Annotated in this window: 45 protein-coding genes and 1 other RNA gene (2 of these 46 only partly in view); 22 read left to right on the plus strand and 24 right to left on the minus strand. The window is 65.6% G+C overall.

Features of this window, described 5'->3' with window-relative positions; all coding sequences use genetic code 11:
• Positions 1-410, minus strand: partial view of a pyruvate, water dikinase regulatory protein gene (locus OOZ63_RS12640; protein ID WP_266005847.1) — the start only. The gene continues 412 nt to the left of window position 1, outside the view; the window shows 410 of its 822 coding nt (coding positions 1-410); its start codon is at positions 408-410; its stop codon lies beyond the left edge, outside the window.
• A 199-nt stretch (positions 411-609) separates the two neighbouring features.
• On the opposite strand from OOZ63_RS12640, the gene ppsA reads away from it, so the two are divergent.
• On the plus strand, positions 610-3,018 hold the full coding sequence (gene ppsA / locus OOZ63_RS12645) for a phosphoenolpyruvate synthase (protein ID WP_266005848.1): 2,409 nt from the start codon (positions 610-612) through the stop codon (positions 3,016-3,018).
• A 61-nt stretch (positions 3,019-3,079) separates the two neighbouring features.
• Here ppsA and fabR read toward each other — a convergent pair whose 3' ends face one another.
• The gene (gene fabR, locus OOZ63_RS12650) at positions 3,080-3,757 is read right to left on the minus strand and encodes an HTH-type transcriptional repressor FabR (RefSeq protein WP_266005850.1); all 678 of its coding nucleotides are present in this window, start codon (positions 3,755-3,757) and stop codon (positions 3,080-3,082) included.
• 131 nt (positions 3,758-3,888) lie between these two features.
• Here fabR and OOZ63_RS12655 point away from each other — a divergent pair, with 131 nt between their 5' ends.
• From OOZ63_RS12655 to OOZ63_RS12695, 9 genes are all read left to right on the plus strand, one after another.
• Complete coding sequence (locus OOZ63_RS12655; RefSeq protein ID WP_266005852.1) at positions 3,889-4,983, plus strand: ferredoxin reductase; 1,095 nt, start codon at positions 3,889-3,891, stop codon at positions 4,981-4,983.
• Between the two features lie 7 nt (positions 4,984-4,990).
• A complete protein-coding gene (locus OOZ63_RS12660; RefSeq protein WP_266005853.1) occupies positions 4,991-6,112 on the plus strand; it encodes a fatty acid desaturase family protein in 1,122 nt (373 codons plus the stop codon).
• A 96-nt stretch (positions 6,113-6,208) separates the two neighbouring features.
• Complete coding sequence (locus OOZ63_RS12665; protein WP_266005854.1) at positions 6,209-8,305, plus strand: VC_2705 family sodium/solute symporter; 2,097 nt, start codon at positions 6,209-6,211, stop codon at positions 8,303-8,305.
• Positions 8,306-8,487: 182 nt separating this feature from the next.
• A complete protein-coding gene (gene rpsF / locus OOZ63_RS12670; protein WP_266005855.1) occupies positions 8,488-8,853 on the plus strand; it encodes a 30S ribosomal protein S6 in 366 nt (121 codons plus the stop codon).
• A 6-nt stretch (positions 8,854-8,859) separates the two neighbouring features.
• Positions 8,860-9,207 (plus strand): primosomal replication protein N, encoded by a 348-nt coding sequence (priB, locus tag OOZ63_RS12675; protein ID WP_266005856.1) that lies wholly within the window; start codon positions 8,860-8,862, stop codon positions 9,205-9,207.
• 17 nt (positions 9,208-9,224) lie between these two features.
• Positions 9,225-9,515 (plus strand): 30S ribosomal protein S18, encoded by a 291-nt coding sequence (gene rpsR, locus OOZ63_RS12680; protein WP_137941787.1) that lies wholly within the window; start codon positions 9,225-9,227, stop codon positions 9,513-9,515.
• Positions 9,516-9,528: 13 nt separating this feature from the next.
• Positions 9,529-9,981 (plus strand): 50S ribosomal protein L9, encoded by a 453-nt coding sequence (rplI, locus tag OOZ63_RS12685; protein WP_137941788.1) that lies wholly within the window; start codon positions 9,529-9,531, stop codon positions 9,979-9,981.
• Between the two features lie 164 nt (positions 9,982-10,145).
• Positions 10,146-11,567, plus strand: a complete 1,422-nt coding sequence (gene dnaB / locus OOZ63_RS12690) for a replicative DNA helicase (RefSeq protein ID WP_266005857.1) — start codon at positions 10,146-10,148, stop codon at positions 11,565-11,567.
• Positions 11,568-11,610: 43 nt separating this feature from the next.
• Entirely contained in the window at positions 11,611-12,720 is a 1,110-nt protein-coding gene (locus OOZ63_RS12695; RefSeq protein WP_266005858.1) for a PA0069 family radical SAM protein, read from the plus strand.
• On the opposite strand, the gene dnaJ is transcribed toward OOZ63_RS12695, so the two are convergent.
• The 6 genes from dnaJ to OOZ63_RS12725 all read right to left on the minus strand — a co-directional run bounded on the left by dnaJ (position 12,721) and on the right by OOZ63_RS12725 (position 19,202).
• A complete protein-coding gene (gene dnaJ / locus OOZ63_RS12700) occupies positions 12,721-13,863 on the minus strand; it encodes a molecular chaperone DnaJ (RefSeq protein ID WP_266005859.1) in 1,143 nt (380 codons plus the stop codon).
• A gap of 112 nt (positions 13,864-13,975) precedes the next feature.
• Positions 13,976-15,934 carry a molecular chaperone DnaK gene (dnaK, locus tag OOZ63_RS12705; RefSeq protein WP_266005860.1) on the minus strand — a complete coding sequence of 653 codons (1,959 nt, stop codon included), beginning with the start codon at positions 15,932-15,934 and terminating at the stop codon, positions 13,976-13,978.
• Between the two features lie 117 nt (positions 15,935-16,051).
• Positions 16,052-16,567: a nucleotide exchange factor GrpE gene (gene grpE / locus OOZ63_RS12710; protein ID WP_266005861.1), complete on the minus strand. Its 516-nt coding sequence runs from the start codon at positions 16,565-16,567 to the stop codon at positions 16,052-16,054.
• A gap of 90 nt (positions 16,568-16,657) precedes the next feature.
• The gene (locus tag OOZ63_RS12715; protein ID WP_266005862.1) at positions 16,658-17,089 is read right to left on the minus strand and encodes an RNA-binding S4 domain-containing protein; all 432 of its coding nucleotides are present in this window, start codon (positions 17,087-17,089) and stop codon (positions 16,658-16,660) included.
• Positions 17,090-17,118: 29 nt separating this feature from the next.
• On the minus strand, positions 17,119-18,531 hold the full coding sequence (locus tag OOZ63_RS12720) for a sensor histidine kinase (protein WP_266005863.1): 1,413 nt from the start codon (positions 18,529-18,531) through the stop codon (positions 17,119-17,121).
• Positions 18,528-19,202: a response regulator transcription factor gene (locus tag OOZ63_RS12725; RefSeq protein ID WP_266005865.1), complete on the minus strand. Its 675-nt coding sequence runs from the start codon at positions 19,200-19,202 to the stop codon at positions 18,528-18,530. Before OOZ63_RS12725 ends, OOZ63_RS12720 begins: the two co-directional genes overlap by 4 nt.
• 104 nt (positions 19,203-19,306) lie before the next feature.
• Between OOZ63_RS12725 and OOZ63_RS12730 the strand changes: the two genes are divergently transcribed.
• From OOZ63_RS12730 to OOZ63_RS12745, 4 genes are all read left to right on the plus strand, one after another.
• A complete protein-coding gene (locus OOZ63_RS12730) occupies positions 19,307-20,266 on the plus strand; it encodes a Bug family tripartite tricarboxylate transporter substrate binding protein (protein WP_137941797.1) in 960 nt (319 codons plus the stop codon).
• 68 nt (positions 20,267-20,334) lie between these two features.
• Positions 20,335-20,850, plus strand: coding sequence for a tripartite tricarboxylate transporter TctB family protein (locus tag OOZ63_RS12735; RefSeq protein ID WP_266005867.1), 516 nt, complete (start codon positions 20,335-20,337; stop codon positions 20,848-20,850).
• A 10-nt stretch (positions 20,851-20,860) separates the two neighbouring features.
• On the plus strand, positions 20,861-22,351 hold the full coding sequence (locus OOZ63_RS12740; RefSeq protein WP_266005869.1) for a tripartite tricarboxylate transporter permease: 1,491 nt from the start codon (positions 20,861-20,863) through the stop codon (positions 22,349-22,351).
• A gap of 154 nt (positions 22,352-22,505) precedes the next feature.
• Positions 22,506-25,235 (plus strand): PEP-CTERM sorting domain-containing protein, encoded by a 2,730-nt coding sequence (locus tag OOZ63_RS12745; protein ID WP_266005872.1) that lies wholly within the window; start codon positions 22,506-22,508, stop codon positions 25,233-25,235.
• Here OOZ63_RS12745 and hemH read toward each other — a convergent pair.
• From hemH to OOZ63_RS12795, 10 genes are all read right to left on the minus strand, one after another.
• Complete coding sequence (gene hemH, locus OOZ63_RS12750; protein WP_266005873.1) at positions 25,188-26,279, minus strand: ferrochelatase; 1,092 nt, start codon at positions 26,277-26,279, stop codon at positions 25,188-25,190. The genes OOZ63_RS12745 and hemH overlap by 48 nt on opposite strands.
• 14 nt (positions 26,280-26,293) lie before the next feature.
• The gene (locus OOZ63_RS12755; RefSeq protein WP_137941802.1) at positions 26,294-27,262 is read right to left on the minus strand and encodes an adenylate/guanylate cyclase domain-containing protein; all 969 of its coding nucleotides are present in this window, start codon (positions 27,260-27,262) and stop codon (positions 26,294-26,296) included.
• Positions 27,263-27,418: 156 nt separating this feature from the next.
• Positions 27,419-29,617, minus strand: coding sequence for an RNA polymerase sigma factor RpoD (gene rpoD / locus OOZ63_RS12760; RefSeq protein WP_266005874.1), 2,199 nt, complete (start codon positions 29,615-29,617; stop codon positions 27,419-27,421).
• A gap of 319 nt (positions 29,618-29,936) precedes the next feature.
• Entirely contained in the window at positions 29,937-31,904 is a 1,968-nt protein-coding gene (dnaG, locus tag OOZ63_RS12765) for a DNA primase (RefSeq protein ID WP_266006051.1), read from the minus strand.
• Positions 31,905-31,911: 7 nt separating this feature from the next.
• Positions 31,912-33,930, minus strand: coding sequence for a putative bifunctional diguanylate cyclase/phosphodiesterase (locus tag OOZ63_RS12770; protein WP_266005875.1), 2,019 nt, complete (start codon positions 33,928-33,930; stop codon positions 31,912-31,914).
• Between the two features lie 213 nt (positions 33,931-34,143).
• Positions 34,144-34,440: an H-NS histone family protein gene (locus OOZ63_RS12775; RefSeq protein ID WP_266005876.1), complete on the minus strand. Its 297-nt coding sequence runs from the start codon at positions 34,438-34,440 to the stop codon at positions 34,144-34,146.
• 203 nt (positions 34,441-34,643) lie between these two features.
• A complete protein-coding gene (locus OOZ63_RS12780) occupies positions 34,644-35,690 on the minus strand; it encodes a Fe(3+) ABC transporter substrate-binding protein (protein WP_416234729.1) in 1,047 nt (348 codons plus the stop codon).
• 73 nt (positions 35,691-35,763) lie between these two features.
• The gene (locus tag OOZ63_RS12785) at positions 35,764-36,036 is read right to left on the minus strand and encodes an oxidative damage protection protein (protein ID WP_137941807.1); all 273 of its coding nucleotides are present in this window, start codon (positions 36,034-36,036) and stop codon (positions 35,764-35,766) included.
• A 41-nt stretch (positions 36,037-36,077) separates the two neighbouring features.
• Positions 36,078-37,418, minus strand: coding sequence for an amino-acid N-acetyltransferase (gene argA / locus OOZ63_RS12790; protein WP_266005877.1), 1,341 nt, complete (start codon positions 37,416-37,418; stop codon positions 36,078-36,080).
• Positions 37,419-37,531: 113 nt separating this feature from the next.
• Positions 37,532-39,655 (minus strand): S8 family peptidase, encoded by a 2,124-nt coding sequence (locus OOZ63_RS12795; protein WP_266005878.1) that lies wholly within the window; start codon positions 39,653-39,655, stop codon positions 37,532-37,534.
• A 247-nt stretch (positions 39,656-39,902) separates the two neighbouring features.
• On the opposite strand from OOZ63_RS12795, the gene hrpA reads away from it, so the two are divergent.
• From hrpA to OOZ63_RS12810, 3 genes are all read left to right on the plus strand, one after another.
• Positions 39,903-43,805 carry an ATP-dependent RNA helicase HrpA gene (hrpA, locus tag OOZ63_RS12800; RefSeq protein ID WP_266005879.1) on the plus strand — a complete coding sequence of 1,301 codons (3,903 nt, stop codon included), beginning with the start codon at positions 39,903-39,905 and terminating at the stop codon, positions 43,803-43,805.
• 116 nt (positions 43,806-43,921) lie between these two features.
• Positions 43,922-45,802 (plus strand): serine/threonine protein kinase, encoded by a 1,881-nt coding sequence (locus tag OOZ63_RS12805; RefSeq protein ID WP_266005880.1) that lies wholly within the window; start codon positions 43,922-43,924, stop codon positions 45,800-45,802.
• Positions 45,803-45,839: 37 nt separating this feature from the next.
• A complete protein-coding gene (locus OOZ63_RS12810; RefSeq protein ID WP_266005881.1) occupies positions 45,840-48,266 on the plus strand; it encodes a serine/threonine protein kinase in 2,427 nt (808 codons plus the stop codon).
• Positions 48,267-48,275: 9 nt separating this feature from the next.
• Here OOZ63_RS12810 and OOZ63_RS12815 read toward each other — a convergent pair whose 3' ends face one another.
• The 4 genes from OOZ63_RS12815 to OOZ63_RS12830 form a co-directional block, all read right to left on the minus strand.
• Positions 48,276-49,793, minus strand: a complete 1,518-nt coding sequence (locus tag OOZ63_RS12815; protein ID WP_266006053.1) for a methyl-accepting chemotaxis protein — start codon at positions 49,791-49,793, stop codon at positions 48,276-48,278.
• Positions 49,794-49,975: 182 nt separating this feature from the next.
• Positions 49,976-50,073: signal recognition particle sRNA small type (gene ffs, locus OOZ63_RS12820), an RNA gene on the minus strand.
• Between the two features lie 51 nt (positions 50,074-50,124).
• The gene (locus OOZ63_RS12825; protein ID WP_266005882.1) at positions 50,125-50,502 is read right to left on the minus strand and encodes a SirB2 family protein; all 378 of its coding nucleotides are present in this window, start codon (positions 50,500-50,502) and stop codon (positions 50,125-50,127) included.
• A gap of 63 nt (positions 50,503-50,565) precedes the next feature.
• Complete coding sequence (locus OOZ63_RS12830; protein WP_266005883.1) at positions 50,566-51,693, minus strand: AIR synthase-related protein; 1,128 nt, start codon at positions 51,691-51,693, stop codon at positions 50,566-50,568.
• 67 nt (positions 51,694-51,760) lie between these two features.
• Between OOZ63_RS12830 and dnaX the strand changes: the two genes are divergently transcribed.
• From dnaX to OOZ63_RS12850, 4 genes are read left to right on the plus strand one after another with little or no spacing between them, the layout of a single operon-like run.
• Entirely contained in the window at positions 51,761-53,767 is a 2,007-nt protein-coding gene (gene dnaX / locus OOZ63_RS12835; protein WP_266005884.1) for a DNA polymerase III subunit gamma/tau, read from the plus strand.
• Between the two features lie 21 nt (positions 53,768-53,788).
• On the plus strand, positions 53,789-54,115 hold the full coding sequence (locus OOZ63_RS12840; RefSeq protein ID WP_137941818.1) for a YbaB/EbfC family nucleoid-associated protein: 327 nt from the start codon (positions 53,789-53,791) through the stop codon (positions 54,113-54,115).
• A 4-nt stretch (positions 54,116-54,119) separates the two neighbouring features.
• Complete coding sequence (gene recR, locus OOZ63_RS12845; protein ID WP_266005885.1) at positions 54,120-54,701, plus strand: recombination mediator RecR; 582 nt, start codon at positions 54,120-54,122, stop codon at positions 54,699-54,701.
• A gap of 4 nt (positions 54,702-54,705) precedes the next feature.
• Complete coding sequence (locus OOZ63_RS12850) at positions 54,706-55,095, plus strand: MAPEG family protein (RefSeq protein ID WP_266005886.1); 390 nt, start codon at positions 54,706-54,708, stop codon at positions 55,093-55,095.
• A gap of 15 nt (positions 55,096-55,110) precedes the next feature.
• On the opposite strand, the gene OOZ63_RS12855 is transcribed toward OOZ63_RS12850, so the two are convergent.
• Together OOZ63_RS12855 and gloB are read right to left on the minus strand one after the other, a co-directional pair.
• Positions 55,111-56,649, minus strand: coding sequence for a transglycosylase SLT domain-containing protein (locus OOZ63_RS12855; protein ID WP_266005887.1), 1,539 nt, complete (start codon positions 56,647-56,649; stop codon positions 55,111-55,113).
• Positions 56,649-57,431: a hydroxyacylglutathione hydrolase gene (gene gloB, locus OOZ63_RS12860; protein ID WP_266005888.1), complete on the minus strand. Its 783-nt coding sequence runs from the start codon at positions 57,429-57,431 to the stop codon at positions 56,649-56,651. The genes OOZ63_RS12855 and gloB overlap by 1 nt, the downstream gene beginning before the upstream one ends.
• On the opposite strand from gloB, the gene OOZ63_RS12865 reads away from it, so the two are divergent.
• Positions 57,430-57,671, plus strand: the beginning of a protein-coding gene (locus OOZ63_RS12865; protein WP_266005889.1) for a class I SAM-dependent methyltransferase. The gene runs 643 nt beyond the window's last position; only the first 242 of its 885 coding nucleotides appear in the window; it begins with the start codon at positions 57,430-57,432; its stop codon lies off the right edge, out of view. The two genes, gloB and OOZ63_RS12865, sit on opposite strands and share 2 nt — an antisense overlap.

A 57,671-nucleotide genomic window follows, 5' to 3' on the forward strand; every position in this document is an offset into this window, starting at 1 on the left:
TCATCATGGGCCAACGAAAAGTTGATGGCCTCGATACGGTCGTGATATTCCTGACTGCGAGCAATGTCGGAGAAGCGGCCTACCCGGTGGTTGGACTTGACTTCGAACTCGTCTTCCAGCGGCTCGATGAAGGTGCCGAACATGTCCAGCACGCGGCCGGTGCAATGGTCACGCATGATCTTCAGCACATCGCGGTCGACAAGGGTCGCGAACACGATGGCGCGCTTGCCCTCGCGCTCGCCGGTCTCGTTGATCTCTCGCACCACCGCATAGGCCTTCTCTGCCGTGTCGACAAAGGGGCGGCGCACATGGCGCGGCTTGGTCGGAAACTGGGCCAGGATGGAGTTGCCGAAGGTCTCGGCAGTGATGCCGGTGCCATCCGAGACGAAATACACGGTGCGATTGGGCATAGGGTGCTGCTTCTAAGTGCCTGGACATCATAGTGGCGCTTGCCCGTAGAATCGGCCTGAACATCCCGCGACGCCCATTGCCCATGCAGCCCGCCCGCCTCCTACAAGAATCCAGAAATGGTGGAGCCGTGGCTGTGCGCGTCCAGACCGTGAATCTCACGGTGGGAGCCCCGAATTTTCAACATCACGGAGCCTTCCCATGTCTGCACGTTTTGAGTCGACCGCCCTGGTCGTCCCGTTTGAACATCTGAGAATGAGCGATGTCGAGGTCGTTGGCGGCAAGAACGCCAGCCTCGGCGAAATGATCTCGCAGCTCTCCGCCACCGGTGTGCGTGTGCCCGGCGGCTTTGCCACCACGGCCCATGCCTTCCGCGAGTTCCTCAAGTACGAGGGCCTGGATAAGCGCATCGAAGCCCGCTTGTCTTCTCTGGATACCGACGACGTGCGCGCGCTGGCTGAGGCCGGCGCCGAGATCCGCGGCTGGCTGGAGGCGCAGCCCTTCCCGGCCGAGCTGGAAAAAGCCATTCGCAGCTCGTTCGCGCAGCTGACGGCCGACAACCCCGGCGTGTCCTTTGCCGTGCGTTCCTCGGCCACTGCCGAAGACCTGCCCGACGCCTCGTTCGCCGGCCAGCAAGAGACCTTCCTGAATGTGATCGGCATCGAGGAGGTGCTGCACAAGATGAAGGAAGTGTTCGCTTCGCTGTACAACGACCGTGCGATCAGCTACCGCGTGCACAAGGGCTTTGCCCATGCCGATGTCGCGCTGTCGGCCGGCGTGCAGCGCATGGTGCGTTCCGACCTGGGTTCGGCCGGCGTGATGTTCACGATCGATACCGAGAGCGGTTTCAAGGACGTGGTCTTCATCACATCGAGTTACGGTCTGGGCGAGACGGTGGTGCAGGGCGCCGTCAACCCAGATGAGTTCTATGTTCACAAGCCGGCTCTGAAGGCGGGCAAACTGCCAATCATCCGACGCAACCTCGGCTCCAAGCTGATTCGCATGGAGTTCGCTACGCCGCAGGAGAAGGCCGCCTCTGGCAAGCTTGTCAAGACCGTGGACACCGTGCCTGAGGCGCGCAACCGCTACTCGCTGACCGACACCGAGGTGATCGAGCTGGCCAAGTACGCGATGATCATTGAGCAGCACTATGAGCGCCCGATGGACATCGAGTGGGGCCGTGACGGCGTCGATGGCCAGATCTACATCTTGCAGGCACGGCCCGAGACGGTGAAGAGCCAGGCCGAGGGTCAAGCCGAGCTGAGCTACAAGCTCAAGGGACACAGCGCGGTGCTGACCGAGGGGCGGGCGATCGGCCAGAAGATCGGCACGGGCCCGGTACGCCTGGTCGAGAGCATTGCCGATATGGGTCGCGTCCAGCCCGGCGATGTGCTGGTCACCGACATGACCGACCCGAACTGGGAGCCGGTGATGAAGCGTGCTGCCGCCATCGTCACCAACCGCGGTGGCCGCACATGCCACGCCGCCATCATTGCGCGCGAGCTGGGCATCCCGGCCGTGGTCGGCTGCGGCGACGCGACCGAGAAGCTCAAGGACGGCCAACTGGTGACCGTGGTCTGCTCCGAAGGCGACACCGGCTTCATCTACGACGGCCTGCTGGAGACCGAGATCAGCGAGGTGCATCGCGGCGAGCTGCCGTACTGCCCGATCAAGATCATGATGAACGTCGGCAACCCGCAGCTGGCCTTCAACTTCGCCCAGATGCCCAGCGCCGGCGTCGGCCTGGCGCGGCTTGAATTCATCATCAACAACAATATCGGCGTCCACCCCAAGGCCATTCTCGACTACCCGAACATCGATGCCGACCTGAAGAAGGCGGTGGAGTCGGTGGCGCGGGGCCATGCCTCGCCGCGCGCCTTCTATGTGGACAAGCTGGTCGAGGGGGTCGCGACGATCGCGGCCGCCTTCTTCCCGCGCCCGGTGATCGTTCGTCTCTCCGACTTCAAGAGCAACGAGTACCGCAAGTTGATCGGCGGTTCGCGTTACGAGCCCGATGAAGAGAACCCGATGTTGGGCTTCCGCGGCGCCTCGCGCTATATCAGCGGCGAATTCTCCGACGCCTTTGCGATGGAGTGCGAGGCCCTCAAGCGTGTGCGCAACGAGATGGGCCTGACCAACGTCGAGATCATGGTGCCTTTCGTTCGGACCGTGAAGCAGGCGGCGCGCGTGGTCGAGATGCTGGCCGAGCGCGGCTTGAAGCGCGCCGCGTCGGGCGGCCAGGACGGCTTGCGCATCATCATGATGTGCGAGGTGCCGTCCAATGCCATCCTGGCCGAAGCCTTCCTCGAACATTTCGACGGCATGTCGATCGGCTCCAACGACCTGACCCAGCTGACCCTGGGCCTGGACCGCGACTCGGGCCTGGAGCAGCTGGCTGGTGATTTCGATGAGCGCGATTCGGCCGTCAAGGCCCTGATCTCGCGCGCGATCACCGCCTGTCGCGCTACCGGCAAGTACATCGGCATTTGTGGACAGGGCCCCAGCGACCATCCGGACTTCGCCGACTGGTTGGCCCAGGAGGGCATCGTCTCGATCTCGCTGAACCCGGATTCGGTGATCGAGACCTGGCAACGCCTGGCCAAGCGCTGAGCCGCCGGACTCAGAAACAAGAGCCCGCAGTTGCGGGCTCTTGTCTTACTGGGGACTGGCCTCAGCGGTCGGGCGAGCCGACTACCGCCAGGGTCTGGGTTCCGGTGACGATCATGCGCACCATGATGACCAGTTGCTCGGTCAGCTCGGGCAGCTTGTCATGCGGCATGTCCATCGCGGTAGAGCCAATCGCGAAGACCAAGCGGGTGATGGCCTTGGCTGTCAGGGCTGGCTCGTAGAGGCCTGTGTTGTTGGATCTGGCAAAGCGGATCAGGTCCAGGCGCAGTTCCTCCTCGAAGAACAGCAGCTGCCTGTCTACCGCGTGCTTGAAGGCGTCTGAGCCGACCGTACCCTCGCGCAGCAGGATGTGCAGCAGCCGGTCGTCCGAGCGCAACTGCTCCATGAAGGCCTGGACGGCGCTGCGAACCACGGAGCTGCCATCGCTGGCGCGCCGCCTGGCCTCCCCGATGATGTCGCGCAGCGACTGGCCGGCCATATCGATCAAGGTCACAGCCAGCTCGTCCATGTCGCGGAACTGGCGGTAGAAGCTGTTTGGTGCAATGCCGGCCTCGCGGGCCACCTCGCGCAGACTCAGGGTGGAGACGCTGCGGTGCGGCCCGACCAGTTTCAGGGCAGCCTGCACGATGTCCTCGCGCGAAATCACCGCCTTGCGTCCCGGGCCCGAAGGGGCGAGGGGGTCCGGCAGGGTGTCGGCGGAGCTGAGTAGAAGGCTTGTCATGGTGGTGTGCGAGAGTGCGCATCATACCGAAGGGCGATTGATATACATCTGTATAGACGAATGTGTTTATGCCCGTATACTGTGTCCCGAATCTTGCCGGCCTCCCTGGGGTCGTGCCGAACGGAGTGTGTGTGTCTTCTCTCGCCCCTGAGCGCGTCGGATTGCTCCGCCGCCTCGCCAAACCCCTTGTCGACCCGGCCGTCTTCGACTTCTGGCTCGGTCACCTGAACCGCACCTGGACCTGGGAGCGACCGCTGGCCCGCGTGGTCGAGCGGCGGGCCGAATCGTCCGACGCCGTCACGCTGGTGCTCAAGCCCAATCGACACTGGCGAGGCTTCAGGCCCGGCCAGCATCTGAACATCGGAGCCGAGATCAAGGGCCGGCTGGTGACCCGAAGCTACAGCCTCACCGACGTCTCCCGTCGTGACGGCCGGATCGCGATCACTGTCAAGCGAGTCGCTGGCGGTCTGCTGTCCAACCATCTGTGCGAGCAGGTCCAGGTCGGCGATGTGCTGCCACTGGACCAGGCTTATGGCGAGATGTGCTTGCCGGCCAAGCCTCAGGGCGACTGGCTTTTCTTGGCCGCCGGCAGCGGCATCACGCCGCTGATGGGGTTGACCCGTTCGCTGGTCGCCGATGGCATGCCGGCCTCGTTGACCCTGATCTACTGGGCCCAAACTGCCGAGCAGCTGTGCTTTGCCAAAGAGCTGCAAGCGCTGGCGGATCGCGAGCCGCGCTTCAAATTGCATTTGCAGCTGACCCAAGATCCGGTGGCGCCGGCCTCGCGCATTGGTGTTGCCCCGCTGGAAGTGCTGCTCGGCCCGCTGGACCAGCTCGGCGCGCTGCAGGTGCTGGGCTGCGGCCCTGGCGGTTTTGTCGAGACGGCGCGCCAGCTGCTGCGCCCGCATGTGCAGAGCTTCCAGGCAGAGGCCTTTTCGCCTGCCGCGCCGATCAATGTCGACAATGCCCATCAGGTCACCGTGCAGCTGCGCCGCAGCGGCCGCAGCCTGACGATCAGCTCGGGCGACACCCTGCTGTCGGCGCTGGAAGCCCAAGGGCTGCGCCCGCCCTCGGGCTGCCGCATGGGCATCTGCCACAGCTGCGTGTGCACCAAGCACGAGGGGCTGGCCCAGAACATCGACACCGGTGAGCGAGACCACGAGCCCAACAGCGCCTTGCGCCTGTGCGTGAGCCGTGCTTGCAGTGACATCAGCCTGGATCTTTGAGAACAAGATGAGCAAATCCCTGACCCGCAATCTCGCCAACGACGAACTGGAGAAGTTTGGCGCCGAGATCGAGGCCCTGCGCGCCAAGACCGTGGCCGATTTGGGCGAGCGCGATGCGCGCTACATCCGAAACATCTTCAAGGCCGTGCGCTGGACCGAGTTCGCCGGCCGCGCGCTGTTGATGATCGGCGCCTTTTTGCCGACGCCCTGGCTGATCGGCTTGTGGGTGCTGGGCACGCTGAGCCTGGCCCTGTCCAAGATCATGGACAACATGGAGCTGGGCCACAACGTCATCCATGGTCAGTACGACTGGATGGGCGACCCCCACCTCAAGGGTAAGCAGTTCGAGTGGGACATCATCGGCACCAGCGACAACTGGCGCAAGACCCACAACTTCCGCCACCACACCTACACCAATATTCACGGCCTGGACGACGATATCGGCTACGGCGTGCTGCGTCTGTTCCCCGAGCAGCGCTGGACTCCGGCGGCGCTGTTCCAGCCGCTGTATGCGTTGATCTTTGCCGCGCTCTTTCAGTGGGGCGTTGCCATTCAGGACTTGCGCCTGGGCCAGCTCTTTGGCAAGCGCAAGAAGGCCGCACGCGCCGAGCTGCGCCGCGCCGGCGTGCCGGTGCTCAAGAAGATGAGCCGCCAGCTGATCAAGGACTATCTGATCTTCCCGCTGCTGGCCGGCCCGGGCTTTTTGGTGGTGGCCAGCGGCAATCTGGTGGCCAACGGTCTGCGCAATATCTGGACCTACACCATCATCTTCTGCGGTCATTTCACGACCGATGTCGAGACCTTCCCGAAGGGTGTGCTGAAGAACGAGACACGCGCGCACTGGTACTGGCGCCAGATCCGTGGCTCGTCGAATCTGGCGGGCGGGTTTGTGCTGAACACCCTGTCCGGCAATCTGAGCCACCAGATCGAGCATCATTTGTTCCCCGATGTGCCGGCGAACCGCTATGTCGAGATGGCGCCGGTGGTGCGTGACATTTGCAAGCGCTATGGCGTGCACTACAACACCGGCTCGCTGCCTGTGCAGTTCGGCCAAGTGATATGGCGCATCCTGCGTCATGCGCTGCCGAGCCGCCCGCGCGCCAGTCGCCTGGCCAGCGCGAACTCCTGATGGCCTGGGCGAGGGGCGTGTGCGCCCCGGGTTCGCCGCTATAGCCGCGGCGTTCGGGCGCCCGCATGATGCCGGCTTGAAAACGAGAGCCCGCGCGTGAGCATCCCCACCGCCCAGTCCGCCACAGCCACGCCCGCCACAGGATTGAAGGCGCGGTTGAACCGCATCTATGCCTGGTACACGCTGGGCTTTGTGCTCTTTGTGCTGCTGCTGGCCTTGCTGGAGCGGCTGGGTCTGTCCAAGAGCTGGATCGGATTTTCCTTTCTGTTCGCCACCGTTGGCGTCTATGCCGGAATCGGTGTGCTCAGCCGCACCACCGACGCGACCGAGTACTACGTCGCTGGCCGGCGCGTGCCGGCCTTCTACAACGGCATGGCCACCGGGGCCGACTGGATGAGTGCGGCCAGCTTCATCGGCATGGCCGGCACCCTGTATCTGTCCGGCTACAGCGGCCTGGCCTTTGTGCTGGGTTGGACCGGCGGCTTCTGTCTGGTGGCTTTGTGCCTGGCGCCCTATCTGCGCCGCTTCGGTCAGTTCACCGTGCCCGACTTTTTGGGCGAGCGCTATGGCAGCAATGCCGTGCGCCTGATCGCGGCACTATCGGCGATCGGTGTGTCCTTCATCTATGTGGTCGCGCAGATCTACGGCATTGGGCTGATCACGACGAGGCTCTCGGGGCTGACCTTCGAGATTGGCGTTTTCGTCGGTCTGGGCGGCGTGCTGGTGTGCTCCTTTCTCGGCGGCATGCGGGCGGTCACCTGGACCCAGGTGGCGCAGTACATCATTCTGATCATTGCCTATCTTGTGCCGGTGATCTGGCTCTCCGTCAAGCAGACCGGGGTGCCGGTGCCGCAGGCCGTGTATGGGTATCAGGTGCAAAAGATCAGTGAGCGCGAGCGCGAGTTGGCGCGTGACCCGGCCGAGCAACAGGTGATCCAGGTGCTGCGCGAGCGGGTACGCGCTTACGAGCAGAAACTGCGCGATGTGCCGGCCGCGCTGGCCCAAGAGCGGGCCGAGGCTTTGCGCCATGTCGCCCGCTTGAAGGTGGAGGATGCGCCGCTGGCGCAGATTCAGGCTGCCGAGAAGCGCCTGGCTGCCCTGCCCAAGACGCCTGCGGAGGCGCGCGAGCTGTGGCTGCGGCTGATGGCCGCCGACGAGGCGCGCGCCAGGCCGTTGGCCGGCATGCCACCGCATGCCCAGGCCTTTGCTGGCGACCCGGATGGCGATGCCCAGCAGGTGCAGCTCTTCGATGAATCGCGCCGCAACTTCCTGGCCTTGGTGTTTTGCTTGATGGTGGGCACGGCCGGCCTGCCGCACATCCTGAACCGCTGCTACACCACGCCCTCGGTGCGCGAGGCGCGCGAGTCCGTCGGCTGGTCACTGCTCTTCATTGGGCTGCTGTACTTCACGGCGCCTGCGCTGGCGGTGATGGTCAAGTTCGAGGTCTTCAACACCCTGGTCGGCACGCCGTTCGACCAGCTGCCGAGCTGGATCGCGCAATGGGGCAAGGTCGACCCGGGCCTGCTGTCGGTCAGCGACATCAATCGGGACGGCATCCTTCAGCTCGGAGAAATGTATATCGGCAGCGATATCGTGATGCTGGTGACGCCCGAGCTGGCTGGGCTGCCCTATGTCGTTTCGGGCATGGTCGCGGCCGGCGGCCTGGCTGCGGCGCTGTCCACCGCTGACGGCCTGCTGCTGACGATCTCGAGCGCACTGGCGCATGACGTCTATCACCGCATCATCAACCCCAGAGCCTCGGCGACCCAGCGGGTGATGATCTCCAAGACCCTGCTGCTGCTGACGGCGCTGGCGGCGGCGGCGGTGGCGGCGCAAAAGCCGGCCGATATCCTGCTGCTGGTCTCGGCAGCCTTTTCCTTTGCCGGAGCCGCCTTTGTGCCAGCCCTGGTGCTGGGCGTGTTCTGGAAGCGCGCCAACCATTGGGGCGCGATGGCCGGGATGCTGGTGGGCCTGGGTGTGACGGCCTACTACATGGTCACCGCCCATCCCTGGCTGCATGCGGCGCTGAAGCTGCCCGGCGTGCCCGAGCTGTGGTGGGGCATACAGCCAATCTCGGCCGGCGTGTTCGGCGTCCCGGCCGGCGCGGCAGCCATCATCATCGTCAGCCTGCTGAGCCCGGCGCCGCGCCGCGCGCAGCAGGAGTTTGTCAATGCGGTGCGCATGCCGCCCTGAGCGGTCGAGAAGAGGCCTTCAGGGCCGCTGACCTTCGGTGCATTGCGGTTGCATCGCGGTTCGCGTTATACTCGCGGGCTTTCCCCCTTGCCGTACCCACGATTGCTGACGCTGTGGGGCGGCTTCCTCAGGTCGTGCGGGTTCAAGAGAGCCCAGCGGTCTGGAACCCACAAGGAGTATCTATGCGTCATTACGAGATCGTTCTGCTGATCCATCCGGATCAAAGCGAACAAGTTCCGGCCATGCTGGAACGCTACAAGGGCCTGATCACCGCAGGTGGTGGTGCTGTGCATCGCGTCGAAGATTGGGGTCGCCGTCAACTGGCCTACCTGATCCAGAAGCTGGCCAAGGCCCATTACCTGTGCCTGAACATCGAGTGCAGCAAAGAAGTGCTGGTTGAGCTCGAGACGGGCTTCCGTTTCAACGACGCCGTGCTGCGTCACCTGACCGTGGTCAAGCCCAAGGCTGAGACCACCCCGTCGGTGATGATGAAGTCGGTCGAGCGTGAAGAGGCCCGCAAGGCGCCTCAGCAAGAAGCCCACGCCTAAGCGCTGGTGACGCTCGCGCAGCCCAACGCGCAAACGCCGGTGAATCAACTGGTTTTGCAAGCGCAGCTGCTTGAGCTGGGATTGATCAGATACACGCCGGCCGGCCAGACGGCCCTGGACTTCAGCTTGAAGCATGAATCCCAGGTGCACGAAGCAGGCAGGCCCCGCAAGGTCTCAATGGAGATACGTGCGGTGGCCATCGGTGAAATCTGCAAGCGCGTTCAGGCGCTTGGTGTCGGAGGTAATGCCCTGTTCACGGGTTTCCTCAGCGCCATGCGCAACGGTCGTGGAACGATCTTCCACATCACCGCCCTGACGCCCAGTCCCGCGCCACATTGTTCGAATCCGGATTGAATTGAAAGAGGTCTAATATGCCCCCGCCACGTGGTAAAGGTCGCTTCTCCAAAGACAAGAAGCCAAAGCGCAACCAACAATCGCTGTTGTTCCGTCGCAAGCGTTTCTGCCGCTTCACCGTCACCGGTGTCGAGCAGATCGACTACAAGGACATCGACACCCTGCGCGACTTTGTCGGCGAAAACGGCAAGATCACGCCCGCTCGTCTGACCGGCACGCGCGCATTCTTCCAGCGTCAACTGACGGTTGCCATCAAGCGCGCGCGCTTCCTGGCCATGCTGCCGTACAGCGACCAGCACAAGGTCTGAGGAGACACCCAACATGCAAATCATCCTGCTTGAAAAGGTCGCGAACCTCGGCAACCTCGGCGACGTCGTCAAGGTCAAGGACGGCTACGCCCGCAACTTCCTGATCCCGACCCGCCAGGCACGCCGTGCCACGGCCGCCGCGATCAAGGAATTCGAAGCCAAGCGCGCTGAGCTGGAAAAGGCCGCTGCCGAGAAGTTGGCCGCCGCCCAAGCCCTGGGCGACAGCATGAACGGCAAGACCGTTCGCATCAGCCAAAAGGCTGGCGTGGACGGCCGTCTGTTCGGCTCGGTCACCAATGCCGACATCGCCGATGCACTGAGCAAGCTGGGCTTCGCTGTGAGCAAGTCGCAGATTCGTCTGCCGCTGGGCCCGCTGAAGGCCGTCGGCGAGTTCGCCGTCAGCGTCGCTCCGCACACCGATGTGGTGTCGGAAGTGACCGTGCAAGTGGTTGCTGAGGCAGAATAAGCCCAACGCTAGCAAACCCCGGTTGGTGTGGCCTCAACAGGGCTGCACCATCAGAAAAGCCGACGACTTTCGAGCCGTCGGCTTTTTGCCTTCTGGGCGGATGAGTTGTTCATCCGCTATTCAGCGCTTTTGCACAGCTTTATCCACAGAGCCCTGAAACCGCCATGTCTGCGATCTTCTCCTCCGCTCCTACTCCCGGCGGTCACGATGACGAAGTGGCCCGCCTGCGCGTGCCGCCGCACTCGGTCGAAGCCGAGCAAAGCGTGCTCGGCGGTCTGTTGATCGACAACACGGCCTGGGACCGCGCCGGCGACATGTTGACCGACGCCGACTTCTACCGCTACGAGCACAAGCAGATCTATGCCTCGATCGGCAAGCTGATCAATGCCGGCAAGCCGGCAGACGTTGTGACGGTGTTCGAGGAATTGACCTCGCTGGGCAAGGCCCAGGACTGCGGCGGCCTGGCCTATCTGAACGATCTGGCGCAAAGCGTGCCGAGCGCCGGCAATCTGCGTCGCTATGCAGAAATCGTGCGCGAGCGCGCGGTGCTGCGCAAGCTGGTCAGCGCCAGCGACGAGATCGCCAGCGCGGCGCTCAATCCGCAAGGGCGGGCGGTCAAGGACATCGTCGATGAGGCCGAGGGCAAGATCTTTCGCATCAATGAGGAAGGCAATCGCAGCGGCCAGGGGTTCCAGAGTATGGACAACCTGGTCGTCGCCTTGATCGACCGCGTCAACGAGCTGGCCGAGAACGGCGCCGAAGACGTGACCGGCGTGCGTACCGGTTTCTACGACCTCGACAATATGACCGCCGGCCTGCAGCCCGGCGACCTGATCATCCTGGCCGCGCGTCCCTCGATGGGCAAGACCGCCTTCGTCGTCAACATCGGCGAGAACGTCGCGATCAACGAAGGACTGCCGGTCGTTATCTACTCGATGGAAATGGGCGCGGCCCAGCTCGCTCTGCGTATGGTGGGCTCGGTCGGGCGTATCGACCAAAGCCGTCTGCGCCTGGGCCGGCTGGCCGACGACGAATGGGGCCGCTTGTCCGAGGCAGTCGACAAGCTCGGCAAGGCCCATATCTACATCGACGAAAGCCCCGGCCTGTCGCCCAGCGAGGTGCGGGCGCGTGCGCGCCGCCAGGCCCGCATCAGCGGCCAGCTCGGCCTCATCATCATCGACTATCTGCAGCTGATGAGCGGCAACGGCGGCAATGAGGAAAACCGTGCCACCGTGATCGGCGAGATCTCGCGCGGCCTGAAGGCGCTAGCCAAGGAGCTCAAGTGCCCGGTCATCGCGCTGTCGCAGCTGAACCGCTCGGTCGAAACCCGGCCCGACAAGCGCCCGATGATGTCCGATCTGCGTGAGTCCGGCGCCATCGAGCAGGATGCCGACATCATCATGTTCATCTACCGCGACGAGTACTACACCAAGGACGAATGCAAGGAGCCCGGTGTCGCCGAGATCATCATCGCCAAGCAGCGCAATGGCCCTGTGGGCACGGTCAAGCTGGCCTTTGCGCGCCAGCACACCAAGTTCGAGAACCTGGCGCCCGGCTATGTCAGCCCCGGCGGCGACGACTACTGAACATCCCCTCGACAAGCAACGGCATACTGTATAAATTAACAGTATGTCAATCAAGCAGCCCGCCCCGAGTCAAGCGACCGTCCAGAAGGGGCGCGGCAGCGCCTGGCAGATCGCCCACCGTTTCGAGCGCGCCGAGCGCGAGGTCTTCGATGATGGCTGGGGCACGCTGGACCAGTTCGCCGCACAAGAGCATCTCGCGCCGCAGACCGAGATCATTGAGGAGCGCGCGCGCAGCATCCTCTCGAGCAACCAGTCGCCCGACATCAGCTTCGATCGCTCGATCAATCCCTACCGGGGTTGTGAGCATGGTTGCATCTACTGTTTTGCCCGGCCGACCCACAGCTATTTGAACCTGTCGCCGGGCCTGGACTTCGAGACCAAGATCATCGCCAAGGTCAATGCGGTGGAGCGCCTGCATGCCGAGCTGAGCAAGCCGGGATACCGGCCGCTGTCCCTGGTACTGGGAACGGCCACCGACGCCTACCAGCCGGTAGAGCGGCGCCTGGGTCTCACGCGCGGCCTGATCGCGCTGCTGAGCGAATGCCGTCACCCGTTTTCGCTGGTCACCAAGTCATCGGGCGTCGAGCGCGACCTGGACCTGATCGCGCCGCATGCAGCGCGCGGCCTGGCCTCGGTCTATGTGTCGATCACCACCCTGGACCCGCAGTTGGCGCGGCTGATGGAGCCGCGTGCTGCCGCGCCGCAGCGGCGCTTGCGCACGATCAGGGCCCTGGCTGAGGCGGGCGTGCCGGTCGGGGTGAGCGTCTCGCCGCTGATCCCATTTCTGAACGAGCCGGAGCTCGAGCGCATTCTGGAGGCCGCTGCCGAGGCTGGCGCGAGCAGTGCCTTCAGCATTCCGCTGCGCCTGCCTTGGGAGGTCAATCCGCTGTTCCAGGAGTGGCTGCAGCGCCACTACCCGGAGCGCGCCGCGCGGGTGATGGCAAGGCTGCGCGATATGCGCGGCGGACGCGACAACGACGCCCGCTTCGGTACCCGCATGACCGGTGAGGGTCTGTGGGCCCAGCTGATGCAGCAACGGCTGCGCAAGGCATGCGAACGCCTGGGCTTGGGGCGCGAGCGCCGCGTCGTGGATCTGAGCCAGTTCCGGCCGCCCGCAGACGGCCGGTCACAGGCTCAGCAGACGCTGTTCTGACTACTTGAACAGGTCCTTGACACGGTCGGTCCAGCTCTTGGCATTGGGCGAGTGGCGCTCACCGCCGTCGCGCAGGCTCTTGTCTAGCTCCTTGAGCAGCTTGCGCTGGTGCTCGGTCAGTTTGACCGGTGTCTCCAAGCTGATGTGGCAGTACAGATCGCCCGGGTAGCTGGAGCGCACGCCCTTGATGCCCTTGCCGCGCAGGCGGAAGGTCTTGCCATGTTGCGTGCCCTCGGGCAGCTCGATCTCGGCCTTGCCGCCCAGGGTCGGCACTTCGATGCTGCCGCCCAGTGCCGCCGTGGTGATCGCCACCGGCATCGTGCAATGCAGATCGTCGCCGTCGCGCTCGAAGATTTCGTGCTGCTTGATGCGGATCTCGATGTAGAGATCGCCGGCCGGCCCGCCATTGACGCCGGGCTCGCCATTGCCGGCCGAGCGGATGCGCATGCCCTCGTTGATGCCGGCCGGGATCTTGACCTCGAGCGTCTTGCTCTTCTTGACCTTGCCCTGGCCGTTGCAAGCCGTGCAGGGGTCAGGAATGATCTTGCCGGTGCCGTGGCAATGCGGGCAGGTCTGCTGGATGCTGAAGAAGCCCTGGCGCATGTGCACCGTGCCCGAACCATTGCAGGAGCCGCAGCTCTTGGCGCTGGTGCCAGGCTTGGCGCCGGTGCCGCTGCAGGTCTCGCAGCCTTCCCAGCTGGGAATGCGAATCTGGGTTTCCTTGCCGCGCGCGGCCTCTTCCAGCGTGATCTCCATCGCGTAGGACAGATCGCTGCCGCGATAGACCTGCTGGCCGCCACCCGCACGCCGGCCGCCACCTTGCTGGCCGCCGAAGATGTCGCCGAAGATGTCGCCAAAGGCCTCGGCAAAGCCGCCGAAGCCTTCCGCACCGGGGCCACCGCCGCGGTTGGGGTCGACGCCGGCATGGCCGTACTGGTCATAGGCGGCGCGCTTTTGCGCATCCGACAGCATCTCGTAGGCTTCCTTGGCCTCCTTGAACTGCTCCTCGGCCTTCTTTGCACCCTCGCCCTGATTGCGGTCGGGGTGGTGCTTCATGGCCAGCTTGCGGTAGGCCTTCTTGATCTCGTCCTCGGTGGCGGTCTTGGCCACACCGAGGATTTCGTAATAGTCGCGCTTTGCCATGGGCGGGTTCCGAGCCAAAAATCACATTGCTTAAACAACAGCGCCGCGACGCGCTTTTGAGGCTGCGGCGCGGCGACAGCACCGGACTCTGGTCCGGCGCACCCTGCTGGACTTACTTGCTGTCCTTGACTTCCTTGAACTCGGCGTCGACCACATTGTCGTCGGCCGCCTGCTTGGACGCAGAGGCTTGAGCGGCCTGCGGCTGCTCGGCCGCGCCGGTGGCGGCAGCGGCGGCCGCTTCGGCGCCCTGGGCATCGGCGTACATCTTTTCGCCGAGCTTCTGGCTGGCCGTCATCAGGGTCTCGGTCTTGGCTTCGATCGCGGCCTTGTCGTCGCCCTTGATGGCTTCTTCAACGTCCTTGATGGCGGCCTCGATCTTCTCCTTGTCGGCGGCGTCGAGCTTGTCGCCATGCTCGGCCAGCGACTTCTGCACGCTGTGCACCATGCCGTCGGCCTGGTTCTTGGCCTGCACCAGCTCGACCTTCTTCTTGTCCTCGACCGCATTGGCCTCGGCGTCCTTGACCATCTTCTCGATCTCGGCTTCCGACAGGCCCGAGTTCGCCTTGATGGTGATCTTGTTTTCCTTGCCGGTGCCCTTGTCCTTGGCGCCGACATGCAGGATGCCGTTGGCATCGATGTCGAAGCTGACCTCGATCTGCGGCGTGCCGCGCGGTGCTGGCGGGATGCCTTCCAGATTGAATTCGCCCAGGCTCTTGTTGCCCGAGGCCAGCTCGCGCTCGCCCTGGAACACCTTGATGGTCACGGCGGGCTGGTTGTCGTCGGCGGTCGAGAAGGTCTGGCTGAACTTGGTTGGGATGGTCGTGTTCTTCGCGATCATCTTGGTCATCACGCCACCCAGGGTCTCGATGCCCAGGCTCAGCGGCGTCACGTCCAGCAGCAGCACGTCCTTGCGCTCGCCGCCCAACACCTGGCCCTGGATCGCGGCACCGACGGCCACGGCCTCATCGGGGTTGACGTCCTTGCGCGGCTCCTTGCCGAAGAACTCCTTGACCTTCTCCTGCACCTTGGGCATGCGGGTCATGCCGCCGACCAGAATCACATCGTCGATGGCGGACACGGCGACACCGGCGTCCTTGATCGCGGTGCGGCAGGGGGCGATGGTGCGCTCGATCAGCTCTTCCACCAGCGACTCCAGCTTGGCGCGGGTCAGCTTGATGTTCAGGTGCTTCGGACCCGACGCGTCGGCCGTGATGTAGGGCAGGTTGACATCGGTCTGCGAGGAGTTCGACAGCTCGATCTTGGCCTTCTCGGCGGCTTCCTTCAGTCGCTGCAGGGCCAGCACGTCCTTGGTCAGATCGACGCCCTGTTCCTTTTTGAACTCGGTGACGATGTAGTCGATGATGCGCTGGTCGAAATCTTCGCCGCCCAGGAAGGTGTCGCCATTGGTCGACAGCACCTCGAATTGCATTTCGCCGTCGACATCGGCGATCTCGATGATGGAGACGTCGAAGGTGCCGCCGCCCAGGTCATAGACGGCGATCTTGCGGTCGCCCTTGCCATGCTTGTCCAGGCCGAAGGCCAGGGCTGCAGCAGTGGGCTCGTTGATGATGCGCTTGACGTCCAGTCCGGCGATGCGGCCGGCGTCCTTGGTGGCCTGGCGCTGGGCGTCGTTGAAGTAGGCCGGCACCGTGATCACGGCCTCGGTCACTTCCTCGCCGAGATAGTCCTCGGCGGTCTTCTTCATCTTGCGCAGGATCTCGGCTGAGACCTGGGGCGGTGCCAGCTTCTTTCCGCGCACTTCCACCCAGGCGTCGCCGTTGTCGGCCGCCGCGATGGTGTAGGGCATCAGGTCGATGTCCTTCTGAACTTCCTTCTCGGTGAACTTGCGGCCGATCAAGCGCTTCACCGCGTAGATGGTGTTCTTCGGGTTGGTGACGGCCTGACGCTTGGCCGAGGCGCCGACCAGGATCTCGCCATCTTCCTGGTAAGCAATGATGGACGGCGTGGTGCGAGCGCCTTCGGCGTTCTCGATCACACGCGTCGTGTTGCCTTCCATGACCGAGACGCACGAGTTCGTCGTGCCCAGGTCAATACCGATGATCTTTCCCATGTGTGACTCCTGAAATTGCTTGGTTCTCGCTCAATTCGCCGATGGCGATTTGCTGAGCGTTGACTGAAGATGAAATGTGGATAAGTCGCTGCTTTTCAAGGGGCAGCGGCCTGTGAATTACTTGGGTGCTGCGACCGTGATCAGCGCGGGGCGTAGCACGCGCTCGGCAATCGAGTAGCCTTTTTGCAGCACCATCACGACCGTGTTGGCTTCTTGCTCGGCCGGCACCATCGAGATGGCCTGGTGCTGGTGCGGATCGAACTTGCTGCCGGGGGCCGGATTGATCTCGATGACCTTGTTGCGCTCCAGCGCGGCGGCGAGCTGGCGGCGCGTGGCATGCACGCCCTCCAGCACGGTCTCAACCTTGGCCTCGGGCATCGCGATGGCCGCTTCCATGCTGTCCATCACCGGCAGCATGGCTTCGGCAAAGCCTTCGACGGCGAACTTGCGCGCCTTGGTCATCTCGTCTTCCGAGCGGCGGCGGATGTTCTCAACCTCGGCCTTGGCGCGCAGGTAGGCGTCCGACATCTCGGCCAGACGGGCTTCCAGTTCGGCCAGCTTGGCCTCGGGGCTGGCGGCCTCGGCCTGCTCGACCGGGACTTCTTGGGGGGTAGGGGCGTTGTCGGTAGTCATGGTGGCAAGAGAAGCAATCGCGCTCAAATGGGCGCTTTGTCCTGGATTTCAAGAGGGGGATTGTCGCCGGGATGTCCGGAAAAACCCGAGTTAGTCCAGATCCGGGTCCTCGGCCGTGGCTGACCAGCGGTCCCAGTCAGCCAGACGGCGCCGGTCCAGCTTGGTTGGCCGGCCTTGGGCGATGGTCTGGGCCGGTTCCGGCGCGAGCCGGCGCGCCTCGGCCGCGCGCTCGCGCAGCAGCAGGCTTTCCGGCGTTTCTTCATAGAGGGCCTGGGCTTGCGGCGCCGGGCCGCGGATGTGGCTAAGCCCGCGCACCCAAACTTCGCGCTCGACCACGCCCTGGCGCAGCCGCACGCGGTCACCCAGCTTGAGCTCACGCGAGGCCTTGGCGGCCTGACCATTGATCAGGACCCGGCCCTTGCCGATCTCCTCGACCGCCAGAGCGCGGGTCTTGAAAAAGCGCGCCGCCCACAGCCATTTGTCCAAGCGCAACCCGGCAGCGGCTTGTTCCTGTTGTCTCATCGCGCGATTTTATCCAGCCGCGATGTCGCTCAGCCGGCCAGAGGCAGCCGCACACGGGCGTCCAGGCCGCTGACCGCCTGCCCATCGATCCGGTTGTTCAGCTCGATGCTGCCGGCCAGCGATTGCACGATCTCATGGCAGATCGCCAGCCCCAGGCCCGAGCCCTTGCGCGGATCGCCAGCCGCAAAGGGCAGGAACAGCTGGGTCTGCTGGGCGGCGCTCAGGCCGGGGCCGGAATCGGCCACGGTCAGCACCGCGACCCGGGCGTCGACCAGCAGCCGGATATGCAGCCGCCCACCGATCGGTGTGTGGTGGATGGCGTTGTGGATCAGGTTGCGGGTCAGCTCGCGCAAGGCCCATTCATGGCTGCGTATCGGCGCTGCCTGGGTCTCGATATCGAAGTCCAGCTGCTGCTCGGCGATCAGCGGCGCCACATCCAGCGCCACCGCCCGCGTCACCTCGGCCCAGTCCTGCACCGGCATAGCCTCGACCTGGTGGCGCAGCTGCTCGACCTTGGCCAGCGCGAGCATCTGGTTGGCGACCTGGGTGGCGCGCGCCACCGTGGTGTCGATCTCTGCCAGCGCTTGCAGCGGCTCGACATCACCCTGGCGGGCGCTCTGCACCTGAGTCTTCAGCACCGCCAGCGGCGTCTTCAACTGGTGCGAGGCGTCGCGCACGAAGCGCTTCTGGTGCTCCAGCAAGGCCTTCAGCCGAGCCACCACTTGATTGGTCGCATCGACCAGAGGCTGCCACTCGCGCGGTGCGTCGGGCGCATCCACCGGCGACAGATCGCCCTCAGTGCGCTCGCGCAGCTGGGCCGAGAGCCGACGCACCGGCAGCGTGGCGCGCTGCACCACCAGCACGACGACGATCACGATCACCAGCACCAGCAGGGCCTGGCGCCACAGGGTTTCGGTCAGTATCTGCTGGGCCAGCGTGTGGCGCAGCTCCAATGTCTCGGCCACCTGGATGGTCGCCATGCCTTGGCCGGCGATGCCGGCCACCGGCTGCAGCAGCACCGCGACGCGAATCGGCTCGCCGCGATAGTGGTCGTCGTAGAAGGCCACCAAGGCGGCGTAAGGGCTCTTGGCCGGCAGCTTGCCGTGCCAGGGCGGCAAGTCTTCGAAGCCGGACACCATCTCGCCGTCGAAGCCGCTGACGCGGTAGAAGATGCGGCTGCGGTTGTCGGCCTCGAAGGGCTCCAGCGCCGAGTACAGCACGGTTGCGCGCAGTTGGGCTCGACTGCCGTCCGAGGTGACCTCCAGCAGCTCGCCAATCGATTTCGCCGAGGCCAGCAGGGTGCGGTCGTAGGCGGTGTCGGCGGCGCGCAAGGCCTGCTGGTAGAGGCTCCAGCTGTTGAATGCGATCAGCGCGACCACCGGCAGCAAAATGCCAAGGGTGAGGCGCCGCCGCAGCGAGGAGGGCCGGTGGGGCCGCCTCATGCGCCGGCCTTCAGCAAGTAGCCCAGGCCGCGCAGCGTCACCAGTTGCGCGCCGGTATGGGCGATGCGCTTGCGCAGCCGATAGGCCACCACCTCGATGGCTTCCAACTGCACGTCCAGCTCGCCCGGGAAGACCAGCTCGAACAATCGCTCCTTGGCGATGGCATGGCCCGGCCGTGCCAGCAGTGCGCGCAGCAGCGCGCTCTCGCGCGGCGTCAACTCCAGCACCTGGTCCTCGAAGTACACCGCGCCGTTGTCCCCGTCCAGCTGCATGCCGCAAAAGGCGGTCTGGCGCTGCGGCGCCGGACTGACCCCGCTGCGCCGACCCAGGGCCTGGATGCGTGCCATCAGCTCGTCCAGATCGAAGGGTTTGGGCAGGTAGTCGTCGGCGCCGACATTCAGGCCGAGGATGCGGTCGCCGACCGTGCCGCGGGCGGTCAGTATCAACACTGGGGTCTTCAGGCCGTCGGCGCGCGCGCGGGCCAGCACATCCAGTCCGTCCAGCCCCGGCAGGCTCAGGTCCAGCACCACGACGTCGGGCCGCCATTGCCCCCAGCGCTCCAGCGCCTTGAGCCCGTCGCCGACCGCCTGCACCTGCAGGCCGCGGCGCTCAAAGCTGCGCGTCAGGCTCAGCTGCATCGCCGGGTCGTCCTCAACTAGAAGCAGTTTCATGGGGCGCGAGCCTAGCATTTTCCCTAGGTTCCGCGACAGCGGACTGACAGCCTTGACAGCGACGATCACCACTGTTCACTCAAACCACAATAGGAGACAAGACCATGCGTCGTGACGTCTTTCTGAAGTCCCTGGCCGCCCTGGCCGCCGCCGGCGCGCTGCCGCTGTCGGCCCGCGCTGCTGCCAATCTGAAGATCATGGTGCCGGCCAACCCGGGTGGCGGCTGGGACAGTACCGGCCGCGCGCTGGGCAAGGCCTTGCAGGACGCTGGCGTGGCCTCCTCGGTCACCTTCGAGAACAAGGGCGGCGCGGCCGGCGCCATCGGCTTGGCCCAGTTCGTCAACGCCAGCAAGGGCGACCCGAATTCGCTGATGGTGATGGGCGCGGTGATGCTGGGCGGCCTGATCACTGGCAAGCCGCCGGTCAGCCTGACCCAGGCGACACCGATCGCGCGCCTGACCAGCGAGTACAACGTCTTCGTGCTGCCGGCCAGCTCGCCCCTGAAGACCATGAAGGACGTGGTCGAGCAGATGAAGAAAGACCCGGCCAGCGTCAAGTGGGGCGGCGGTTCGCGCGGTGCCACCGAACACATCGCGGCAGCGATGCTGGCGCGCGAGGCCGGCGTTGATGCGGCCAAGATCAACTATGTGCCCTTCCGCGGCGGTGGTGAGGCCACGGCCGCCATCTTGGGCGGCAATGTCACGGTCGGCGGCAGCGGCTACAGCGAGTTCCAGCAGTACATCGAGAGCGGCAAGATGCGCGCGATCGCGGTGACCTCGGCCACCCGGCTCAAGGGCCTGGACATCCCGACGCTCAAGGAGATGGGCTACAACGTCGAGATCGGCAACTGGCGAGGCGTCTACGCGCCCCCGGGCATCACGCCCGAGCAGCGCAAGGCCCTGACCGATATGGTGATCAAGGCCACCAAGAGCAAGGCCTGGGCCGAGGCGCTGGAGAAGAACGGCTGGACGCCCGCCGTGATGGCCGGCAAGGAGTTCGAGGACTTCGTCGATCGCGAGTTCGCCAGCCTGCGCGCCACCATGGTCAAGTCCGGCATGATCTGAGCGGTCTGACCGCTGTCTGCGAGGGGCTGGCTGCCCGTGGCCGGCCCCCGTTTCATATGGAGTGGCCGATGGCTGACTCACCCCAAAACAAGTCCCTGCATCAAAGCTTGGTCGGCGTCGGCGCATTGCTGGTCGGTGCCGTGATGGCCTATGGCGCGACCTTCATCTCCTCGGACGCCGGCTATGCAGGCGTCGGCCCGAACGCATTGCCCTGGGTGGTCGCGGTGGTGCTGCTGATCTGCGGCGCCTGGCTGATCTGGGAAGCCCAAAGCGGCGGCTACCGCCAGATGGACGAGCCCTCGGGCGCCGAGCGCGGCGACTGGCGCTCGGCAGCCTGGGTAGTGGGTGGCGTTATCGCCAATGCCAGCCTCATCACCAGCCTGGGCTTCATTCTGGCCTGCACGCTGTGCTTCACGCTGGCGGTGCGCGGCATGCGCATGTCCGAGGGCAAGGCCGGTGGCGGTGCGCGCCAGATACTGGTCGATGGCGTAACTGGCATGCTGATCGCTGCACCGGTGTTCTGGCTGTTCACCAAGCTGCTGGCCATCAATCTGCCTGGCCTGACGGCCAGCGGCTGGCTCTGAGGACTAGACCATGCTCGATCTCTGGAACAACCTGCTGGGCGGTTTCGCGACCGCCGGCACTCCGATCAACCTGCTGTGGGCTTTTGTCGGCTGCGCACTAGGCACGGCCATCGGCGTGCTGCCGGGCCTTGGCCCGGCGGTGACGGTGGCGATGCTGTTGCCGATCACCTCGCAGGTAGAGCCGACGGCCTCGATGATCTTCTTCGCCGGCATCTACTACGGCGCGATGTACGGCGGCTCGACCACCTCCATCTTGCTCAATACCCCCGGGGAAACCGGCACGATGGTGACGGCGCTGGAAGGCTTCAAGATGGCCAAGAGCGGCCGCGCGGGCGCCGCGCTGGCCACGGCCGCGATTGGCTCCTTCGTTGCGGGCACCATCGCCACCGTGCTGGTCACACTGTTCGCGCCGGTGCTGGCCGACTTTGCCGTGCAGCTCGGCCCGCCAGAGTACTTCTGCCTGATGCTGCTGGCCTTTACCACCGTTAGCGCGGTGCTGGGCAAGAGCACCTTACGCGGCATGACGGCTCTCTTCATCGGCTTGGCGATGGGCCTGATCGGGCTGGACCAGATCACCGCCCAGGTGCGCTACACGATGGGCATCCCCGAGTTCATGGACGGCATCGAGGTGGTGCTGGTCGCGGTGGGCCTGTTTGCAGTCGGCGAGACGCTCTACAACGCGCTCTACGAGGGTCGTAGCACCCAGGAACTCAACAAGATGAGCTCGGTGCATATGAGCCGCAGCGAGTGGCGCCGCTCCTGGCCGGCTTGGCTGCGCGGCACCTTCATCGGCTTTCCCTTTGGCACCATCCCTGCGGGTGGCTCGGAGATCCCGACCTTTCTGAGCTATGCGACCGAACGCAAACTGTCCAAGCACAAGGACGAGTTCGGCACGAGCGGTGCGATCGAAGGCGTGGCCGGCCCGGAGGCCGCCAACAATTCGGCTGTGACCGCCACTCTGGTGCCGCTGTTGACGCTGGGCATTCCGACCTCGGTGACCGCCGCCATCTTGCTGTCGGCACTGCAGAACTACGGCATCCAGGCCGGCCCACAGTTGTTCCAGACCTCGTCCACGCTGGTCTGGGCACTGATCGCCTCGCTGTACATCGGCAACGTGATGCTCTTGGTGCTGAACCTGCCCATGGTGGGCCTGTGGGTGAAGCTGTTGAAGATTCCCAAGCCCCAGCTCTATGCCGGCATCTTGATCTTCGCGACGGTGGGCGTTTACGGCATGCGCCAGAGCGCGTTTGACCTCTACCTGATGCTGGCCATCGGCCTGCTGGGCGTGGTGATGCGGCGCTTCGACTTTCCGACCGCACCTGTCGTGGTGGGCATGATTCTGGGCCCGTTGGCCGAAGCGCAGATGCGCAATGCGGTGTCGATCGGCGGCGGCAGCTGGAGCGTCTTCATCGAGCGGCCGATGTCGCTGGGCCTGCTGATCTTGGTCGCACTGATCTTGGTGCTGCCGCGGCTGCTGCGCTGGAGCCGCGGCCGCGGCTGAAGTCCCTGATTCCGGTTTCAGGCCTCGAATGGTTGGAGGATGCACTGTGACGGGCCGAGAGGATACTCGGGTGCCGTGAGCGTCGCTTCACGGCGCCTGAGGTCCGGTTATGCAGCATTGCCGTGTTCCCTCCACCCTGCGGCCTCTGGCGGTCGTGGCCCTCTTGGTTCTGGGGGCGCATGCGCCGCTTCGGGCCGACATCACGACCCTCGGGACCGTCTCCACCGGCCCGCTCAATCTGCCCATCGGCCCCGGCAATACAGACCTGGGAAATAGCGGGCTTTATGTGGGCGCCAGCGCTTACGGCCGCCTCGATGTGGGCGGTGGCAGCTTGCTGCGCACCGGCAGCCTCCTGCTGGGCCCTGGCGGCAACGGGGACGGCAGCGGCTGGGCCTATTTGGACGGAGCGGACAGCCGCATCGAGCTGACCGGCGACGGCTTCTCCGACAGCGTGCTCAACCGCTTCGAGGTCGGCGCCTGGGGGCTGGGCGCGATGACCATCTCCGGCGGTGCAGTGCTGGACGGCCGCGCCAATGCCAACGCCTGCCTGGGCGTGAACCACTTCTGCAACAGCTTCATCGGCAATGCCGCCGGCTCGACCGGCCGCTTCACGGTCACCGGTGCGGGCTCCTCGGCCTCCTTCTTGCGCGGATTTATCGTCGGCGGACTCGCCGTGTTCCGCCCGCCGATCGACGGCTTCACCTTCGGCACGCCGGGTGCCAGCAGCAGCGGCACGGTCAAGGTGCTGGACGGTGCATCGTTGCTGACCGACAGCGCCACGCTGGGCGTGGGGCCGGGCGGCAGCAGCCCGCTGGGCAGCGAGCGCAGCTTCGCCGACGCCCTCATCGACGGCCCGGGCTCGGTCTGGCGCATCAGCGGCGGCACCCTGGAGGACACCGGAGGGTTTTTCGCGCTGGGCACGCACCGCAACGCCTGGGCTTCGGTAGCCATTCGCAATGGCGGCCAGTTGCTGATCGAGGGCCGGGACGGCCTGTTCAGCTCGGTCGGGCTGAGCACAGGCGGCGGACGCAGCGACATGGTCGTCAGCGGCTCCGGCTCCAGCATCTTGTTCACCGGCGATGCCGGCGTGTTGAACGTCGCCCGCAGCGGGGCGGCCGGAAGCGGCAACCTTGCCATTGAGGCGGGCGGCCGGGCCAGCGGCATGTTCTATGTCGGCGTCGGCCGTGACGGGGCGCTGGGCCAATTGAGCGTCCAGGGGACCGGCTCGGAGCTGCTGGTCAATGGCACGGCTTCTGCCGCAGCCAATGGCACGGCGTCAGGCGCTGGGCTGGATATCGGTCGCAATGGCGGCTACGGCCAGGTGAACGTAGGGGCGGGCGGACGCATCCATCTGCTGGCCGCGCAGGGCCTGCCGGGGCTGTCCCTGAATCTGGGCCGCGATGCCAATTCGGCCGGCACGCTGAACATCGACGGCCCGGATTCGATGCTGTTGATGGAGTCAATCTCGGTGCTGCCTGGCGGCGGGCAGGGCGAGTCGCCGAATCCGGTGATGCGGGTGGGTCGCGACGGCAGCGGCACCTTGAATATCACCGATGGCGGCAAGTTGCTGCTGCAGGGCTCAGCAGTCTCGACCCCGAACGACCGCCGCAGCACCTCGTTGATCATCGGTGGCTTCAACGACAACACGCCGGGTGGTCATGGCACTGCCACGGTCAGCGGCGCCGGCTCGCAGATTCGGCTCAGCGGCACGGACACATTCATCGGCGTCGGCATCGGTGCGCAGAGCACCGGCCAGCTGAGCGTCAACAATCAGGCCTTGGTCAGCGCAATCGGGCTGGGCGTGGGACGCAGCGGCGGGGTCGGTGTGCTCAAGCTCAATGGCGGGCAATTGCTGTTGTCGGGGCAGCAGAGCGCCGGCAACCTGTCCGGCGGATTTTTGACCGTTGGCACCGGCGCTGGCATCGGCGTGGCCTCGATCGACAACGCCAGCCTGGTGACGCTGAGCAATATGGGCAGCGCCGGCGCGGGCCTGAGCCTGGGCGGCAGTGGGGCCTTCCCCGGCGGCGAGGGCAGCCTGGCCCTGGCGGGCGCTTCCCGGATTGTTGTCGAGGCTCAGCCCGGCCTGGGTGGCGTGACCATCGGACGCGAGGGTAGCGGTTTCATGCGCATGCGCGGCGCCAGCGAGCTGGACAATACGGGCGGCAATCTCTATCTCGGCCGCTTTGCCGGCGGCGACGGCACCCTGATCGTCTCCGAGGGCTCCAGCGTCACTGCTGGCTGGGTCGGCGTGGGGCGAAACAAGACCACTACCGGTGATGTTGACGGCGGCACCGCCACCATGGTGCTGATCGACAGCTCGCTGACGGCCCAGGACATCGTGATCGGCAGCAAGGGGTTTTTGTGCGGCAGCGGCAGCATCAGCGGCAATGTCGTCAATCACGGCATCTTCTGTCCCGGCAACTCGCCGGGCACGCTAAAACTCAACGGCAACTTCAGCGCGATGTCCGGCAGTCGCATGATTCTCGAGGTCGAGGATGACGGCGCGGGCGGCTATCTGACCGATGTGGTGGTGTTCGGTGGCGCGGTGGCGCTGGGGGCGATGGCGGTCGAATTCCGCTTCCTCGGCGCGACAAACCCCAACGCCTTCCAGAGCAGCGGCCGCTTCGAGATCGACACCTTTCTCGGCCACAGCGACGGCGCTGGCGGCATGGTGGCGCTGGCTGATCAGAGCTTCGAGGGCGTGCAGTTCAGCGCCCAGGCAGATGCCTATGTCATCAGCAACTTCAGCTTCAGCGCTGCAGACGGGGCCGCCTTCAACGCGCAGCCGGTCCCCGAGCCGCAGACCTGGGCCATGCTGCTGCTGGGCCTCGTGGGTCTAATCCTTGGCGCCCGCCGCCAGCGCGGCCTCGCGCTGGCGGGCTAGCGCGTCGGCGTCGGCGGTCTGCCGGGTTGGCCAGCCCTGCAGATGCCGTTCGGCCAGGTCGGCCAGCATGGACATGCCGGCCGGGCTGTCGTTGAGGCAGGGGATGTAGGCGAATTCACGGCCGCCGGCGCTGAGGAAGGCATCTCTTGCCTCCTGGGCGATTTCTTCTAGCGTTTCCAGGCAATCGGCGCTGAAACCGGGGCAGATCAGGTCCACTTTCTTGAGGCCGGCTGCAGCGCGCGCCTTCAGGGTCGGCTCGGTGTAGGGCTCCAGCCATCGGGCCTTACCGAAACGACTCTGGAAGGTGACCAGGTACTGGTCCTTGCTCAAACCCAGCGCCTGGGCCAGCAGGCGACCGGTCTTCAGGCATTCGCAGTGGTAAGGGTCGCCTAGGGCCAGAGTGCGGGCCGGCATGCCGTGAAAGCTCATCATCAGCAGTTCGGGTCGGCCGTTGGCGGCCCAATGGGCTTTGACGCTGGCGGCCAGGGCCTCGATATAAGCGGGGTCGTCGTGGTAGCGATTGATGAAGCGCAGCTCGGGCAGATGGCGGGTTTGCAGCGACCAGCGCGCCACATCGTCGATCACGCTGGCCGTGGTCGCCGCGCAATACTGCGGGTAGGCCGGCAGCACCAGCACGCGGCTGACGCCCTCGCTGCGCAGCTCGCTGAGCACGTCGGCGATTGCCGGCGCGCCGTAGCGCATCGCGTAGCGAACGCTGACATTGTGGCCTCGCTCGCCGAGATAGCCCTGCAGCAGCTTGGCCTGGCGCTCGGTCCAGACCTTCAGCGGCGAGCCCTCGGGCATCCAGACGGTGGCGTACTTGGCCGCAGACTTGGCCGGGCGCACCCGCAAGATGATGCCGTGCAGGATCAGCTGCCAGACCAGCTTGGGGATCTCGACGACGCGCGGGTCGCTGAGGAACTGCGCGAGATAACGTCGCGTTGCCGCTGCGGTGGGTGCATCGGGGGTGCCCAGATTGCAGAACAGCAGCGCGGTCTTGGCCGCGCTGCCATGGCTGAAGCTCGCTTCGACTCGATAAGGCATGGAGAATGGGGGGGTCAGCCGATCGAACGCCGGCCGCCGCTGGCCAGGGGTTCGGTGTCGGCGAAGTGCAGGATCTCGAAACGTACCGAGGGGGAGAGTGCGTCGACCGGCGGGCTTCCAAGGCCGATCACGCCGCTGCCGTGCAGGGTGCAGCTGCCGCGGCGCAGACTCAGCGTCTCGCCGGCGCTGCCAAAGCGCACGAACGTGCCGTTGTAGCTGAGGTCGGTCAGCGAGAAGGAGCCGCCATGCCAGTCGATGCGCGCATGCGAGCGCGACACTCGGCCGTCGGTGATGCAGTAGGTGGCCTGCACACTGCGGCCGAGGATGACTGGCATGCTGTCGATGTCGAAGACGCGGTCCAGGTCCAGCCAGATCAGGCGGATGCCGTCGGGCTCGGTCGAGGCATGGATGACCTCGCCGAACTGGGTGGCCGCCATATCGCCCTGCGTCGGCTGGTCCAGCACATGGACATGGACCGGCTCGGCGCGGCCACGCACCGCGATCAGGTCCAGGCTGCGAAAGCGCAGTTTTTGCGCGCTGGGCAGGCCGGACAGGACCTCGGCGGTAATCAGGGTCTCGTTGTCGCCGGCATGGTCGAGCAGCCGGGCGGCGACATTGACGGCATCGCCGAAGCAGTCGCCGCTCATCTCGACCACCTCGCCGCGCGCCAGCGCCACCTGCATGCGCAGCGCCCGCAGCCCCGGCGACGCACCGTGCTGCTTGCCGCGCGAGACCACGCGCTCGAGCAGCTCGTGCATGCGCATCGCCGACTTGACCCCGTTGCGCGGCGAGTCGAAGACCGCCATCAGGCCGTCGCCAAGCGTCTTGATCAAATTGCCGCCGCACTCGTCTACCGCCTGCCCGATCAGGCTGACCGTGTGGGTGACCACCGAAGTCGCCTCGGCATTGCCCAGGGTCTCGAAAAGCGCCGTGCTGCCGCGCAAGTCGGCAAACAAAACGGTGCGTTCCCGGATATGGGTCATGAGTGCTGGCGGGGGAGTTGTGAATTAATTCTCAGTGTAGCCGCGCCCTGTTGTGCTTGATCGCCGCATAAACGCCGAGAAGTCCCCAAGCGGTGCGAGAGGCGCAAAAAAGGCCGGAGGGTGGCTCCGGCCTTGGCTGCTGCGGCGAGGGACGCCTCAGAGGTTGTCGAGATAGGTGCGCAGCTTGTCCGAGCGGCTCGGGTGCTTGAGTTTGCGGATAGCCTTGGCTTCGATCTGGCGGATGCGCTCGCGGGTCACGTCGAACTGCTTGCCGACTTCTTCCAGCGTGTGGTCCGTGCTCATCTCGATGCCGAAGCGCATGCGCAGCACCTTGGCCTCGCGCGGGGTCAAAGAGTCGAGGATGTCCTTCACCACATCGCGCAGACCGGCCTGCATCGCGGCCTCGATCGGCGCGGTGTTGTTGGTGTCCTCGATGAAGTCGCCCAGATGGGAGTCGTCGTCGTCGCCGATGGGGGTTTCCATCGAGATCGGCTCCTTGGCGATCTTCATGATCTTGCGGATCTTGTCCTCGGGGATCTCCATCTTCTCGGCCAGGGTCGGCGCATCCGGCTCGAAGCCGAATTCCTGCAGATGCTGGCGCGAGATCCGGTTCATCTTGTTGATCGTCTCGATCATGTGCACCGGGATGCGGATGGTCCGCGCCTGGTCGGCGATCGAGCGGGTGATGGCCTGACGGATCCACCAGGTCGCGTAGGTCGAGAACTTGTAGCCGCGACGGTATTCGAACTTGTCCACCGCCTTCATCAGGCCGATATTGCCTTCCTGAATCAGGTCCAAGAACTGCAGGCCGCGGTTGGTGTACTTCTTCGCGATCGAGATCACCAGGCGCAGATTGGCCTCGATCATTTCCTTCTTGGCGTCGCGCGAGGCCTTCTCGCCCTCGTTCATCTTCTTGTTGATGTCCTTCAGGTCCTCGATGGGCACGACGGCCCGGGCCTGGATGTCGATCAACTTCTGCTGCAACTCCTGCACCGGCGGCAGATTGCGCGCCAGAATGGTGGAGTAGGGCTTGCCGGCGGCCACTTCCTTCTCGGCCCATTGCAGGTTCAGCGCATTGGGCGGGAAGGTCTTGATGAAGTGCTCTTGCGGCATGCCGCACTTGTCCACCACGATCTTGCGCAGCTCGCGCTCGTAGCGGCGCACATCATCGACCTGCGAGCGCAGCAGATCGCACAACTTCTCGATGGTCTTGACTGTGAAGCGGATGGTCATCAGCTCCTGGCTGATGGCCAGCTGGGCCTTGTTGTAGGAGGCAGACTTGTAGCCATCCTTCTCGAAGGCCTTACGCATCTTGTCGAAGTTGCTCGACAGCGAGTCGAGCTTGACCAGGGCGGCGTTCTTCAGCTCCTCGAGCTTCTTGGTCAGGGCTTTGGAGCCGCCATTGCCGTCGTCATCGTCCTCTTCGTCGAATTCGTCGAAGTCTTCCTCGGCCACATAGTCATCGGCCTCATCGGCGGCGACGAAGCCGTCCACCACCTCGGAGATGGTCATCTCGCCGGCGCGGATCTTGGTGGAGAACTCCAAGATGTGGGCGATCGTGGTCGGCGAGGCCGAGATCGCCAGCATCATGGCCTGCAGGCCGCCTTCGATGCGCTTGGCGATCTCGATTTCGCCTTCGCGGGTCAGCAGCTCGACCGTGCCCATCTCGCGCATGTACATGCGCACCGGGTCGGTCGTGCGGCCGAATTCAGAGTCCACCGTCGACAGCGCGGCTTCGGCGGCTTCTTCGGCTTCTTCTTCGGTGGCGGTGCTGGTGGTGTTGCCAGAGATCAGCAGCGTGGCGGCGTCGGGCGCCTGCTCATAGACCGCAATGCCCATGTCGTTGAGCATGGAGATGATGGCCTCGAGGATTTCCTCGCTGACCAGCTTCTCGGGCAGGTGGTCGTTGATTTCTTGATGGGTCAAGAAACCACGCGTCTTACCCATCTTGATCAGGGTCTTCAGCTCATGGCGACGCTTGGCGACTTCTTCCTCGGTCAGCGCCGTCTCGTCCAGACCGAATTCACGCATCAGCGCGCGCTCCTTGGCGCGGCTGACCTTCATGCGCAGCGGCTTGGCCTTGGGCTTATCCTCACCCGCCTCTTCGACCTCGGCCTCGGCTTCAGGTTCGCCCTCGAGATCGGCCTCGAGGTCAGACAGATCAACCTCCTCGACCTCGGCCGCAGTGGCTTTCTTGGTCTCCGTGGCGGCCTTGGGCTTGCGACCGCGCTTGGGCTTGTCGTCCGCGCCAGCGGTGGCCGCGGCTTTCACGGCCTTGGCTGCCTTGGCAGCGGGCTTCTTGATGTCGTCAGCCTCGGTGGCGCTAGCCTTGGTCGCGGTCTTCTTGGCAGTCATGCAAATCCTCGGGTCGGTGTTGGGCGGAGCAATGCAGCGGCCGCCTGGGGCCCCGTACATTGCATTCAAGCAAAGCGTGGCCCAAGCGGCATTCAGGCGGTTCGGCCATCCTGCCTTGAGAGCAAGATGGGGCGGACCGTGGCGCGTGCAAGCTGGCGTGAACGTTTGAGATTGCAGCTCTTGGCGGTTAAGGTGGCCTTGATACCTCAATGGGTGCCCATTTTCGATGGGTGGCCGGGACCGGAAGTGGCTGCCGTCACTCTTGACGCGCGCGAAAACCCTTAATTATAGGCTAAATCGGCAGAACTTCCGCCGGTCTTCAGCCGGAGCTAACCAGCATGGCCTTTTTGAGCTGATCGATTTCCTGGCGCAGGCGGGCAATCTCGCGCAGCTGCTCGCCCTGCGGGTTGCTGGCGATCAGGGCCTGAATTTGTTTGGCGAGCGCGTCGATTTGGAGCTGGCGCAGCACATGCTGCAAACCCTCGAACTGCGGCTCTTCCTCGCCGTACAGGCTGCTGGTGAGCCGGCGGGCCTGATCCACTGGGCCATTCTCCGCCTGCAGCGTCGCCTCCAGTACCGACCAGGGTGCTGCGCCATGGTTGACCAGGAATCGTTCCAGCCAGTTGATCAACTCACCCTGGCGGCCCGGTAGTTCATGCAGCAATTGCTGCTGATCGAGGCTCAGCCGCTCCCACCAATCGCTGCTGAGCAGCAGCATGCGCAGCGCATGATCAGTCGGCGAGATCGGCTGGCGCCGTGGCGTGCCCATCGTCTCGTCGACCGGCTCGCCGCGGCGCTTCCAATCTCCTTTGCCCGACGGCTTCCAGTCCTTCTTCCATTCCCGCCGTGCCGGCTTGGCTGGGCTGGACCGCTGTTCATAGTCGGGCGGGGGGCCATCGTCGGGTGGGCCATCAAAGGTGCGCTCGCTGCGGGTGTGGCTGCTGCTGCCGCTGCCGCTGCCGCTGCCGGTGCCGCTGCTGCCGCCGGCTTGCCACAAGCCCATCAGCTCCTGATCCGGGAGCTGCGCACGGCGCGCCAGATCGCCCAGCAGCTGACGCTTCAAAAGGCCTTGGGGCAAGGCATTCCACAGCGGCTTGGCATTGGCCAGCAGGCGGGCGCGGCCTTCGGCGCTGCCCAGGTCGCAGCCATCTGCTGCTGTCTCCAGCAGCTGGCGCGACAGCGGCACTGCCTCGGCCACGCATTGCTCGAAGGCCTCCGCGCCAAGGTCACGCACATAAGAGTCGGGGTCATGCTCGGTGGGCAGGAACAGAAATTTGACCGAGCGGGTGTCGCTGGCATGGGGCAGGGCTGCCTCCAGCGCGCGGCCTGCGGCGCGCCGACCTGCGGCGTCGCCGTCGAAGCTGAACACCACCGATTCGGTAAAGCGGAACAGCTTTTGCACATGCTCGGCCGTGCAGGCCGTGCCCAGCGTGGCGACCGCATTGTTGAAACCATGCTGGGCCAGGGCCACCACATCCATATAGCCCTCGACCACCAGCGCATAGCCGCGCTGACGCAGTCCGGTGCGTGCCTCGAACAAGCCGTAGAGCTCGCGGCCCTTGCTGAAGACTGGGGTTTCGGGCGAGTTCAGGTATTTGGGTTCGCCCTTGTCGAGGATGCGGCCGCCAAAGCCTATGGTCTCGCCCTGCACATTGCGGATCGGGAACATCACGCGGTCGCGGAAGCGGTCGTAGCGCTTTTGCTCGCCGCCTTCCTCGCCCGAGATGATCACCATGCCGGACTCCGCCAGCAGCGGGTCGTCATAGCTGGGGAAGGCGCTGGCCAGCGCACGCCAGCCCTCGGGCGCATAGCCCAGCGCGAACTGGGCGGCGACCTGGCCGGTCAGGCCGCGGCCCTTGAGATAGGCCACAGCGCGCGGGCTCTTTTTGAGCTGGGCGCGGTAGTGGTCGCTGGCGCGCTGCAACACCTCGGTCAGGGTAGCCTGGCGCACTTTTTGTGCCGCGGCGCGCTCGCGCTCTTCGGGCGAGCGATCGTCCTCGGGCACCTGCATGCCGCTTTGTTGAGCCAGATCCTGCACCGCCTCGACAAAACCGGCGCCGGTGTGTTCCATCAGAAATCCAATGGCATTGCCATGGACACCGCAGCCAAAGCAGTGGTAGGTCTGGCGCGTCGGGCTGACGGTGAAACTGGGCGACTTCTCGCCGTGAAAGGGGCACAGCCCCTTGTGGTTGATGCCGGCCTTCTTGAGCTCGACATGGCGCCCCACCACCTCGACGATGTCGACGCGGGAGAGCAGGTCCTGAATAAAGCCCGGTGGTATCACCAGCGAGAGTCTAGTGCAGCCCTGGCACCGGCTCCTGACGTCCGGCCAGCACGGGGCTCTTCTCGAAGCGCGCCACCCAGTCCGCTACCTGCTCGGCCGGCATCGGCAGTGCGATGCCGTTGCCCTGGCCATGGTCGCAGCCCAGCGCCAGCAGCGCGCGTGCATGCGAGGCGGTTTCGACCCCTTCTGCCACCACGCTGTAGCCGAAGGTGCGGGCCAACCCGATCACGCCCTCGACCAGGGCCTTGTCCTGATCGTCAATCAGCATGTTCTGTACGAAGGAGCGGTCGATCTTCAGCGTGTCCACCGGCAGGTGCTTCAGATAGGTCAGGTTGGAGTAGCCGGTGCCGAAATCGTCCAGCGCGAAACGCACGCCAAAGGCGCGGCAACGCCGGATCAGGGCTTGGGTGGCATCGATATCGGCCAGCGCGGTCGACTCCAGCACCTCCAGCACCAGGTGCTCGGCCAGCGGCTCGCGGTGCCGGGCCAGCAATTCCTTCAGGCGCTGAGCGAAGTCATCGGCCTGCAGATGGCGGGCTGCGACGTTGACGCTGACGCGAAGACTCAGGCCTGCGGCCAGCCACTGGCTGGACTGCTTGAGCGCCTGCTCGATCACCCAGTCGCCGACCTGAACCGCCAGGCCGGTCTGCTCGACCACCGGCAAAAAATGGGCTGGCCCGAGCAGGCCGCGCTCCGGATGCTGCCAGCGCAGCAAGGCCTCGACGCCCAGCACCGTGCCGGCCCGCATATCGACTTTGGGTTGGTAGTAGAGCTGTAGCTCGTTGCCGTCCAGCGCTTGCTGCATACGGCCCAGGGCCAGCACCCGGGCGTCGCTGCGCAGGCGCTTCTCGGTATCGAAGAACTGGTAACCATTGCGCCCCGATCGCTTGACACGATAGAGCGCATGGGCGGCATGGCGCTGCAGGGTTTCGCCGTCCGAGTGGTCTTGGGGGAAGACCGTCGCGCCGAGGCTGGCGCTGAGTTCCAGCGCCTGCCGGTGGCCGTCCAGGTGGTAGGGCGCGCGAAGCACATTGAGTATCCGCTCGACTGCGAGCTGCGCTTCCTCCACGTTGCGGCAGCGCAGCAGCAGGCCGAATTCATCGCCACCCAGGCGGGCGACCTCGTCCGACCACTCACGGCCGCTGCGCAAGGCGGCCTGCAGCCGCGCAGCGACTTGTTTGAGCAGCTCGTCCCCGCCATCCGCTCCCAGCCGTTCATTGATGCTTTTGAACTGGTCCAGATCCAGGCAGCACAGGCACAGTAGGAATCCCTCGCGGCGGCTGCTCTGCACAGCCAGCTCGATGCGCTGATTGAACTCGCTGTGATTGGGCAGACCGGTCAACGCATCAAACCGGGTCTGGCGCGCCAGCAGGTCTTGCTGGCGAAGCTGCTCGGTCACGTCGGCGACCGTGACCACATGAAAACGCACCGTGCCGTCCGCCTCCGGAATTGTCGAGACCGTGAGTTGCAGCCGGCAGCTCTGGCCATTGCCACGTCGGCATTGCAGCAGACCTTGCCAGTGGCCATCCCTGACCAGCGCCTGGCGCAAGGCCTGCGGGTCGTGGCCGCTGCGGCGCAGGTTTTCGAGCGTCAGTGGCTCGGCTATCTGGCCGCACACGGCATCGCGCGGCAGCTCCATCAGCCGGCAGTAACTGGGATTGGCGTCCAGCACGCGATGCTCGGCATCGGTGACCAGCAGGCCCTCGTGCAGATGCTGGAACAAGCTGACGCTCATGCGCTGGCGCTCCTCGGCGCTGTGCTGCCACTGGGCACGTTCAGCCGCTATCTCCGCCAGAGCCGCCCGCCAGCGCAGAGTTTCGCGGTGCCGCAGGCTCGTCAGGGCGCCGAGCAACAAGCACACCGCCAGGGCCGCGATGCCCAGGCCAGGCAGCCAATCGCTGGCCCGCGACGGCGTCGGCATGCTGAGCAGCAAAACGATGCTCAGCGCCGCTCCGGCTGCGAACGGCACACGGCCCTGCCACCACAGGGGCGAGGCTTGGGCTGCAGCAATGGAAGGCGACTGGGGCATGGGCGCCTGTGGGAGGAGGTGGCGATTCGGTCCCTGGGTGCTGACCCCGGGACAAGGGCCGCAAGATGCTAGCAGTGCGGCGGCCCGGCTGCCTTGAGTTTGCCCCCCGCAAATAGATGGCTCGAAAACCCCGCCTCAAAACAAAAAAGGCTGCCTAGCGGCAGCCTCGGGTAATACTTGCCGAGATTCTCGGCCGTACTGAGCAGGTTTGGCTCAGACGTTGAAATCTTCCAGCTTGGCGCCGCCGCCGATCGCTGCCTTCAGCCACTTGGGCTGCAAACCGCGACCGCTCCAGGTTTCCCCGGTTGCCTGGTTCCGGTATTTGACTGCCACCTTGGAGGTCTTGCCCGCCTTCGGTGTGCGCACGCTCAGATCGGCAACTGTCAGGCCATATTCGGACATCAAACTCTTGACCTTGGCAACGGCATCGGCGCGTTCGCGATCCTTGGTTTGGGCGATTTGTTCGTCGAGTGCGGCCCGTTGAGCCAACAGGTCTTTGAGTGATGCCATCTTTGCAAATCCTCGCTAGGTTTCAAGTTCAAGCATGGGGGACGCGCCGATTATAGGCATGGGCCCGCAAAACTCTCTAGCGACCTATTATGCGCAGATGCGGCGCCGCTCGCAATATTCGTCAAAAAGCGGCTGTTGTCGTGGTGCCGACATATTGACTCGGGGTCACCGCAAACCCGTGCGTGCGGCGACCCCGGTGCGCTTTACTTGAAGCCGACCTTGTCCAGCAGTTGCTGCACCTTGGGCAGATTCGCGCCTACTGAGGAAACCGGGATGGTTTCGCTCTTGAATTCACCCATCGCCTCCAGGGCCGGATTGGCCGGGCGCACACCGACCACCACCGGCCATTCGTTATTGCCGTTGGCGAAATAGATTTGCGCTTCCGGCGAGCTCAAGTACTCGAGGAACTTGACCGCGTTGTCGCGATTCTTTGCGTGCTTGGCCATCGCGCCGCCGGCGATATTCATATGGGTGCCCCAGCTCTGCTGATTGGGGAAAACCACGCCCAGGCGCTCGACCACTGCGCGATCTTCCGGCTTGCTGGAACGCATCATGCGGGCAAGGTAATAGCTGTTGGTCACGGCGATCTGGCATTCGCCGCTGGCGGCTGCCTTGATCTGGTCGGTATCGCCACCCTTGGGGGCGCGCGCCATATTGTCGACCACGCCCTTGAGCCAGGCCTCGGTGCGTTGCGCCCCCATATGCTCATACATCGCACCGAACAGCGAGAGGTTATAGGGGTGCGAGCCGCTGCGAAGGCAGACCTTGCCCTTGTTCTTAGGGTCGGCCAATTCCTCGTAGGTATCGACGTCCTCTTTCTTGACGTTGATCTTGTTGTAGACGATGACGCGAGCCCGGGTCGACAGGCCAAACCAAGCCGAACCCTGGCCGCTGTCCTTGGCGCGCAGATGGGCTGGAATGCGCTGCTCCAGCACAGTCGACTTGACTGGTGCGAACAGGCCGTCGGTTTCGGCCAGCCACAGGCGTGCGGCATCGACCAGCAAGATCACATCGGCAGGGCTGGAGCTGCCCTCGCTTTTCAGGCGAGCGATCAGACCGGCGTCGTCGGTGTCGACGCGGTTGATGCGGATGCCGGTGGCTTTCGTGAAATTCGCGTATAGCGCTTCGTCGGTCTGGTAGTGACGGGCTGAATACAGATTCAGCACCTGCTCCTGAGCCAGCGTTGCCGTAGCCAGGCCGGTCAGCAGGCCGGCGGCGAGGGCGGATTTGACGAGACGGGAAATTCGCATGGGGTCTCCAAGCCAAGTAAGGTGGCTGGGAGTTTACCCCGTGAACAAGAATAATTCTTGTTTGAGTTCAATCTCAGGTCGTCGGTGGGACGTAGCCCGCGACCGCTTCGGCGCCAGCGCCGAAGAAGAATTGCTCCATTTGCCGGGCCAGGTATTGGCGGGCGCGCAGATCGGCCAGGTTCAGGCGGTTCTCATTGACCAGCATCGTCTGATGCTTCATCCAGGCCGCCCAGGCCTCCTTGCAGACGTTTTGATAGATGCGCTTGCCCAGTTCGCCGGGATAGGGCGCGAAGTCCAGGCCTTCGCCTTCTTTCTTCAGATAAACACATTGCACCATGCGTGCCATAACAACCTCTATTTGCTTGAGTGTGGAGGGGAGGCCCGGATTCAGGCCAGCTTCTTGACCAGCACTTGCGAGCGCCGGTCCCAGTTGTATTTGCGTTTGCGCTCTTCGGGCAGCCATTCGGGTTCGACGGGCGAAAACCCGCGCTTGATGAACCAGTGCATCGTGCGTGTGGTCAACACGAAGATGCTGCTCAGGCCCTGCGCCTTGGCGCGCTGCTCGATGCGCTTGAGGATGCGGTCGCCGTCGCCCTGGCCCTGTACCTCGCTGGAGACGGTCAGCGCCGCCATCTCGGCGGTGCGTGCCTCTACATAGGGGTACAGCGCCGCACAGCCGAAGATCACGCCGTCGTGCTCGATCACCGTGTAGGCCTCGATATCGCGCTCGATCTCGTTGCGGTCGCGCTTGACCAGGGTGCCGTCGCGCTCGAAGGGTTCGATCAGCGCGACGATGCCGCCGACATCATCGGGGCTGGCCTCGCGCAGGCTTTCCAGCTTCTCGTCGACCACCATGGTGCCGATACCGTCATGGGTGTAGACCTCCTGCAAGAGCGCGCCGTCCACCGCCAATGGCAAGATGTGCGAGCGCTCGACGCCAGCTTGGCAGGCCTTGACGCAATGCTGCAGATAGAAGGCCACATCGGTGGGCTGGGTCGGGCGCGGCAGGCTGGCCAGCATGCGCTTGGCGTCGGCCAGGGCTAGCTCGGTGTCGATGGCGCTGTCGGGGTCGTCCGGGTTTTCGCGCACGCCGGCCACCTCGGTCATGAACAGCAGCTTGTCGGCCTGCAGCGCGATCGCGGCGCTGGTGGCCACTTCTTCCATCGTCAGGTTGAACGCTTCGCCGGTCGGCGAGAAGCCGAAGGGCGACAGCAGCACGATGGCGCCGCTGTCGATGGCGCGCTGGATTGCCGCTGCATCAACCTTGCGCACCAGGCCGCTGTGCTGGAAATCAACACCGTCGACGATGCCCACTGGCCGCGCGGTCAGGAAATTGCCCGATACCACCCGCACCGTCGCATTGGCCATCGGCGTGTTCGGCAAACCCTGTGAGAACGCGGCCTCGATCTCAAAGCGAAGCTGGCCGGCCGCCTCCTGGGCACAGTCCAGTGCCACCGCGTCTGTGACGCGTACGCCCTGGTGGAACTTCGGCGTCTGGCCCTTGGCGGCCAGCTGCTCGTTGACCTGGGGCCTAAAGCCGTGCACCAGTACGATCTTGATGCCCATCGCGTGCAAGATGGACAGGTCCTGCACAAAGGCGTTGAGCTTGCCCGCCGCCACCAACTCGCCCGGCATCCCGACCACAAAGGTCTCGCCGCGGTAGGCATGGATATAAGGCGCGACCGAGCGGAACCAGGGCACGAAGGTGTGAGGAAAGACAAGGCTCATGTAGCGGGAGGGCGGTTGCGGCAGCAGGACGGGATGGAATGGGCCCCGATTGTGCCGCAGCGCCACCGGCTCGGAGTGCCGCAAGGGCACTCCGAGTCCGTACGCTGTGCCGCTCAGGCCTGCGGGCCGCGCCGGCGCCGCAGCTGCCAGCTCAGCAGGCCCAGCCCCGCGAGCATCAGCGCGTAGCTCTCGGGCTCCGGCACGGCGCTGATGTCCAGGCGGACGCTGCCGTTGTCATAGAACAGCGCGCTGGTGTAGCCCGCGCCCAGGCCGCTGACCTGGACCGACGAGAACTGGCCCATGAAGTTGCCAGCGCTCATCAGTGTGAAGCTGGCGTTGCCGCTCAGCGAGAAGCTGTCCAGCAGGGTCAGCTGCAAGCTGCCGCCAAGGAAGGCCGTGCCGCCGATGGCCAGCAGATCGGTGCCGCCGGCTCCGATCTCCAGGTCCAGCCAGCCGCTCGGGAACTGGGCGAAGTTGCCCAGCACCGTCAGCGTACCGATGGAATCCTCGCCGGGAGCGATGTGGCCCGCCTCGTTGAGCAGGTCGCCCTGAATGGTGGCGGTGCCGGCCAACATGCCGCCGTGTACCGTCACGTCGCCGCTGCCGAAGGCGCTGACGGAGCGGCCGACCAGGGTGCCGCCGAACAACTCGGTGCCGCCGGAATAGCTGTTGTCGCCCGCCAGCACCAGGGTGCCCCCACCGGACTTGGACAGGCTGCCCTCATAGACCCGGCTGTCGCGGGCCACTTCGCGCGCCTGGCCGACGGTGTATTCGGTGACCTCGTCGGCGCTCGCGCCGGCCGGCAGTCCGTTGAGCCAGCCCTTGCTCTGCTTGGTGTTGAACCAACTGCTCGCCTCGGCCTCGTCCTCGAGCTTGCGGGCCTTGATTGCGGTGTCGGAGATGTTGTTGCTCCAGGTGTCGTTCTGGCCCTGGGTGTTGACGGCGAACTTGCCGAGGAATTGCCCAGGGCCGTTCATCGCGTTCCTGAGGCTGATCGTGCCCCAACCGTTGCGGCTGTCCGGCACCACGGTGCGCTGGCCTGCATTCGTGTTGGCGATGGCCACGCCGGCGGCATTGTTGATCGTCCCGTTCTGCACTGCCGTGGTCTTCATGACCTCCAGCGCCTGGGCGTTGGTCATATAGCTGTAGCGCTCCATGATGACGGCCAGCGCGCCAGAGGCATGCGGCGCGGCCATCGAGGTGCCCGACAGGCTGCTATAGCCGGCCACGCCGGCGGCGTTGACCGTGCTGCCATTGATGCCGTTGCCTGGTGCTGTCATGCAGGACCATTTAGCGACGCCGCACTGGTTGTACAAATGAGCGCCGGGCACATTGACCGAGCCGTCTGCATTCAGGGTCTGGCCGACCGGCGAGCCGCTGATGTTCAGGTTCTGGCGAATCGCAGCCACGGCCAGCCAGTTGGCTTCCAGCTCTGGCATGAAGTAAGCAGCGCCCGAGCGCGCGCTGGCGTTGCTGAAGCCGGTATTGCCGGCACTGAACACCATCACCGTGCCGGTCTTGCCGGCGTCGAGCGCGCCCTTCATCCAAGTGTCGTCGCGCGACAGAAAGCCCCATGCACCCAGCAGGCCGGGTGTGCCAGCGGCATTGGGCCCGAGGGTGTTGTATTGCTCGCTATTGGGCTGGCTGCCCCAACTGGTGCTGATGATGCGCACGCCCTGGGCGTTGACGCCGCGGTAGACATCAGCCACATAGCCCTGTTCCAGAGTTTGCGCGGCCGTTTGCGTGACCTGCGGCATGCCAAACAGCACGCTGTCGGTCTTGTGGGTGTTGCCGACATAGAGGCTGGCGTTGAAGGCCACGCCGTGGAAATTGCTACTGCCGCCCAGACTGCCATCGCGCGAGGCGGCGATCGTGCCCGACACATGGGTGCCATGGGTGTCGTTGTAGCTGCTGCTCCAGGCGCCCGAGATGCCATTGACTGTGACCGCGTGGTAGCGCGTGCTGTCGAGCTGTGGATGGGCGGTGAAATAGCCGGAGTCGACCATGCCCACCTTGATGCCGGCGCCGCTGAAGCCGGCTGCGTACGCGTACTCCGCGCCAATTGCGTTGAGGCCCCAGTCGCGCCGGAACTCGGCGGTGCGCCAGCTGGCCGGGTCACCCAGAAGACCGGGATCGCCCTCATAAGTGGTGATGGCCAGCGCTTGCTGGGCGGCCAGCGCAGCGATAAGAATGACGCTCAGCCGGCTCAGGCTCAGATGGGAGGGGGTGTGTTTCATCGGGCGATCTCCGGGATGCTTGGAGGAGAGGTGGGTGCGGCGTGGGGCTGCTCGGTAGCAAGACCTGGCCCTGTTTGCCGGTCAGGCGCTCGATGCTAGGGCCGGCAAGTCGTGATGAAGTACCGGTTTTCCCGCGCTCGCAGCGATTCCGGGCGATAGGCGTTCCTTCGTTCTTGGGGGCGTGCGAGCAGCGGTCCGACAAGGCCCACAGCGCCGAGTCCGCAAAGACACCGATAATCGTGGGCTCGTGAATCCATCGTCTTCCTCCCCCAGGCCGCCAAGGCCGCAGCAGTCGCCCAAGGCGAATACCGCACGGCCTGCGCCGCCGCCAGCCAATCCGCTGCCGCCCATCACCTTCCCCGAATCGCTGCCGGTCTCCAGCCGGCGCGAGGACATCGCGCTGGCGCTTGCCGAGCACCAGGTCATCATCGTTTGCGGCGAGACCGGCTCGGGCAAGACCACCCAGCTGCCCAAGATCGCGCTGGCGCTGGGCCGCGGCCGGGCCAACACCGGCAAGCTGATCGGCCACACGCAACCGCGCCGTATCGCCGCCTCCAGCGTGGCCAAGCGTATCGCCGAGGAGCTGAAGACACCGCTGGGCGAGATCGTCGGCTACAAGGTGCGCTTTCAGGACCGGCTGCAGCCTGGTGCCAGCGTCAAGCTGATGACCGATGGGATTTTGCTGGCCGAGACGCAGACTGATCCGCTGCTGAAGGCCTATGACACGCTCATCATCGACGAGGCCCACGAGCGCTCGCTGAACATCGATTTCCTGCTTGGCTATCTGCGCGAGGTGCTGCCGCGCCGACCTGATCTCAAGGTCATCGTGACGTCGGCGACCATCGATGCCGACCGCTTCGCCAAGCATTTCGAGTCTGCCAAGGGCCCGGCGCCGGTGCTGATGGTCTCGGGCCGGCTGTTTCCGGTCGAGCAGCGCTACCGGCCCTTCGAGGAGAGTCGCGAGTACGACGTCAACAACGCCATCGTCGACGCCGTGGACGAGCTCTGGCGAGGGATGCCAAGCAGCGGCATCGCCGCTGCGGGCGGCGGCGATGTCTTGGTCTTCCTGCCGGGCGAGCGCGAGATCCGCGAGGCCGCCGAGGCGCTGCGTAGGCACCATCCGCCCGGCGTCGAGGTGCTGCCGCTGTTTGCGCGGCTGTCGCAGCAGGAGCAAGACAAGGTCTTTGAGCCGCACGGCCAGCGCCGCATCGTGCTGGCGACCAATGTGGCCGAGACCTCGCTGACGGTGCCGGGCATCCGCTATGTGATCGACCCGGGCCTCTCCCGGGTCAAGCGCTACAGCTACCGAAACAAGGTCGAGCAGCTGCAGATCGAGCCGATCAGCCAGTCCAGCGCCAACCAGCGCGCCGGCCGCTGCGGCCGTGTCTCCAACGGCATCTGCATTCGCCTGTACGACGAGAAGGACTTCCTCGCCCGGCCCAGGTTTACCGATCCGGAAATTCTGCGAAGTTCGCTGGCCGGCGTGATCCTGCGCATGAAGGCCTTGCATCTGGGTCAGGTCGACGAGTTCCCATTCATCGAGCCGCCGCCGCGCAAGGCCGTGGCCGATGGCTACCAGCTGCTGGGCGAGCTGGGCGCGGTCGATGATTTGAACGAGCTGACGCCGATGGGCTGGGAGCTGGCCAAGCTGCCTCTGGACCCGCGGGTCGGCCGGATGATTCTGGAGGCCAGGAACCGCGAGGCGCTCAACGAGGTCCTGATCATTGCCAGCGCGCTCAGCGGCCAGGACGTGCGCGACCGGCCGATGGAGGCGCAACAGGCGGCCGACGAGCGGCACAAGAAGTTCGATGACGAGAAGTCGGAGTTCCTGGGCTACTTGAAGCTGTGGAAATGGTTGGAAGAGAGCAAGGGCGGCTCGGGAGAGCACAAGCTCAGCCACCGCCGCTACGAAGCGCTGCTGCGCGAGAACTTCGTCAGCCCGCGCCGGGTGCGTGAATGGCGCGACATCTATTCGCAGCTGCACACCGTGGTCGCCGAACATGGCTGGCGCATGAACGCCAGCCCGGCCACCTACGAACAGGTGCATCTGTCGATGCTGGCCGGCCTCTTGGGCAATATCGGCCTCAAAAGCGACGAGGACGAGTGGTATCTGGGTGCGCGCGGCATCAAGTTCTGGCGCCACCCCGGTGCACATCTGAGCAAAAAGCCGGGCCGCTGGATCGTCGCGGCAGAGTTGGTGGACACGACGCGGCTGTTCGGCCGAGGCATTGCCGCGATCGAGCCGCAGTGGCTGCCGTCCATCGCCGGCCATCTGATCAAGACCCAGCTGATGGAGCCGCACTGGGAGAAGAAGGCGGCCGAGGTGATTGCGCTGGAGCGTGCGACGCTGTACGGCATCGTCATCTACAGCAACCGGCGCGTGAACTTTGGCAAGGTCGATGCGGCCGCCGCGCGCGAGATCTTCATCCGCGAGGCCCTGGTCAACGGTGAATGGGAGACGCGTCTTCCCTTTCTGGCCCATAACCACAAGCAGATCGCCAAGGTCGAGGAGTTGGAGCACAAGTCACGGCGCCAGGATGTGCTGGTCGATGACGAGCTGATCTACGCCTTCTACGACGCTCAGCTGCCGGCCGAGGTGTGCTCGGGCGCAACGCTGGAGCGCTGGTACCGCCACGAGTCCAAGGCCAACCCCAAGCTGCTGCACCTCAGCCGTGAGGAGCTGATGCGTCACGAGGCGGCAGGCATCACCGGCAGCGCTTTCCCAAAGACCATCCGCCTGGGCGGGGTCGACTGCGCCGCAACTTATTTGCATGAACCCGGCGATGCCCGCGACGGGCTGACCGTCACCGTGCCGATCTACGCGCTGAACCAGGTCAATGAGGAGCGCTGCGAATGGCTGGTGCCCGGCATGCTGGGCGCCAAGGTCACGGCCTTGCTGAAAAGCCTGCACCAGCGGCCGCGCTCGCGCCTGGTGCCGCTGCCGGACTTCGTCGCCGAGTTCATCGAGCTCAACCCCTTTGCTCAGGGCAGCCTGGTCGAGGTGCTTCTGAAGGCTGTCAAGGAACGCAGCCAGATCGCGGTGCAGCGCAACGACTTCAAGCTCGAACAGCTGCAAGCCCATCTGTTCATGAACTTCCGCATCGTCGACGAGCATGGCCGTCAGCTGGGCCAGGGCCGCAATCTGGCGGCGCTGAAGGCCGAGCTGGGCGGTCAGGCGCGCAGTGCCTTCCAGGCCCTGGCGGCGCTGAAGTTGCCGGCCGCGCCCGCCGCGGAGCCGCCACCGGTCGCTCCCGGTGGGCTGCGGGCGGAGATCGTCAAGCCAGCGTCGGTGCGCGAGGCGAGCAAGAGCCATACCGGCTGGACTTTCGGCGAACTGCCCGAGCTGATGGAAGTCAAGCGCGGCGCCCAGACCTTGATCGGCTTCCCCGCGCTGATTGACCGGACCAGCCATGTCGAGATCGAGGTGTTCGACGAGCCCGATGTCGCCGCCGCCAAGCACCGTCTGGGTCTTCGCCGCCTGGTGGCGCTGCAGCTCAAGGAGCCGCTGAAGTATCTGGAGAAGAACATTCCGGATCTGCAGAAGATGTCGGTGCTGTTCATGAGCCTGGGTACGGCCGAAGAGCTGCGCGATCAGATCATCGGCGTTGCTCTGGACCGTGCCTTCCTGGCCGATCCGTTGCCGGCCGACGAGTTCGCTTTTAGGTCCCGCATCGAAGAGGGCCGCGCGCGGCTTAATTTGATCGCGCAGGAGGTGGCGCGCCAGACCGGGGTCGTGCTCATCGAGCTGGCCGCCGCCAGCCGCAAGCTCAAGGATGCGCGTGCGCCCAAGGACGTGGTCGAGGACATCACGGCCCAGCTGCAGCGCCTGTGCCCGAAGCACTTGGTCACCGCCACGCCCTGGGCCCAACTGCAGCATCTGCCGCGCTATCTGAAGGCCATCACCGCGCGGCTGGACAAGCTGCGCGCCGACCCGGCGCGCGACGCCAAGCTGCTGGCCGAACTCAAGCCGCTGGAGCAGCGTTTTCTGCGTCGCCTTGCCGAGCTCAAGGGCACGACGGACGCCCGGCTGGTGGATTTCCGATGGCAGCTCGAGGAGCTGCGCGTCAGCCTGTTCGCGCAGGAGCTGCGCACGCCGCAGCCCGTCAGCGTCAAGCGACTGGACAAAGTCTGGGCCCAGCTGAGCGCTTGAGTTGTCGCGCCCGCGCCGAATGCCCCGTGAATGGAGGCCTTATTGCCGCATCGCCGGGCGCACAATCTGGGTCAAATCACACTTTGTTTCATCAAACTCCAAGGTCCGCACGTATCGTGCCGAATGCTGAACCGACTGCCAGCCCGCCCGACGCTGGCGCCAAGACCGCCGCCGCTGTGCGGCGCTTTGGTCGTTTTGAACTCCGCGCGCTGCTGAACAAGAGCACGCGCAGCATGCTGTGGCTGGTGCTGGACACCCGCAGCCAGCAGGAGATGTTGATCTGCATGCCGCGGCTGGCGCCCAACAGCCCTGAGGCGCTGGCCCACTGGCTGAAGACCGCCAATGCCGGTGCCCGCATCCAGCACCCGAATCTGGCCCATGTGGTCGAGGTCGGCCAGGTCGAGCATTGGCCTTTCATCGCCTACGACCGCGCGCTGGGCGAGACCCTGGATGAGCGGCTGGCGCGCCAGAACGCGCCGCTGCCGCTGGATGTGGCGGCCTGGACTTGCCAGTACCTCGAAGGTCTGGCGTTCGCCCATGAGGCCGGCCATGCTCACCGCGATGTGCAGGCCTCGACGATGCTGATCGACAGTCTGGGCCATGTGCGGGTGCTGGGCCTGGAAGTGGCGCAGGAGGTGTTTCCGGCCACTGTGGACTTCAATACCGTGACGCGTCGCGCGGTGCGCGAGGCGGCCCAGGATGATGTGCTGTGCGTCGGCTTGCTGATGCACCGCATGTTGACCGCTCGGCCGGTGCTCGACGAGAGCGATCTGCTGCTGGTGATGCAGCGCATGCAGCCGCAAGGCCATGAATTGCTACGCCTGGGCTGGGAGACGCCGCACCCGATTGCCGAGCCGCTGCGCGCCATCGTCAACCGCGCCACTGACCGCCAGACCGGCCACCGCTACCACCTTGCGCGTAGCTTCTGGCGCGCGCTGGAGGGCTGGCGCAGCGCCGCCAATGACCAGGGTGGCGCGATCGCGCAGCTGATGGACAAGCTGCAGCGCGTTGGCCACCTGCCCATCGCCTCGCTGCGCCTGCAGCGCATCGCCCAATCGTCCAGCATGGAAGGCCAGCACGCCAGCGAGCTCTCAGGACTGGTGCTACAAGACATGGCGCTGAGCCTGGAGATGCTGCGGCGTGTCAATAACGCGCTGAAGCAGCAAGGCATCGCGGCCGGCGGCGGAGCCATCCTGAATATGCAGCGCGCCATCGCGATGCTGGGCTTGAACGGTGTGCAACAGGCGGCCCGCGCGCTCAAGCCCTGGCCGGGCCCACTGTCCGAAACCAATGCCGAGACCTTGCGCAGCCTGATGAAGCGGGTGCAGCGCGCCGGTCAGGTGGCGCAGGCGCTGCGTCCGGCCGGCTACGACGCCGAGGTGGTCTATCTGATCACCGTGATGCAGAACCTCGGCCGCCTGCTGCTGCAGTATCACTTTCCCGACGACGCCCAGCAGATCCGCCAGTTGATGCGCCCGTCCGAGCCGACCGCCGACAACCCCAAGCCGGTTGGCATGAGCGAGCAGTCCGCCGCCTATGCGGTGCTGGGCTGCGATCTCGAAGCGCTCGGCACGGCGGTGGCGCGCTACTGGAGCCTGGGCGACGAGCTGCTGTACATGATGCGACGCCAGTCCATGGAGGCGCCGGTGCGTGGCGGCGGCAGCGATGCCGAACTGCTGCGCCTGACCTGCAGCCTGGCCAATGAAATCGTCGATGCGCTGGCCCTGCCCGAAGAGAAGCGCCAGGCCGGGGTCGAGACGGCCACGCGGCGCTATGCGCGGGCGCTGGGCCTTGGATTGCGCGAGGTCTACGAGGCGCTTAATCCGGCCGCGGCCGTCACTGCCCCCGCGACAGCCCACGCCGAATACCCCGACCATGCCGACCACGGCGCACCGGTCGCGGCGCGGCCTCAAGCCTCGCCACTTCGCTCGCGCCTTAGGGACAAGACCGAGAGCGAAGATCCGGTCGCCCAGCCGCCCGTCGAGCCGAGCGGCTGACTCGCCCGCTCGCCACGATTCCTAGAACAAGGTCCCCATGCTCCCCTCCACACCCACCGCACCGCAGATGCCGCCTGCGTTGGGGCGCTTTCGTCCTTTGCGCCGGCTCGGGCAGGGTGCGCAGGCAACGGTCTGGTTGGCGCATGACCCGCGGCTGGACCGCGAGGTGGCACTGAAGGTCTTGCTGGCCGGCGCCACGCCGGCCCATGTCGAGGCCTGGCTGCACGAGGCTCGTGCTGTCAGCCGCCTGACCCATCCCAACATCGTGCCGGTGTTCGAGGCCGATATGCAGGGCGGCCAAGCCTATTTGGTGTTCGAGTATGTGGCCGGCCCGACGCTGAGCGAACGCCTGCGCAGCGGCCCGGCGCTGCGCCCGCGCGACGCGGTGGAACTGATGCTGGGCGTGCTCGATGGCCTGCAGGCTGCCCATGGCGCTGGCGTGGTGCACCGCGATCTGAAACCATCCAACATTTTGCTCGACGCCAAGGGCCGGGCGCGGGTGATGGATTTCGGCATCGCCGCCCGCCTGACGGATGCCGGCAAGCCGCAAGGGATCGTCGGCACGCCCGGGTATATCTCGCCTGAGGCCGCGCGCGGCGAGGCACCGAGTCCGCAGATGGATGTGTTCGCGGCGGCGGTGATGCTGGGCGAGCTGCTGTCGGGCCAGCGCCTGAACGCCGACCCCGATCCCTGGCGCGCGGTGCGCCGCGTCATCGAACAAGACCTGGCCCTGCCGCCGGGACTCAATGCCGAGGTCGACGATGCGCTGCGCGCCATCGTGCTGCGTGGCCTGGCACGCGACGCGACTCGGCGCTGGCCCACGGCCAAGGCCTTTCACGATGCCCTCAACGAATGGCTGCACCCTGCGGTGGCCCCCAGCAGCGAAGCTGGCGACACGGCGGCGCTGGAGTTCCTGCTGCGCCGCATGCGCCACAAGACCGACTTCCCGGCGATGTCCGATTCGGTTGGCCGCATCCAGCGCCTGACGCTGTCCGAGAACGAGAGCATCACCAGCCTGTCCAATGAGATTTTGAAGGACGTGGCGCTCACCCACAAGCTGCTGCGTCTGGTCAACACCGCGCAGTTCAGTCATGCTGGCGGCGGCACCATCTCGACCGTCTCGCGTGCCGCCGCGCTGATCGGCTTTGCCGGCATCCGCAACTTGGCGCTGTCGTTGATTCTGCTCGAGCGCATGGAGAACAAGGCCCATGCCCAACTCTTGCGCGAGGAGTTTCTGCGCTCGCTGATGGCTGGCTCGCTGGCCCGCGAGTTGTGTTTGGTGCAGCGCGAGAACGAGGAGAGCTTTCTGGCGGCGATGTTCCAGAATCTGGGCCGTCTGCTGACCGAGTTCTACTTTCCCGAAGAGGCTCAGCAGGTGCGCCGCATCACGCGGCCCGAGCGCCGCGCCGGTGGCGACACGTCCGGGCCCGCCGCGCCGGTCAGCGAAGCGCTGGCCTCGGCCCAGGTGCTTGGCCTGAGCTATGAGCAGCTGGGCCTGGGGGTGGCCAAGCAATGGGGGCTGCCCGAGAGCCTGCAGCGCAGCATGCGCCGCCCCGATGGCGATGTGCCGACGCGGCTGCAGGACAACCCGGCAGAGCGCCAACGCTGGCTGGCACGGGCCGCCAACGAGATGTCCGATGTGATTTTGCAGACCGAGCCTGCCGAGACCCATGCCAAGCTCAAGGCGATGGCGCAGCGGTACTCGCGCGCGCTAGGCGTGCCGGCCGAAACCTTTGATGCAGCCGCCGATCAGGCCCGTCAGCGCCTGGCCCAGCTGGCCCAGGCCATGGGCATCAGCCTGGCCAAAAACTCACCGGCCCAGCGTCTGCTGGCGCCGCTGACCCCCACCGTCGATGACAGTCTGTCGCCGCACGAGTTGCATGCGACCTTGCTGGCTGATCCGACCCTGCAGCGTAGCGAGGCCGAGGTCTCGCGCGAGCAGGCCAGCGAGACCTTGGCCGCCGGCATCCAGGACATCACCAATGCGATGGTCGAGAACTTCAAGCTCAACGAGGTCCTGCGCATGATTTTGGAGACCATCTACCGCAGCCTCGGCTTTCGGCGCGTGGTGTTCTGCCTGCGTGACCCGAAGACCGAAACCCTGACCGGTCGCTTCGGTCTGGGTGAGGGAGTCGAGGCGGTGGCGCCGCTGTTTCGCGTGCCGCTGCGCAGCACGCCCGGAGTCGCGGCCGATCTCTTCTCTGCGGTCTGCCAGAAGGGCGTCGACACCTTGATCGCCGATGCCTCGGTGCCCAAGATCGCCGAGCGCTTGCCGGCCTGGTTCCTCGGCGCGCCGAAAGCGGCCAGCTTTCTGATACTGCCGATGGCGGTCAAGGGTGCGCCGTTCGCGATGATCTATGCCGACAAGGCCCTGCCCGGTGGCATCGATCTTGGCGAGAAGGAGCTGTCGCTGCTGCGCACGTTGCGCAACCAGGCCGTGATGGCCTTCAAGCAGGCCAGCTGAGCCTGCCCCTTAGCTGAACACGCTGACCGCAGCGACCAGCTGCTGCGACTGCTGCTGCAGCGAGGTGGCGGCGGCCGAGGCCTCCTCCACCAGCGCGGCATTCTGCTGGGTGGCCTGGTCCATCTGGGTGATGGCCTGGTGGATCTGCTCGATGCCGGCGGTCTGCTCGACACTGGCGCTGCTGATCTCGCCGACGATGTCGGTGACCCGCTTCACGCTGGCGACGATCTGCTCCATCGTCGCGCCTGCCTGACCGACCAGGGCGCTGCCGCTGTCGACCTTCTCGACTGAATCGACGATCAGGCCCTTGATCTCCTTGGCCGCAGCGGCCGAGCGCTGGGCCAGGCCGCGCACCTCGGAAGCGACTACCGCGAACCCGCGGCCCTGCTCGCCGGCCCGCGCCGCTTCCACTGCCGCATTCAGCGCCAGGATGTTGGTCTGGAAGGCGATGCCATCGATCACGCCGATGATGTCGACGATCTTCTTCGACGAGCCGCTGATCGAGTTCATGGTCTGCACCACCTGGCTGACCACCTCACCGCCCTGCACCGCCACTGCGGAGGCCGACATCGCCAACTGGTTGGCCTGGCGGGCGTTGTCGGCGTTTTGCTTGACCGTGGCGGTCAGTTCCTCCATCGAGGCCGCAGTCTGTTCCAGCGCACTGGCCTGGGCTTCGGTGCGGCCCGACAGGTCCAGATTGCCGGCTGCGATCTGGCCCGAGGCAGTGGCGATGGTGTCGGTGGAGTCGCGGATCTGGCGCACCGTGCCGGCCAGGCTTTGCTGCATCTGCTGCATCGCGGCCAGCAGGCTTTGCTGGTCGCCTGGCCGCAACTGCACCTTGACACCGAGGTCGCCGGCGCCAATGCGGCGCACGATATCGGCCGCGTAGTCGGGCTCGCCGCCTAGTTGGCGGTAGATGTTGCCCATCATGCGCCAGCCCAGGCCGCCGACGACCAGCATCAGTACGCCTCCGACCGAGAGCAGCACGGTGGCGCTGCGCCAAAACGCGGTGTCGATATCGTCGATGTAGTCGCCAAAGCCGATGATCCAGTCCCAGGGCTCGAATTTGATCACTGCGTAGAGCTTGTCCACGTTGCCCTCAGTGCCAGGCCGGGTGCCCGGTGCGATGACCGTGCCTATGGTCTGGCCGGCCAGGGCCTTGCGGTAGCGTTCGCCGGCCTCCTTGCCGCCCTTGGCGTCGACGATGCCGATGCGCTTTGGGTTGGGGTGCACATGGTTGATGTCATCTGAATAGCCGCGCACAAAGAAATAGAGCTCGTCCTTGCGCAAGCTGCTGATGATGCGCTTGCCTTCCTTTTGGGCATCGGCCTTGGAGATCTCGCCGGCTTTCTCCTGGACGTGCAGCTTTTCCAGGGCTGAGTGTGCCAGCAGCACCAGGGTCGAGAGCTGAGCGGTACGCGCCTTCATCATCGACTGCTTCAAGGTGGTCAGCGAGATGGCCGCCAGCAGCACCACGCCAAGAAGTGCGGTGCCACACAGCAGCAGGATTCGTGTATTGAGCTTCATTCGAGACCAGACATCGGCAGACAAGGGCTGGCCGAACGCAGTGCCGTACAGCCATGGGGCGGGCACTGCCGGGCGGCAGTGATAGCTGTTTATCGGCGCAATGCGGCCGAGCTTGAGCTGACGCTTTTTGGGGTGGCACGCGCAATGCCAGGACGGCGGCGCGATGAGGCGGCAAGAGGGGGGTTGACGAGCCTTACCCCCGGCACTGGTCACAACAGTTAGGGCTGCTTGGTTCCCCATCTGACCCGGTTGGCCGTGCTTCCATGCGAGGAGGCCCGTCACTGAGTATTGTATGCGATGCGCGTCAGCCTTCTCGGAAGATGGGGTCCGCCTACAGCCCCAGCGTGGCGGAGCGCGTCAGCGAGGCGCCGATAACATAGCTCAGTAGGGCCAGCGCACCGAGATAGGCGGGAAGGCGGTAGTCGCGGCTTACCACGGTCCAGTGGGCGCAGGCCGCATAGGCGCACAGTGCCAGCAGCTTGGCGGCCAACCAGCTGTCACGCAGCAGGTCGTAGTGCAGCAGCCCCCACAGGCTCAGGCCGGAGACGGCCAGCAAGAAGTGCAGGCCGAAGGAGACGGCGCGCAGTCGGTCGTCAGCGCCCCATTCAGGCTTGAACTGGGCGGCCAAGCCACGGGCAAAAAAAAGCGCGAGGCTGGCCCAGGCCAGCAGCCCGTGCATTCGTAGCATCCCCGAGTAGAACCAATCCATCACCGCCCCCAGTTCGGGGCAAGCTTGGTCGGCACCAGCGAGGCTGTCAAGCGCGGTTCGGGCTCAGCGCAGCTGCAGATCGTCGTCGCTGAAGCGGATGTTCAGCGGCTCGATCAGCAATTGCTTCTCGCCTTCTTCCAAGGCGCCGGCCACCCAGGCTTCGATGCCGCAGGCCTTGGCGACCTCGACCGTGCGCTGGGCATCGGCGGCCGGAACAAAGATGGCAAAACCGGCCCCCATGTTAAGGGTCGAATAGGCCTCGCGGTCGTCCTGCTTGGCCTGTTCTTGCATGAACTTCAGTACCGGCGTGACCGGCGGCACAGTGTGAATGCGGTAGCTGAACTTCGCCGGGTGGCGCAGCAGCTTGCGCCAGCCGTGGCCGGTGATGTTGGCGCAGTAGTGGGGCTGGATGCCGGCTTTGAAGAGCGCCTCGGTGACCGGCGAATACAGCACGGTCGGGGCCAACAGTGCGTCGCCGTAGGTGAGGCCGGGTTCGATCTCGGTCAGGTAGCCGTTCGGCAGGCGCTCCACGAGCTTGCGCGCCAGGCTCAGGCCGTTGGCATGGATGCCGCTGGAGGCCAGCAGCACAATGGCGTCACCGGCGGCCAAATCGTCGCCGACCGACAGCCGGCTCTTGGGATTGATCAGGCCGGTGCAGGAGGCGGCCAGGTCTATGCGGCCTTCCTCGACGATGCCGGCCAGTGCGGGTGTCTCGCCACCGCCCCAGGCGACGGCGCAGATGTCGCTGGCCTTCTTCCAGCCCTCGACCAGTGCTTGCGCGCGCGCCTTGTCTCCAAACCAGTCCGAACCGCCGGCGGCCCAGTAGGCCTGCACCACCAGGGGCGTGGCGCCGACGGTGATCAGGTCGTTGACGGCCATTGCGATGGTGTCCTGGGCAATGCCGGCGTAGTAGCTGCTCTTGCCGGTCAAGCGGGCCATCTCGTCGGCCACTAGGGTCTTGGTGCCCAGGCATTCGACGATGGACGCGATGTAGAAAGGCCCGACATCCACCACATAGGCCGACTCGCCGCGCGAGGCCGGCACCTCGCTGAAGCCATGGCTGCCCAGATGGGCGCCGGTGGCCGCAGCGGCGCGCTGGGCGGCGATCTTCAGCGGATCGATCAGGTCGTAATTGACACCGGCTTGCTCGTAGCTGAGAGTGTCGGGAGAGGAGGGGGCATGCGTGCTCATGGGGCGGGATTATCGACCATGCGCCCGGCCTGCGGCGGGGTTGGGCGCGCCCGTAGAATGCGCCCCCATGAGTTACCAGGTCCTTGCCCGCAAATACCGCCCCCACAGTTTTGAGGAACTGCGGGGCCAAGAGCATGTGGTCCAGGCCCTGGCCAATGCGCTGACCCAGCAGCGCCTGCACCATGCCTATCTATTCACTGGCACCCGCGGTGTCGGCAAGACCACGGTTTCGCGCATTTTGGCCAAGAGCCTGAACTGCACCGGCGCCGATGGGCAGGGCACGATCACGGCTCAGCCCTGCGGCGTTTGCGAGGCCTGCCGCGATATCGATGCCGGCCGGTTCGTCGACTATGTGGAGCTGGACGCGGCTTCGAACCGGGGCGTCGAGGAGATCTCGCAGCTGCTGGATCAGTCGGTCTACAAGCCGGTGGTTGGGCGCTTCAAGGTCTACATGATCGACGAAGTGCATATGCTGTCGAACACCGCCTTCAACGCGATGCTGAAGACGCTGGAGGAGCCGCCGGACTATCTGAAATTCGTGCTGGCTACGACCGACCCGCAGAAGGTGCCGGTCACCGTGCTGTCGCGCTGCCTGCAGTTCAATCTGCGTCCGATGGCGCCGCAGACGGTGCTGTCGCACCTGAGCGCGGTGCTGGAGGCCGAACATGTGGCGGCTGATGCCGGCGCGCTGAGGCTGCTGGCGCGGGCCGCGCGCGGCTCGATGCGCGACGCTTTGTCGCTGACCGACCAGGCGATCGCGTTTGGCGCCGGCGCCCTCGTCGAGGCTGGCGTGCGCCAGATGTTGGGCACGGTGGACCGCGGCCACGTCGTGGCCATCCTGGATGCTCTGGTGGCCGCGGATGGCGCGGCTGTCGTGGCCCAGGCCGATGGCTTGCGCAGCCTGGGCCTGTCGGCCGCCGGCACGCTGGAGGACCTGGCCACCTTGTTGCAGCAGACGGCAGTGGCCCAGGCCGCGCCGAAGGCCGTGGATGATCAAGACCCCGACAGCGCCGAGGCCCGGCGTTTGGCCGGCCTGTTGCCGGCCGACGAGATCCAGCTGATGTACAGCATGGCTCTGCATGGTCGACAGGAACTGGGCCTGGCGCCGGACGAGTACGCCGGCCTGACCATGGTGCTGCTGCGCATGCTGGCCTTTCGCCCCGGCGGTGTCTCGACAAACCCGGTGCTGAACCAGGCACCGACCCAGCCGCGCAAGACAGAGCCGGTGCCGGCGAGCGCACCCTTGCTGAGGCCGACGGCACCGAGCCTGGTGGTGCGACCGCCCGAGCCCAAGCCGAGCCCGGCGCTTGAAGCAGCGAGCGCGCCCGCAACAGAGCCTGCAACAGAGCCCGTCAGTGCGCCGCCGCCCAGCCCTGTCGCCGTCGAGCTTCGCGAACCCACGCCGCCGACACCGACCCCACAGGCCCCGCCGATGTCGCCGCGCGCCCAGGCCGAGGCCGGCAGCTTGAGTGCCCGGCTGCGACCGCGCCCGGTGGTGATCGAAGAGCGCGGCGAGGCCGACGAGCCGCCGCCCTGGCTGGATGCGCCGCCTGCCGATGAGGAGAGTGGTGCTGTCGCGCAGGCTGGCGACGACGACTCGACCGAGTCCGGCGAGTCCGCAGGCCACGGTAGCCCTGGCGGTGCCTACGCCTCCACCGCCGGCAGCGATGTGCAGCTGTCGCCGACGCCGCTGGGCGAGCGCTGGGCCGGGATTGTCAAGCGCCTGAGTCTGGTGGCGCTGGCCCGCGAGCTGGCGCTGCAGGCCGAGTGCGTCGTCTTCGACGAGCAGGCCGAGCCGCAGCTGATACGGTTGAAGGTCGAGCGCGAATCATTGCGGCAGCCGGCACTCAAGGACAAGTTGCAGGCGGCGCTGGCCGCCTTGCTGGAGCGCCCGGTGGCTATCGAGGTCGAGTCCGGCGTGGCGCAGGACTCGCCGTCGCTGCGCGACGCTGCGCAAGCCCAGGCAATCCAGCGCCAGACGGAACAATTCGTTTTCCAGGACCCGCTGGTCCAGCAACTGCTGGCCCAATTCAAGACGGCGCGCATCGTGCCCGGGTCGATCAAACCCCACTGAACATTTTTAGGAGATACGCACATGATGAAGGGTCAACTCGCCGGCCTGATGAAGCAGGCCCAGGCCATGCAGGACAACCTCAAGAAGGCGCAGGACGAACTGGGCAATATCGAGGTCGAGGGCCAGTCGGGCGCCGGCCTGGTCAAGGTCACGATGACTTGCAAGCACGAGGTCAAGCGCCTGACCATCGATCCCAGCTTGCTGGCCGATGACAAGGACATGCTGGAAGACCTGGTCGCCGCTGCCTTCAATGACGGCCTGCGTCGCGCCGAGGAAGTCAGTGCCGAGAAGATGGGCAAACTGACCGCCGGCATGCCGCTGCCTCCGGGCATGAAGTTCCCCTTCTAAGCCCTTGACCGCACTCGACGACCTGATCGAGGCGCTCAAGCGCCTGCCGGGCGTGGGCCAGAAGTCGGCCCAGCGCATGGCCTACCACCTGCTGCAGCACGACCGCGAGGGCGCGCGCCGCATGGCGGCCTCGCTCACCGCAGCGATGGCGCAGGTGGGCAATTGCCAGCGCTGCCACACCTTCAGCGAGGCGCCCGTCTGCGCCATTTGCGGCGATGCCCAGCGCGACGCGCGCTTGCTCTGCGTGGTCGAGAGTCCAGCCGACCAGGCCGCGCTAGAGCGCACCGGCTCCTACCGGGGCTACTACTTTGTGCTGCAAGGTCGGCTGAGTCCGCTGGACGGCCTGTCAACTCAGGCCATCGGTGCCGAGCAACTGCTGCTGCGCGCGGCTGAGACGGCGGTCGAGGAGGTGATCGTGGCCACCAGTTTCACCGCGGAGGGCGAAGCCACCGCCCATGTGCTGGCCGAGGCGCTGCGCTCGCGCGGCATCCGCGCCACGCGGCTGGCTCGCGGTGTGCCCGTGGGCAGCGAACTCGAGTATGTGGATCTGGGCACCATTGCCCATGCTTTGACCGATAGGCGCTGAGCGAATGACTGTTGCCAACTACTGCATCATCGCGGCCTGCGTGCTGCCCATCCTGTGCGCCGGCATGGCCAAGTCCAAGGGCTTCGGCAGGCCGCGTCGCGACGGCGGCTTCGACAACCACAACCCACGCGCCTGGCTGGCCAGTCTGTCGGGGTGGCAGGCCCGCGCCAACGCAGCCCAGGCCAATAGCTTCGAGGCTTTGCCGCTGTTCATTGCCGGTGTGTTGGCGGCGCAGCAGATGGGAGCGGTGCAGGAGCGCATCGACATGCTGGCCTTGTCCTTCATCACCTTTCGCCTGGCCTATATCGGCCTGTACCTGGCCGACCAGCCGAATCTGCGCTCGCTGGCCTGGTTTGCCGCGCTGGGCAGCGCGGTGGCCTTGTTCTTCGCCTGATCGATCAGCCCTGTATCAGCGTTTGGCTGCCTTGCGTGCGGTCGACGCCACCCGGGTGCCCTTTGCGGCCGGGCGGCCGGCCTTGACCGCCTTGGCCGTGCGCACCGGTGCGGCCACGCGCTTGCTGTTGGGTGTGTAGACCACCAGGGTCTGGCCGGGCTTGAAGGCGGCCTTGGCAGAGACCTTGTTCCACTGCGCGACTTGGCTGGCGCTGACCTTGTAGCGCCGAGCGACGCTGGCGACGGTCTCACCCTTGCGTGCCTTGAAACTGACACGGCGCAGCGCAGGTACATCGGGTGCGAGGCTGATGCTGGCGTTGTCAGCCAGATGTTCGGACACGTCCTGATGCTTGGCGCTGCGCGGCACCAGCAGGGTCGAGCCTCGGCGCACCAGCATGCGAGGCGGAATCTTGTTGATCTCTCGCAGTGCGGCCTCGCTCATGCCGACCTGCTTGGCCGCTTCGGCCGGCTTCATCGTGCTCGGCACCACCCACGCAGTCCAGCTCGCCATCGCACCACGGTGGGCGGCCAGATTGCGCGCGAAGGCGTCTGCGTTGTCATAGGGCAGTAGCACCTGCTCGGTCGCCGCGGCCAGCATCACCGGCTTGTTGACTTGCGGGTTGAACTGCTTGAATTCATCGATCGTCATACCGGCAAAGCGCGCGGCGACATCGACATCGATGTCGCGGTCGATATTGACGCTGAGGAAGTAGGGGTGGTTGGCGATATCGGGCAGGGAGAGCGCAAACGCGTCGGGGCGCAGCACGATGTTCTTGACCGCCTGCAGCTTGGGAACGTAGTAGCGCGTCTCGTCGGGCATGCGCAGACTCTCGTAGTTGGTCGGCAGGCCGGCCCGCTCGTTGCGCTTGATCGCGCGTTGCACATTGCCCTGGCCCCAGTTGTAGGCAGCCAGTGCAAGATGCCAGTCGCCGAACATATTGTGCAGACGGCCAAGGTAGTCCAGAGCGGCGCGGGTCGATGCCAGCACGTCGCGGCGGTCGTCTCGGAAGATGTTCTGGCGCAGCTCAAAATCGCGACCGGTGGCCGGCATGAACTGCCACATGCCTGAGGCCTTGGCGCTGGACATGGCTTGCGGATTGAAGGCGCTCTCGATGAAGGGCAGCAGGGCCAGCTCCATCGGCATGCCGCGCTTCTCGACCTCGACGACGATGTGATAGAGGTAACGACCGCCGCGCGCGGTCATTCGCGCCACATAGTCGGGGCGCTGGCTGTACCAGGCCTCGGCGCGGCGCACCAGATCGTTCTCCAGCGTGGGCATCGCGAAGCCGCTGCGCACCCGCACCCACAGGTCGGCCTTGGCCTTGGCGTCATTGAGGTCGACCGTGACGCCGGGCTGCAGTGCGTCCTCGACCAGTGGTAGGGCGGCGAGGGTATCGGGCGTCGGCAATTCGGCCACCGGCGCGGCGGGCGGCTTGGCGCTGAGCTGCGGGGTCGGTGCGGGGGGCTCCATCGGCGGCAGCGGGGTACTTGCGCAGGCACCCAGCAGCAAAGCCAGCGCCAGCGTGGAGAGTTTGAGTACAGGGGTGGTCATCATCATCGGAAGTCGTTTTTCCATTGCCGCAGGGTGGCGAACACCGCGACGGGGTCGGTGTCCAGGGGCTGCGGCTGGTAGGCCAGGGCGGCGGCCCGCACGGCGGGCTGGTCGCAGCGCAAAAAGGGGTTGATGGCTTGTTCCTGGCCTATGGTCGAGGGCAGGGTCGGCAGATTGTCGTGGCGGCGGGTCTCGCACCAGGCCTGGTAGTCGAGCAGCGCCGGATTCGCGGGCTCTATGGTCCGCGCAAAACGCAGATTCGACAAGGTGTACTCATGAGCGCAGCAGACCCTGGTATGGCCGGGCAGCGCGGCTAGCGCCTGCAACGAGGCATACATTTGAGCGGGCGTGCCTTCGAACAGGCGACCGCAGCCGCCGGAGAACAGCGTGTCGCCGCAAAACAGCAGGGGCGCGCTGGCGTCGCTCGGCGATTCGATCAGATAGGCGATATGGCCGGCCGTGTGGCCGGGCACGTCGATCACGCGGATCCGCTGGCCCAGCAGCTCCAAGAACTGGCCGCCGCTGCAGGCCTGCACTGGCCCCGGAATCGACTCGCGCGCCGGGCCGAAGACAGGGCCTTGCAGGCGCGGCCGCAGGCCGGCCAAGCCGCCGACATGGTCGCCGTGATGGTGGGTCACTAGAATGCCGGCCAAGCGCAGCGAGTAGTGGTCCAGGGCGCGCAGCACGGGTTCCGCCTCGCCAGGATCCACCACCAGGGCTTGAGCACCGTCGTGCAGCATCCAGATGTAGTTATCGGTAAAGGCGGGCAGTGCGACCAAATCCATGCAGCGAGTTCTTGTGACGCGTGAAGCCTCGATTGTAGAGTTGGCCGCCTGGCTGCAGACGCCGCCCGGCCGCTATCTGCTGGCCTGGGAGCAGGCCCAGCTCGACGCGACCGTGGTCGACCTGTTCGGTTTCCATGCCCTGCAGCTCGGTCTGCCCGAGCTGCAGGGGCTGCGTGCCAACCGGATGCCGCACCGCTGGCTGGCGCTGGACAGTCTGGCGCAGAACGCGGCGCAATGGCA

It is taken from the genome of Paucibacter sp. PLA-PC-4 (assembly GCF_026241155.1).
Lineage (GTDB): Bacteria > Pseudomonadota > Gammaproteobacteria > Burkholderiales > Burkholderiaceae_C > Roseateles_E.

Coding starts and splice junctions, on each gene's coding strand:
- ppsA (WP_266005848.1), top strand. CDS start 610: ATGTCTGCACGTTTTGAGTCGACCGCCCTGGTCGTCCCGTTTGAACAT.
- fabR (WP_266005850.1), bottom strand. CDS start 3,757: ATGACAAGCCTTCTACTCAGCTCCGCCGACACCCTGCCGGACCCCCTC.
- OOZ63_RS12660 (WP_266005853.1), top strand. CDS start 4,991: ATGAGCAAATCCCTGACCCGCAATCTCGCCAACGACGAACTGGAGAAG.
- rpsF (WP_266005855.1), top strand. CDS start 8,488: ATGCGTCATTACGAGATCGTTCTGCTGATCCATCCGGATCAAAGCGAA.
- rpsR (WP_137941787.1), top strand. CDS start 9,225: ATGCCCCCGCCACGTGGTAAAGGTCGCTTCTCCAAAGACAAGAAGCCA.
- rplI (WP_137941788.1), top strand. CDS start 9,529: ATGCAAATCATCCTGCTTGAAAAGGTCGCGAACCTCGGCAACCTCGGC.
- dnaB (WP_266005857.1), top strand. CDS start 10,146: ATGTCTGCGATCTTCTCCTCCGCTCCTACTCCCGGCGGTCACGATGAC.
- OOZ63_RS12695 (WP_266005858.1), top strand. CDS start 11,611: ATGTCAATCAAGCAGCCCGCCCCGAGTCAAGCGACCGTCCAGAAGGGG.
- dnaJ (WP_266005859.1), bottom strand. CDS start 13,863: ATGGCAAAGCGCGACTATTACGAAATCCTCGGTGTGGCCAAGACCGCC.
- dnaK (WP_266005860.1), bottom strand. CDS start 15,934: ATGGGAAAGATCATCGGTATTGACCTGGGCACGACGAACTCGTGCGTC.
- grpE (WP_266005861.1), bottom strand. CDS start 16,567: ATGACTACCGACAACGCCCCTACCCCCCAAGAAGTCCCGGTCGAGCAG.
- OOZ63_RS12715 (WP_266005862.1), bottom strand. CDS start 17,089: ATGAGACAACAGGAACAAGCCGCTGCCGGGTTGCGCTTGGACAAATGG.
- OOZ63_RS12720 (WP_266005863.1), bottom strand. CDS start 18,531: ATGAGGCGGCCCCACCGGCCCTCCTCGCTGCGGCGGCGCCTCACCCTT.
- OOZ63_RS12725 (WP_266005865.1), bottom strand. CDS start 19,202: ATGAAACTGCTTCTAGTTGAGGACGACCCGGCGATGCAGCTGAGCCTG.
- OOZ63_RS12730 (WP_137941797.1), top strand. CDS start 19,307: ATGCGTCGTGACGTCTTTCTGAAGTCCCTGGCCGCCCTGGCCGCCGCC.
- OOZ63_RS12735 (WP_266005867.1), top strand. CDS start 20,335: ATGGCTGACTCACCCCAAAACAAGTCCCTGCATCAAAGCTTGGTCGGC.
- OOZ63_RS12740 (WP_266005869.1), top strand. CDS start 20,861: ATGCTCGATCTCTGGAACAACCTGCTGGGCGGTTTCGCGACCGCCGGC.
- hemH (WP_266005873.1), bottom strand. CDS start 26,279: ATGCCTTATCGAGTCGAAGCGAGCTTCAGCCATGGCAGCGCGGCCAAG.
- OOZ63_RS12755 (WP_137941802.1), bottom strand. CDS start 27,262: ATGACCCATATCCGGGAACGCACCGTTTTGTTTGCCGACTTGCGCGGC.
- rpoD (WP_266005874.1), bottom strand. CDS start 29,617: ATGACTGCCAAGAAGACCGCGACCAAGGCTAGCGCCACCGAGGCTGAC.
- OOZ63_RS12770 (WP_266005875.1), bottom strand. CDS start 33,930: ATGCCCCAGTCGCCTTCCATTGCTGCAGCCCAAGCCTCGCCCCTGTGG.
- OOZ63_RS12775 (WP_266005876.1), bottom strand. CDS start 34,440: ATGGCATCACTCAAAGACCTGTTGGCTCAACGGGCCGCACTCGACGAA.
- OOZ63_RS12780 (WP_416234729.1), bottom strand. CDS start 35,690: ATGCGAATTTCCCGTCTCGTCAAATCCGCCCTCGCCGCCGGCCTGCTG.
- OOZ63_RS12785 (WP_137941807.1), bottom strand. CDS start 36,036: ATGGCACGCATGGTGCAATGTGTTTATCTGAAGAAAGAAGGCGAAGGC.
- argA (WP_266005877.1), bottom strand. CDS start 37,418: ATGAGCCTTGTCTTTCCTCACACCTTCGTGCCCTGGTTCCGCTCGGTC.
- OOZ63_RS12795 (WP_266005878.1), bottom strand. CDS start 39,655: ATGAAACACACCCCCTCCCATCTGAGCCTGAGCCGGCTGAGCGTCATT.
- OOZ63_RS12810 (WP_266005881.1), top strand. CDS start 45,840: ATGCTCCCCTCCACACCCACCGCACCGCAGATGCCGCCTGCGTTGGGG.
- OOZ63_RS12815 (WP_266006053.1), bottom strand. CDS start 49,793: ATGAAGCTCAATACACGAATCCTGCTGCTGTGTGGCACCGCACTTCTT.
- OOZ63_RS12825 (WP_266005882.1), bottom strand. CDS start 50,502: ATGGATTGGTTCTACTCGGGGATGCTACGAATGCACGGGCTGCTGGCC.
- OOZ63_RS12830 (WP_266005883.1), bottom strand. CDS start 51,693: ATGAGCACGCATGCCCCCTCCTCTCCCGACACTCTCAGCTACGAGCAA.
- dnaX (WP_266005884.1), top strand. CDS start 51,761: ATGAGTTACCAGGTCCTTGCCCGCAAATACCGCCCCCACAGTTTTGAG.
- OOZ63_RS12840 (WP_137941818.1), top strand. CDS start 53,789: ATGATGAAGGGTCAACTCGCCGGCCTGATGAAGCAGGCCCAGGCCATG.
- OOZ63_RS12850 (WP_266005886.1), top strand. CDS start 54,706: ATGACTGTTGCCAACTACTGCATCATCGCGGCCTGCGTGCTGCCCATC.
- OOZ63_RS12855 (WP_266005887.1), bottom strand. CDS start 56,649: ATGATGACCACCCCTGTACTCAAACTCTCCACGCTGGCGCTGGCTTTG.
- gloB (WP_266005888.1), bottom strand. CDS start 57,431: ATGGATTTGGTCGCACTGCCCGCCTTTACCGATAACTACATCTGGATG.